Genomic DNA, 55844 nt, shown 5'->3' with positions numbered 1-55844 from the left:
CCGCCGCCGCCCCGCTCAATAGCTGCGGCGCGCCTTCCATAGCCCCTGCTCGATCAAGCCGCCGCCCTGCATGCAGGTGTACGAGCCCTGCATCGCGTCGCCGACAGGACGGCCGCTGTACATGCAATCCGAGCCGTCGGGCATCATCACGCGAATCGAGAGCATCTTCGCGTTCACGCTACCCCTGGCGATTTTTCCGGTTTCGTTCATGTTGAGGCAGTTCATGTTGCCGAAGGCGCACTTGTAGAACCCGCTGACCTCGGTGTCCTTCTGAAACAGGGTGAGCGTGATGGCGTTGACCGCACCGCATCGCGTCTCGTCCATCATCATGATCACGTTGCAGTTGGCCCACAGCTGCCCCTGCCAGACACCGGTCACGCCGGCGTCCTCTCTGGGTACGCCGGGGCTGGTCGCCTCGACCGGATGCAGGGCGCCGCCCTGGTCGCCGCCGGTCGCGGCGCTCTGCGGCACCGCCTGCCCGGTGGAAACCGGCGCGGATGACGGCGGTTCCTCTGCGTACTGCGGCGCGTTGGCGGCGCATCCCTGAAGCAATGCGACGCAGGCGGCCAGGGCAGTATACGCGGCTAAAGCGGCAATACGCGTCGGCAAAGTCCTCATCGGATGCTCGCCCTCGAAAAACGCTCGCCACCCTTCGCGTACAGGACTGAGTGACTGTGTTCCTTGTGCTGCCCAGCGTCAACAGCCGATAGCCGAGGTATCAGCGCCATCCCAGGCCGGCACGTCCTCGGCTCTGTCAACGCCCTTCGCGCGGACGCGGTTCCCGCGCCATCGCCGCCGAGCGGACCGGGCCGGAGCTAATCGATACGCAGGCGCTCGGCGAGGCGGCTGAAGCGGCGGCGCTCGTCCGCATTGCGCACCGCCTGCATCAGGGCGTTGCGCGTACCGACCAGTACGCAGACGCGCTCGGCGCGCGTGATCGCCGTGTACAGCAGGTTGCGCCGCAGCATCAGGTAGTGGCTCGGATGGAGCGGGATGACGACGGCGGGGTACTGGCTGCCCTGGCTCTTGTGCACCGAAATAGCATAGGCAAGGCCGAGTTCGTCGAGTTCGGCGAGGTTGTACTCGGCGCGGCTGTCCTCGAAGGCGACGCCGGCGCTGCCGCGCTCGGGATCGATCGACACGATGCGTCCGATCTCGCCGTTGAAGACGAGCTTGTCGTAGTCGTTGCGCAGCTGGATCACGCGGTCGCCGACGCGCAGCGCGCGCTCGCCTGCGCGCAGTTCGCGCCCTGCCGGGTTGAGCAGCGCCTGGAGTTCCAGGTTGAGCGCGTGGGCGCCGAGCGGCCCGCGATTCATCGGGGTCAGCACCTGGATTTCGCGCGGGTCGCGCAGCGCGAAGCGCTCGCCGAGCAGGCGATGCTGTACGAGCTGCTTGATCGTGGCGACGATATCCTCGGGCGCGCTGCGCTCGAAGAAGAAAAAATCGCCCGCCGCGTCGTTGGCGGTCTCGGGCATCTCGCCGCGGTTGAGGCGATGGGCATTGGCCACGATGAGGCTCTGACGCGCCTGACGGTAGATCTGGCGCAGCTCGACCACCGGCACGAGCCCCGAGGCGATTATGTCCTTGAGCACGCTGCCCGGGCCGACCGACGGCAACTGGTCGCGGTCGCCGACCAGCAGCAGCGAGCTTCCGGCGGGCAGCGCCGCGAGCAGGCTTGACGCGAGCTCGAGGTCCATCATCGAGGCCTCGTCGATCACCACGTAGCTGGTGCGCAGCGGAAAGGCTTCTCCGCGGATGAAGCCGCCGGTCTCGGGCGAATACTCGAGCAGGCGATGGATGGTCTTGGCTTCACGGCCGCAGGCCTCGGCCAAACGGCGCGCTGCGCGCCCGGTCGGCGCAGCCAGCGTGGGTTTGACCCCGGCGTGTGCCAGTGCCGCGAGCAGCGAGCGCAGAATGGTCGTCTTGCCGGTGCCCGGGCCGCCGGTTATCACCGTAACCTTGCTCATCAGTGCCGTGCGCAGCGCCGCGCGCTGCTCGGCCGAGAGCTCGATTCCGCCGCCGCGCACGCCGGCCTCCAGCGCGCGTTCGACCACCTGGCGGCCCATCGCGCGCCCCTGGGTCAGCCGGCGCAGCAGGCGTGCAACGTTGACCTCGGCGTCGTACAAACGGCGCAGGTAAACCGCGCGCTCGCCTTCGCCGCCTACTTCCTCGCAGGCGACTTCGCCATCGGAGACAAGGTCGGCAAGCGCGTCGGCGGCGAGCGCCGGGTCCATCTCGAGGCCGTCGCGGAACTGATGTTCGAGGTAGCCGAAGGGGGCAAAGACGTGCCCCTCGTCGGCCATCCGCTCGAGCAAAAAGACGATCGCCGCGCGCGCGCGTTGGATCGAATTCTTCGGGATGCCGAGCTTTTCGGCCACGGCGTCAGCGGTGCGAAAACCGATCCCGGCCACGGTGCGCGCCAGCACATAGGGGTCGCGCCGCACGATTTCAAGCGAGTCGCGGCCGTAGAGCTTGTGGATGCGGCGCGCGTGGGCGGCCGGGATGCCATTGCCGCGCAGGAAGACAACCAACTCGCGCAGCCCCGAGGAGTCGCGCCACGCCGCCGCAATTCGCTCCGCCACCACCGCGCCCAACCCGCGCACCTCGCGCAGGCGCTCGGGGGCGTCGTCGAGCACGGCCGGGAGCGTGTCGCCGAAGCGCTCGGCGATGCGGCGCGCGAGCGCGGGCCCGACGCCCTTTATCTCAGCGGCGAGGTAGCGCTCAAGCGCAGCGACCGAGGCCGGGCGAATCGTATCGTAGTCTTCGACCCGGAATTGCTCGCCATACTTCGGATGGCGTTCGAAGCGGCCGCGCAGGCGCAATCCGGTGCCCACGTCGAGCCCAGCCAGGTTGCCAACCACGTTGACGCGCCGGCGCAGCTCGTCGTCGCTGCGCTCGAGCACGGCCACCGCGTAGCCGCTCTGCTCGTTGACGAAGAGCACCTGCTCAAGGGTGCCCTCAATAAGCTCGTCTTGATGATCGCTTTCAGCCACCGGCCCGGATGCCGCTCCCGCCCTCGGCCCATACACACGCGTGTTGCCGCAGCGAACGCTGATGGGGTTCAAGAATTACTCGCACCGACCCACGCGTCCAGTCGGCTGACCGTCGCCGCATCGCCCTACGCGACGTGCGTGCGTCCGCGAAGCACGCCCTGCACCCGCCGATCGCGCGATTGAGACTATCATTCGCGGATTTCGGCGATTCGCGACTCATTCGCGTTTCGCAAAGAGCGCAAAGCCGCCCCAGGTTTCATGATGCTACGGGAACCCGAAGAAGGCTCTGCAATCCTTGGGTTTTCCGTCGACGGTAGTGACGCGGCGGCGATGGCACGGTCGATGCTCAAAGGATGGGCCGAACGTTAGCGTTTCACGCATCCATTTGTGGAGCGTTCTTAGTCCGATGTTGTTGCCATTCTTTTACCCGAAGCCCGCAGCCGATGAGCAGGAGACTTCGGAGCAGGGAGGATCAGGGGATGTTCGTTCCATCGTTGATGACCTTGGCGCTTGGTTTCGCAGTTACGGTCGCGCTGGCCGTAGTGGACTGGTACGTGTGGCGTACGGCGCCGGTGCTTCCCTACCCTAAGGCGCCCGGCGGCACGCGCTACGCCGACGAGGAAGAGGCGGCTTTCAGGAAGGTCGCGTAGCGAGCCGGTTCGGCCAAGGGGTCAGACAGCGCGAGAGAGGATGGTTGCCATGCTGACGCTGGGACTGACGGTAATCGGAGCGGCCGTCGCGATGCTTTCCTCGTTGGTCGCACCTGAGCATGTCGATCCGATGGGCATGTTCGGACTGCCGCCGGCGCATGCGTTCCGAAGCGACGCGGTGCGCACGGTGAGATGCCCCGTGGCGCGGCCAAGCGCGATTCCTTCGCGGTGCGATGCGGGCGTGCGGCACGAGCAACACACGACGACTCGCGAGGCGGCGTAGTCCGCCCCAAAAGACAGCGGCTTTTGTGCAGGGTTCAGGTGGCCCTGCGAGATGGGAGGAGAGAAGATGCTTACTTCAGTACCGATGCTGCTCCTTGGCTTGGCGGCGATAGCCTCTGTAGGCTCGCTGTTCGGTTACCTGCTCGAACCCGGGCGCGACGGGCGCCCGGCCACGCTGGGGCAATTGATGGCGGACTCGTGCCTCAAGCTCAGCGGCCATCGCTGCGACACGAACGAGGACAAGGACTGGCCGCGCTGGGCGGCATAGGCTCCTGCGCCTGGCGCACAGAGACCAGCACGGGAGAGCCTGCGAAAACGAAGTCTGCGGAGCCCTAAATTCGATCTCGATCGCTCCGGCCACACCGAGACAGTTTGCGACGGTGTGGCCGGCGCTGCTTTCACAGCATGGAATCGGCGACAAACTCTAGAAAGGCCGCTCTTCGTCGCCGAGTTCCTCCGGCGGCCGCACCTCGCGGAAAAACACATAGTAGAGCGCCGCGTTGAGCCCCTGGAGCAGCGCAGCCAGCACGAGCGGCAATTCGAGCGCCGCCTGTTCCATCAGGTAGCCCGCGACATACGGGCTTATCGACGCCCCTAGCTGAGCTGGAAAACTCGCCATTCCCGCGGCGCTCGAACGCTCTGCGGGCGGTATCACGCCCATCAGGAATGACTGGCGCACCGGGATCGACAGTGTGTTGAAGATCATGCGCGCCCCGTACAGCAGCCCCGCCAGCCAGAAGCTCGGCATCAGCACCAGCACGCCGAGCAGGAGCGACGCGATCCCCCGGCATACCACCACCGCCCTGACCGAGCCGAACAGCGCCGCCATCCGACCCGCGAGCAGGTAGGGCGCCGCCGCCAGCAGGTTGAGCATGAAGTACAGCTTGCCGATATCCGCAGCGTCCACTCCGTAGCGCCGGTGGAACCAATAGACCAGCAGCGGGCCGAGCATCCCCACCGCCAGCCCGTTGGTCGCCGCCGTCACCATGAAGCGCGCGACCAGCCGCCAGGAGCGTGGCGACAGTCCGAGGATCAGGCGCCCGCCATCCGCGCCGGCCACATCTTGGATGGTTCGCGCCTCACCGTTGGTGTGCGGACCCGGGTTACGCGCCCTTGCGGAAGCGCTTCGGCTAGCGCCGCGGATCCGCGCCGCGGCGGGGCGATGCGTCTCGCGCACGGGCATCACCACCGCCGCCATCGCCAGCCCGATAAGTCCGGTGAACACGAACAGTGCACGGTAGCCGTCGATCACGGGCAGGCCAAGGATGGTGTGCATCAGGCGCGGCGCCCATGCGATCAGCGAGCCCACCGCGCCGCCGAGCACAGCCAGGAACGACAACGCGCCGAAGACGGTGGTGCGCAGGTAGTCCTCAGCCTGCTCCGCGATAAGCGCCTGTTCGGCCGGATAATAGGGACCGAAGGCGCCGGCGCTGCCCGCGCCCCCGCCGCGGCCGATCGTGCCCGCCGCTGCCGCCGCCGTCAGGACGATGAAGTTGGCTGAGAGGGCGAAGATTACGCCACCCGCCGCGGTCATCAGCGAGAGCAGAATTACCAGCGTCTTGCGGCCGAAGCGGTCCGACAAGAACCCGGTCAGCGCGGAGAGCAGCGCGCTCGCGCCGCCAACGACGGCGAACATCGCGCCCAGGTGCTCCGCGTTGTAGCCCAACGCAGCCAGATAGAGCGGGACGATAATGACCAGGTAGGCTTGCGAGGCACTGCGCAACGCGCGCCCGGCGAACAGGCAGGCGAGGTTGCGATTAAGCCAGTGCGGGCGCAGACCCAACCCCCGACCCGCCGGAGGCCGATAGTCTTCGTCCACGGACAGTTCCCTTTCAGCCCTCGGTTGCAATCGCAGCCGCGCGGGCGGTTCCGACAACCCCCATCCGCAAGGGATGGCGAATCACTCCAGCTCGGAGGCTGCCTGCGTCTCGGCCAGGCCACTGCGCGGCAGCAGCAGCACCAGCGGCAGTGTGAGGAAGGCCAGCACGACGCTCAGATAGTTGGCGTCATTGTAGGCCATCATCGTGGCCTGCCGGTTGAGGATCCCGTTCATCATCGCCAGCGCGCGATGGTGCGCCGCCACTGAGTTGGCGCCGTGATTGAAGAGGAGCGTGACGAAGCCCGTGCCCGCCCTGTGATAGGCGCCGCTGAGCGCGCTCACGTTCTCGACCAGGCTGGCGCGATGGAACTGGGTGCGGCGATCGACGATTGTCGCCAGCACCGCGTAGGCGATGTTGCCGGTGACCCGCCGCGAGAGCGTGTACAGCCCCGAGGCGGCAGTCATGTTGGCGCGCGGCATCGCGGACAGCGTCACCGTGCTCAAATTGACCATCATGATGCCCAGCCCGGCGCCAAGGATGCACAGCGGGCCGGCGAAGCTCCAAAACCCGATTCCAAGTAAAAAGTGCGCGAGCTGCCACTGCGCCAGGATGAGCAGGCAGAGCCCCGCACCCACCAACACCCGCGGGCTCACGTAGTTATACAGCCGCCCCGCGATCGGCATCACCACCAGCATGATCAGCACGCGCGGCAGGAGCACCAGCCCGGCCTGGAACGCCGGATAGTCGAGCAGGTCCTGGGTGAGCTGCGGCAGCAGAAAGGTCGAACCGAACAGCACAAAGCTGACCAGCGCACCCAGCGTCGAACCGACCCTGAGCGCGCGGTTGCGGAACAGGCGCAAGTTGATAATCGGCTCGGCCGATCGCAGCTCCCAGATGACCAGCGTCACCAACGAAATTGCCGCAATCGCGCTGCCCACCACGATCCAGTCGGAGGCGAACCAATCCACCCGCTCGCCGCGCTCGAGCACAATCTGAAGCGCGGTGAGCCCGGCGGTCAGCAGGATGATGCCGAACCAGTCGATGCTCTCGAAGCCGCGCTTGAGATAGGGCGGGTCGTGGACGAAGGCGCTTACCATGATCACACCGGCGATGCAGAACGGAATGTTGATGTAGAAGACCCATTGCCAGCCGTAGTTGTCCACCAGCCATCCGCCGAGCACTGGCCCGATCGCCGGCGCCAGCGTCACCCCCATCGCGAAGATCGCCATCGCCATCCCCTGCTCGGCAGGCGGAAAGGTCTCGCGCGCGATCGCCTGCGAACAGGGAATCAGGCTGCCGCCGCCGATTCCCTGGAGTACGCGGTAGAACAGGATCTGCCCGAACGTGCGCGAGGTCCCGGCGAGCACGGAGCCCGTTGTGAACAGCATCATCGAGGCCAAAAACAGGCGCTTGCGGCCGAGCACGGTGGCCCACCAGGCGGACATCGTGACCATGATGATCTCGGCGATACTGTAGGCGGTGGAGACCCAGGTGATCGTGATGAGGTCCTCGCCGAAGCTGCCCATCATGTGCGGCATCGCGACGTTGACCACGCTCACGTCCATCACGGACAGGAACGTGCCGAGCATCACCGAGGAGACGACCAGCCACTTGCTCGCGCCGGGAGCGTAGAATTCCGGATGGGCCGGGGCGGACGGCGCGGCAATTCCGACGACGCCTTCAGCCACGCACGCCTCCCGGCGCCTGTCGGCGCGCGCGGCACGCCGGGTGCGCCGGTGCGCTGCGAGGCAAGTTGTGTGGCGGCGGGGTCATTGCGGGCGGGCGTGGCGGCTCACGGTGTCGACTAGGATGACATGGAACGTGGCGCGCCGACCAGCGCGCGCCGGAGCCGAGGTTCGAAATGGACAGGCGAGCCGCCAAACCGGGCCGCGGTTATCGGGCTGTCGTCCGACCGGTACGGGGTGCGCGCGAACGGTCCGGCGTGCGCGACCTGCGCGATGTCCGAGGCGCTACGCGCCGGGCGCGTGCAACCCCCTGATCCCATCCGACCTGCTTCATCAGCGTCTGCGCGTTGCTCAGCGCGTAGCCGCCGACGTCGTTGTTGAAGTAGGCGTACACGTCGCGCCCCTCCTCCAGGTACTTCCGCGCGATCGCGGCCCATCGGCGAAGCTCCGCGTCCGAGTACGACGACGCGAACAACTCGCGCGGGCCGTGAAAGCGGAAATAGACGAAGCGCGTGGTCGCGGCGGGCGCGGGCGAGGGGTAGCGGCTGGAGTGTGCGATCACGAGCGCGGCGTCGTGCTGGCGCAACAGCTCCAGCACCTCGTCCGCGAAGCACGAAGAGTGGCGGAATTCGACCGCGATCCGCGCCTGCCGCGTGCGCGCGGCCAGCTTTAGAAAGTGCGCGAGGCGATCGAGGCGCTCGGGAGTGGCGGCGTACGACGGCGGAAGCTGGAGCAGGAACGGCCCAAGCCGGTCATCCAACGCAAGCGCCGGCTCGACGAAGGCCCGCCAGCGCTCGTCGATGCCGTCGAGATGCGCCTGGCTGATTGCGCGCCATACCTTGACCGCCAGCTCGAAGCCGGGAGGCACCTGCTTGAGCCAGTTCTCGTACGTGGCGCGGCGCGGCAGACGATAGAATGAGTAGTTGAGCTCGACGCTGTTGAAACGGCGTGCGTAATAGCTCAGCCACTGGCGCGACGGGAGGTCCTCCGGGTAGAAGCTCCCGCGCCAGCCGTAGTAGTTCCATCCAGAGGTCCCGACGAACAGCCGCGCCATTACCGATAGCGTATCGCGCGCGACGGGCTCATGAGAACGGGAAGAAAACTCGCCTTTGACGGGCTCAGCGGCTTTTCAACCGGCGGCCGGCGGTCCTAGGATACGGATGCCGGGCGATGACGCGTCGGCGCACCCGGTCGATTGCAGGGAGGTAGTCGCATGGCTTGCGCAGCGCCGCATAATCCGCCGTTTCGTGCCGATCACGTGGGGAGCTTCCTGCGCCCCGCCGAGCTGCTCAACGCGCGCGCAGACCACGAGGCCGGCAAGATCACGGCCGCCCGACTGCGCGCGATCGAGGACGAGGCAATCGGCGCCGTCGTCAAGTTCCAGGAGAGCGTCGGCCTTCAGTCGATAACCGACGGCGAGTATCGCCGCGCGGTATTCTACACCGCCTTTTATAGCGCGCTGGGCGATCTTGCCGCCCGCTACGACACCTCGGGCCAGGAATGGTCGTTCGTCGATCGCGCGGGCAACCGGCTGCCGCTGATCATCCCGGAGGTCCGCTCGCGTCTGCGCTGGCGGGGGCCGATCCATGTCGGCGACTTCGACTACATCCGCTCGCTCACCACGCGCACGCCCAAAATCACGATCCCCTCGCCCACCATCCTTCACCTGCGCGCGGGCCGCGCGCACATCAGCCGCACCGCCTATCCCGACCTCGATCTGTTCTGGGAAGACATCGTCGACGCCTTCCACAAGGAGCTGCGCGCGCTGGCCGACGCCGGATGCCGTTACGTGCAGATCGACGAGACCACGCTCGCCTCGCTCAGCGACACCACGAGCTGGGAGTATCTCAGGGAGCGCGGCGAGGACGGGCGCAAGCTGCTGCTCGAAACCTACCCGGAAATCATGAACCGGGCCTTTGGCGGACGGCCGCCCGGGTTGCATCTCGCGATGCACATCTGCCGCGGCAACAACCAAAGTTACTGGAGCGCTTCGGGCGGCTATGACCTGGTCGCCGACGTACTGTTCAATCGAATCAACGTCGATTCCTATTTTCTGGAGTACGACACGCCGCGCGCGGGCACCTTCGAGCCATTGCGCTTCGTGCCTCGGCACAAGACCGTCGTGCTCGGGCTGGTTTCGACCAAGTTCGACGAGATGGAGACCAAAGACGGACTCAAGCGCCGGATCGACGAGGCCGCAAAGTACCTCGACCTCGACCAGCTCTCGTTGAGCCCGCAATGCGGCTTCGCGAGCACCGCACCCGGTAACAGGATCAGCCTGGCGACCCAGGAGGCGAAGCTGAGGCTGGTGGTCGAAGTCGCGCGCGAGGTCTGGGGCGACTGACCGCGAGTGCGGCGTGCGCCGCATTTTGCTAGATCACTGGCATCGAACGCGATTGCAACGATCCGCACGAGGTGTATGTCATGGAGTACAACGTCATCGATGCGGACGGCCACATTCTCGAGCCGCCCGATCTGTGGGAGAGGTACATCGACCCGCGCTTTCGCGAGAGCTGCCCCAAGCTGCTGATCGACGCCGAGGGCAACGAGTCCTTCCGCGTTGACGAGCATTTCACTTTCGGCCTGCGCTTCAGCAAGACGGGGCCGGCTACGCTCGGCGGGCTGGGCTCGATCGGCTCGCGCGACGGCAGCGTTTCCAAGCGCATCCCCTACCTCGAAGGGCGCAAGGGCGGCTTCGACCCTCATGCGCGCATCCCCGACATGGATCGCGAGGGTATCGACGCGGCCTTTCTCTACCCGAGCCTCGGGCTGTTTCTCGGCGGGATGCGCGACCCCGACCTCGCCGCGGCGTCGTGCCGGGCGTACAACCGATGGCTCGCCGACTACTGCAAGCCGTACCCCCAGCGGCTGTTCGGCGCGGCGATGCTGCCGATGCAGTCGTCGATCGAGCAGATCGTCGACGAGGTGCGCTTCGCGCGCAAGGAACTGGGTTTCCGCACGGGCTTCGTGCGTCCCAACCCCTACAACGGGCGCACGCTGCACGACCCGGCTTACTATCCGCTATGGGAGGAGGCGCAGGAGCTCGACTTTGCGATCGGCGTTCACGGCGGCTCCGAGAGCGCCCAGGAGACGCTGGCGATGGATCGCTTCAAGCGCGGCGGCGCGGTGCGCCACGTGGTGGCCCATACGTTCGAGATGATGGCGGCGTCGACCAGCTTCATCATGTGCGGCGTATGCGACAAATTTCCGCGCCTGCGAGTGGCCTTCCTCGAAGCGGGCGGCGGATGGATGGCGGGATGGCTGGACCGGATGGATCGCCATTTCGACGATCTCGGCATGAACGACACCGGGCTGACCATGCGGCCGAGCGAGATCTACCGCCGCCAGTGCTTCACCTCGTTCGAGCCGGTCGAGGGCAGCCTCAAGCTGCTCGCCGACTATCTCGGCGCGGATACCATCCTGTGGGCGACCGATTATCCCCATCTCGACGGCTTCTGGGGCGCGGCCAAGATGATCAAGAAGATGGGCCTGCCGCCGGATGCGCTGGCCGCGGTGCTCGCCGGCGGTGCCAAACGCTTCTACAACCTGCACTGAGCGGCGCCAGGCGAGGGAACGCCGGATGCTCTGACCGCTCTCCCCTCGTGCGGCTCAGATTATTTTCGACTCGCGCAAGCGGCGGCGCTCGGCTTCGTCGATCCCCAATTCGGCCAGAACTTCGTCGGTATGCGCGCCGAGCGCGGGAGCGGCAGCGCGGATCGCAAGCGGAGTACGCGAGAATTTGGCCGGAGGCGCGGTGAGCGGCACCGGCCGGCCGTTCTCCTGCGCGACTGGGCGCAGCATCTCGCGCGCGATCACGTGCGAGTCGCGCGCCGCCTCCCCGTAGGTGCGCACGGGTCCCGCTGGAATCCCCTCGCGCGCGCAGATTCCGACCGCCTCGGCCACGGTCCGCCCCGCCATCCACTCGGAAACCATCGCGTTGACCCGGCCGCGATGTCTGACCCGGTCGGCCTGCGTCGCATAGTCCGGATCAGCGGCCGCGTCTCCGCGGCCCATCACCCGCGCGAGCTTGCGCCAATGCGCGTCGAGCAGCACGGCGAAGAACACCGCGCCGTCGCGGCATCGGTACACCCCGACCGGCGCCGCGTAATGCGACTCGTTGCCCATCCGCGGCGGCTCCAGGCCCATCGCGCCCAGCGTCAGCATCCCGTTGGACTGGAACAGCAGCGTGTCCATCAGCGCGATATCCACGTGCTGTCCTTCGCCGGTCGCGTCGCGATGGCGCAGCGCGGCCAGCGCGGCGAGCGCGCCGTGCAGGCCGGCGACGTCGTCGCCGATGTAGGTCGCGCAGCGCATCGGCTCCCCGTCCGGTTCGCCGTTGCGCGCCATGAAACCGGATTCGGCCTCGACGATGGGATCGTAGCCCGGCCGGTCGTGCCCGGGGCCCCACTGGCCGAAGCCGCTTATCGAGACGTACACGATATCCGGCTTCACGCGGCGCACGTCGGCGTAGCCCACGCCCCAGCGCGCCAGCGTGCCCGGGCGGAAGTTTTCAACCACGGCGTCCGCGCGCGCGGCCAGCTTGAGGAAGATCTCGCGCCCTTCGGGACGGCGCAGGTCGAGCGTGAGGCTGCGCTTGTTGCGGTTGACGGTCGCGTGGAGATAGCTGATCCGGCCCGTGACGAACGGCGGCAGGCGGCGGGTGACCTCGCCCTTCGGCTCCTCGACCTTGATCACGTCGGCGCCGAGATCGGCGAGCAGGCAGGCGCACATCGGGCCGGCCCAACTGGTGGTCGCCTCCAGCACGCGCACCCCGGCAAGCGGTCCCGCCAGGTCGCGGCGCGCCTCGCGCCAGAACTCCGCCTTGTCCATGTCTCCTCCCTCGGCCGCCGATTCCGCCGTCGGGGAAAATCGTACTGCGCCCGATGCGGCGCTGACAAATCCACTGGCGCGCAGACAACGCCGCGGTTACTGTGAAGCGCAGCATCGAGGCAACCGCGGATGGCAGAGGCGCAGTTTTGGATCGGAGTTCACGCGGTGATCGCCGAGCACCGGCGAATCGTGGTCCTCAGGCGTGCGGCGCGGATGCCCTACCGGCCCGGCCACTGGGACCTTCCCGGAGGCCATCTCGCGCTGGGCGAGGAGTTCGAGCAATGCCTGATGCGCGAAGTCGCCGAGGAAACCGGGCTGGAGGTCGAGATCGAGCGGATGCTGGGGTTGCACAAGCTGCCGCCCGACCCCTACGTTCAGGCGCTTTATGCGTGCCGGCCGGCGGGCGAGCGGCGCGCGCTTAAATTGCGCCCGGACGAACACATCGAGGGGCGATGGGTGAGCCTCGCCGAGCTGGCCGCGATGCGCGACCTGATCCCGTACCTGGCGCGGATGCTCAAGCTCGGGATGCTGGACTACCTGAAGTAGCGCGCAGGCGCGCGAGGCGGCCCCACCAGTAACCGACGAAATTCGCGCATTCGAGCTGGTGGTAAATGACCCGTTCGCGGTCGCCGCGCGCCCCGGCCGCCGCCATCCGCCACGCGTTGCGCGCGAGCTTGTCGAGCCGGTTATGCGAGCGCCCGCGCGCAAGCGCGGTGCCGACGCCGAAGGCGAATGCCTTGCGCACCAGGTAGCGGCGGTTCATCCGCGCCGCCGGCACCAGGTGGAAAACGCGCGCGCCAGGCACGAAGCCCATCGCCCCGCCCCGCGCGATGATCCGCGCGAACAGCTCGGTGTCCTCGCCCGAGAGCGGATTGCCGCCGACCACGCCGAGATCCTCGCGGAAGCGGCCGAAACGCTCGAAGCACGAGCGGCGGAAGCCCGCATTGGCGCTGAAGTAATTGTGCAGCGCCTCGGCCGCGGCGGGCGGCGCAGACGCAAGCGCCCGCTCATCGTGCACGGCGAAGCGCACGTACAACGAGGGCCCCAACCAAGGCGGCGGCGCCACCTCCCATCGCGGCAGCACCATCCCACACGCCGCATCCAGTCCGCGCCGCTCCATCTCGGCCAGCATCTCGCGCGCCCAATCAGGCTCGGCCACGGCGTCGTCGTCAATGAACAGGATGAAGCCACCGCGCGCCTCGTCCAGCGCGCGGTTGCGGGCGAAGCTCGACCCGGTGCGCGGCTCAAACACGCGGCGCATCGCAAACGGCGCATGCGCCGCGCTTTCCTCGACCACCGCCGCTGTGTGATCGGTTGAATTGTTGTCCACCACCACGCACTCGGCCGTCACGCCCTCGGGCAGCCGCTGCGCGGCCAGGCTCCTTAACGTGTCGCCGAGGGTAGCGGCCCGATTGTGGGTCGGCACCGCGAGCGTGAGCCGGAGTGTCACTTGCCTCTGTGCCGCAAATTGCGCCTATTGCGCGCGCTCCGGTGCGGCGCGGACGCCGGAGGAGCCGATGGCGTCTGATGAGCGGTGGGCGACGCGGAGGGCGAACCCGGCGGCGACGCCGAGGCGCCGGGCGTCGGAGTGGGCAGCGCAAGCTTCGGCAGTGGCGCGCTCGACTGCGAAAAGACGATCGAGCCAACAACCAGGTTCGGTTCGGACTGCTGCTGAAGCGCGGGCGGCGCGGCCAGTTCGAAGCCGAAACTGCGCGTCTCGCCAGGCACCAGCGGCAGCACCGGCACGGAGTAGCCGGTGAACTCGATCGGCGTAACGACCACGTTATGGCTTTCCTGGAAAAGCGCCTTGCGCTGGCTATTGCGTCCGGCGTACCAGGTCACGGTCAGCCGCACGTCATCGATACCACGGTCGCCGGCGTTGGTTATTTTGCCAAAGATCGCGGGCACCCGCGCCTCCGATTCCTTGACCGCGACGTCGCTCAGCACGAGCTTGGGGATGTATGCGCGAGCGGCGGGGAGCTGCGCCTGGATGTTCCGGATCGCTTTCAGCTCGCGCCGAAAGAGGAACTCCATCCCACGGCTGCCGGTAAAAGGGTCCCCCGAAAGTTGCGCGAGGATTGCGTCCCAGGCGGCCTCGGCCTTCGCATAGTCGTGGCTGTGATAGATGCCAACCGCCTCGCGATGGCGGTCCATGATCTGGTCGCGGCGCGCGAAGTCGGCGAGCACGCGCCATCGATGCTGCTGCTTGACCATCACTACCGCGTCGGAGAACCGGAGCCTGGGGTAATCGCCGCTCTGGAGCGAGCGGTCGGCGGCCGCGTTGGCCGACTCGTCGGGCCCCACCGTCGCGTCGATCGTGCGCTCCCACAGCGCCAAGTCCGGCATCACGACCCTGACCGGCACCACCGCGCGCTCGCCGGTCACCTGCGCGTCGCCGACCTCGTAGCGCATGCTGAACAGGACGGCGCGAAACCATACCGGGTCAACGTTGGGCGCCATCGGAATCTCGGCGAGGAACTGCTTGAGCGTGCGCGCGCTGCGGTCCTCCGCCGTGAGCATCGCGTAGCAGGCCGGATAGTTGAATTGCTGGAGGTCGGCCAGATAGGTCGCGGCCAGATTTTTCGGCGACTGGCCGCATCCGACAAGCGCCAGCCCGGCCAGCAACACGATCGATGCAAGCGCCGCGCGCCCGCCTCCGCCCCGCCCCTGCCGATCACTCATCCGCTGGTCCGCTTCCGGGATCGTGCGCGGCGGCGGCTCAGCGCCGCGCACTCGCCCGCGGCATCTGCTTGAGTTCGACGACGTTGCCCTCGAAGTCACGCACGTAGATCGACAGCCCGAATCCGCGCGCACCATAGCGCGTCTGCGGCTCGTCCTGCATCACCTCGACGCCCTGCGCGCGCAAGTAGCGCGCGGTCTCGGCAAGGTCGTCGGTCTCGACGCCGAGACAGAAGTGATCGACGTTGCGGCCCTCCTCGTCACGGGCGGCGGCAGGCACGAGGTCGAGCATGCTTGTGCCGGCGCGCAACTGGATAAGGCCGATCTGCTCGAGGCGGCGCTCCTCGGCAAGCCCGAGGACGCGGGTGTAGAAGTCGAGCGCACGCGCCTGGTCGCGGCAGCGCAGCACGACGTGGTCGAGTTCGGCAACCTTGAATCGCGCCTCCATCGCAATGCCTCCCGGCGCCCGCGCCGTTCAGCGCTCGGCTGGCAGGTGCGCGTCGTCCCAGTCGAGCATCCCGCCCCTGAGATTGAAGACATGTTCGAAACCGAGGCCGGCCAGAATCGCCGCCGCCGTCGTGCTGCGCACGCCCGCGCGGCAGATCACCACGATGTCCCTATCCTTGAAATCCGCAAGCTCGGCCGGCGCACGCTCGGGCAACTCGCGCAACGGAATCAGGCGCGCCCCGGGGATATGGCCGAGCTCCCCGTGGAACTCCTCGGGCTCGCGCACGTCGAGCAGAAGCGGAGCGCCCGGAGCCGCGATCCGCGTGGCGACCTCGGCCGGCGTGAGCTGGCGCACCGAGTTGAGCTGGGCGAGGGTCGGAAAGCGCATTGCCGCGGCCTCGATCTCGCTCTGGTTCGGTTGCAGCGCTTCCTGGATCCCCTCGGGCAGGGGCAGACCGAGATTGTTCATCAGCTGTATATAAGCCTCGCGCGAGCGGCCGGCCACGCGCGGATTGCTCGCCTTCTCCTCGGCGATCGTGGAACGGGTGTGTCCGCGATAGTCGTGCGCCGGGCACACGATGGTCGAGTCGGGCAGCGCAAACAGCTTGCGCGTGATCGAATCGTACTCCTGGCCCGGGTCGCCGCCGGCGAAGTCGGCGCGCCCGGTGCCATGGATGAGCAGGCAATCGCCCGTGAATACGCGCTCGCCGTCGTAGATGCTGACCGAGTCGGGTGTATGCCCCGGCGTGTGGAGCACGCGGAGCTCGAAATCGCCGACGATCAGCCGCTGGCCGTCCTCAACGTGCATCCTGACGTGTGGCGCCGGGGCGCGCCGATGCATCGCGACTGGGGTGTCGGTGAGCTCGCCGAGTTCGTGCGCGCCGCTGCGATGGTCGGCATGGGTGTGAGTGTCGATTATCAGGTCGAGCTTGAGGCCGTGATAGGCGAGCACGCCGAGGTAGCGTTCGATACGGTCCTTGAGCGGGTCGATAATCACGGCGCGCGACGTGCTCTCCGAGGCGAGCAGATAGGTCTTGCACTTGAAGTTGTTCAGTTCGCGAAAAATCATGGCCGTCTTCTCCACGGCGGACTCGGCGCGCCCGGTACGTTGCTGCACGCTGAGAGACGTCGTGCCGCCCTCGGCGCCGCCGGTATCTCCCCCACAAAAGCGAGCCGCTCCCGACTATAGCGCCGCACGCGATGCTGTGTGAACGGCCCTGCGTCACGCCGCCCAACTCGGCGGCGCGCAAACGGCTGCGGCCGGACAAACGCGCGCGGCCGCTCGCTACGACGGCCTTGACCGGCGGACAGCCGCCCCCGATCATGCCCGCGGTGGAACTCAACGTCGCCCTCGCGCTAGCGATCTTCGCCTTCACCTACTTCGTCCTCGCGGTGGGCAACTTCCCGGGGCTTAAGCTCGACCGCACCGGGGCGGCGCTGGTGGGCGCGCTTGCGATGGTGCTGAGCGGCACGCTGGGCAAACGGGCGGCGTTCGACGCGATCGACTTTCCGACCCTCCTGCTGCTGTTCGGGATGATGATCGTCGTCGCCAATCTGCGCCTGTCGGGGGCGTTCGAACTGGCTGCGCGATGGCTTCTGGCACGCGCGCGTTCGGGCTTCGGCCTGCTCGCGATGACCGTGCTCATCTCCGGCCTGCTCGCCGCCTTCTTCATCAACGACGTCGTGTGCCTGGCGCTGGCGCCGCCGCTTATCGAACTGAGCCGCCTGCTCGAGATGGACGCCGCGCCGCTGCTGCTCGCGCTCGCCACCGCAAGCAACATCGGCAGCGTCGCCACGCTCACCGGCAATCCGCAAAACATGATCGTCGCCGGCTTCGCCCATCTCGGCTATGCGGCCTTCGCCGCGCGTCTGGCGCCGGTCGCGATCGTCGGGCTGATCGTCGACTACGCGGTCATCGCATGGCTCTACCGCTGCCCCCTGCGGCGCATCCGGCGTTCCGCCGCACTCACTCCGCCCCGCCCGGCGCAGACGCGGCACTGGGCGCTGATCAAATCGGCGCTCGTTGCCGTGGCCGTGCTCGCGGGTTTCGCGCTCGGCTATTCGACATGGCTGGTCGCGATGGCGGGCGGCGCGGCGCTCCTGTTCACGCGGCGCACGCCGCCCGAGTCGGTTTACGGGCTGGTGGACTGGACGTTGCTCGTGATGTTCGCCGGATTGTTCGTTGTGGTCGCCGGCGCCGAGACGACCGGCGTGCAGAACGACCTCCTGCGCATGGCCGGTCCGGGGCGGCTGCATCAGCCTGGTGCGCTCGCGGCGCTGGTCGCGATTCTCTCCAATCTGGTGAGCAACGTGCCGGCGGTAATGCTATTCCGCCCGATCTACGCGCAGCTCGATCACGGCGGCGCAGCCGGCCTGATACTCGCCAGCGCGAGCACGCTCGCGGGCAATCTCACGTTGCTCGGATCGATCGCCAACCTGATCGTGGTCGAGCAGGCGCGCCGCGAAGGAATCACGATAAGCTTCGTCGATTACCTGCGAGTCGGCCTGCCGGTGACGCTGGTGACGCTTGTCCTCGACGTGGTCTGGCTGCGTCTGCTCGGCTAGGCGACGGTCGCGGGCGGGAATTTGAATCGCACCACTTCGGCCGTGCGCGCCGCCTCGGCCACCATCGCCTCGACGTCGAACGCGCGCTCGGCGGCCGCCACCTGGTCCGGATTGGCATGCGTCTCGGGATGGGGTGGGACGAACAGCGAGCAGCAGTCCTGGTCGGGCTGGATCGAGGTTTCAAAGGTGCCGAGCCGGCGCGCCTGCTCGACGATCTCATTCTTGTCCATCCCGACCAGCGGGCGCAGTATCGGCATCGGCGCGGCCGCCTCGATCACGGCCATGTTTTCGAGCGTCTGCGAGGCGACCTGACCGAGGCTTTCGCCGGTCACCAGCACGGTTGCACCGACGCGGCGCGCAAGCGCGCCCGCGATCCGCACCATGAAGCGGCGATAGAGCACAACGCGCAGCGGACGCGGCGCGCGCGCGACGATTTCGCGCTGCACGTCGGCGAAGGCGACCAACATCAGCGCGCTATGCGCCTGGTAGTGGGTGAGATGCTCGGCCAACTCGGCGGCTTTTTCGCGGCTGGCGGCCGATACCAGGGGATGGCTGTGGAAGTGGACGAAGTCGAGTCTGAGCCCCCGGCGCATCATCCGATACGCGGCCACCGGCGAGTCGATTCCGCCCGAGAGCAATGCGACGCCGCGGCCAGTGACTCCCACCGGCAGGCCGCCCGCGCCCGCCAGCTTGCCCGCCGAGACGTAGGCCGCGTCAGGAAGAATCTCGATCGCGATGGTCAGCGCGGGATTCTCAAGGTTAACTTTAAGTCCGGTCGCACCCCCAACCGCGGCCCCGACTTCGCGGTCGATTTCCATCGAGTTGAACGCAAAGCGCTTGTCGGCGCGGGTCGCGCTGATGCGAAAGGAGACTGCGTCGGGATGGCGGCGCGCAATCTCGATCGCCTCGCGCTTGAGCGCCTCGAGCTCGCGTGGCAGCGCGCGGCAGATCGAAAAATTCTGCAGGCCGAAGACCAGCGCGGCGCGCGCGGCGGCAAGTCGCTCGTCAACGGCGTCGGGCAACTCGACGATAAGCCGCGGTCCCTCGCCGCGCATCGCGCCCAGCGGCAGGTCGGCAAAGGCGGCGCGCAGGTTCTGCTTGAGCTGATCGACGAAGCGCCACTGGTTTCGCCCCTTGAGCGCGATTTCATGATATCTTCCGATCAGGTAGCGCATCGTGACCGTTTCAATCGCGGACTTGCCCGCAGCCGTCTCCCAAGCCTACGCGCCATCGGCGACCCCGCGCCAGCGGGGACGCAGCGCGCCGGAGCGCACGCCGGCAAGAGTCAGGACTCCTACATGAGCGCAGGCAACGGAATCAATCATCACCGGCTCGAGCGGTTGCGCGCGGCGCTCGAGCCGGCCGACCGGATCGCCACTCATCGTGGCGGCAACCGCCGCGCGGCGGCGGTGCTGATGCCGCTCTTCGAACGGGCCGGCAATCTTCATCTGCTCTTCATCCGGCGCTCCGACCACGTTGAAAGCCATCGCGGACAGGTCGCCTTCCCCGGCGGCCGCGTCGATCCGGCCGACCCGAGCTTGCTCTATACGGCCCTGCGCGAAGCGCACGAGGAGGTCGGAATCGAGCCGGCGAGCGTGCAGGTCCTCGGCGGTTTTCAGGGCGCGGTCGCGCGCGTGAGCGAAATCCACGTGACCCCGTTCGTCGGCGTTATCCCGCACGCCGACAGCTTGCGCGCCAATCCCAAGGAGGTCGCCGCGGTCTTCGACGTGCCGATGAGCGCGCTGAGCGACCCGCGCTACCGCAAGACCTACCGTTTCGATCGCGGCGGCGGCGTTATCACCGAGCATCCGGCGATCTCATACGGCGGCCAGATCATCTGGGGGCTCACTCTGCGCTTCACCGAGGAGATGCTGCGCCGCATGCACGGCGCGGCCTCGGGGTAGCCGCGCACGCTCAATGCCGCGCCATTAGTTCGAAATAGGAAACGTCGATCAGCGCCCGCGCCCCGACGCCAAGCGCCCGCAACAGCTCGTCCACCTCGGCGCGCGCGGCTCCGGCGTCCGCGCGTTGGCCCAGCACGGCCTCGATCTCGCCGAAGGTGCCCAGGCCCTCGACGCGGTCGAGATGGAAGCGCACGTTGCGGCGCATAAGCAGCGTGCGATGCTTGCGGACTTCGGCGAGGATGCCGAGCGCGCGGGCGAGTATCTCGCGCGTGCGCGTGGCCTCTGCCACCGGAACCATCTCATAGCGGCTGAGCATCAACGCGCCGTCTCCGCCGCGCGCGTATTGAATGAGCCACGCATCGGGCGGCTGTTCGCGCAGCTTGAGCTTGCCCTGTGCGACGGGAAAGAACGTATCGCGCTGGGTCAAGCTCGCAACGGCGACGTAGCCGAGGGCGAGCGCGGCGGCGCGTGCGGCCTCGAGGTCGGCAAGTCTGAACTTGGCCTCCAGGTTGCGCATCGTAAGCGTACCGGCCGAGTTTAGCCCGCCCGTTCGGCGATTCGCCACGGCTTTGATCGCCGCCGCGGCGGCAGGTGGAATGTCTGCGCGCCATCGCGCGACTTGACAGTGCGCGAAGGCGCCGCATAGGCTCGCACGATCGCAAGCCGATCCGGATGGAACCTAAGGAAACAGAACGCGAGGACGCCAGGTTGCGCGAGCTCGGGTTCGACCCCGCGGCGGCGCCGGAGGAGGCGCTCGCGCGCCTGCGCGAGCTGCGCGGCAGGCCCGGCGTCAGCGACGGCGCGGTGGCCCGCGCGCTGGGCGGCATCGCGAGCGCGGAAGCGGCGGCAATGCTCGCCGCGATGGAGCGCGGGGCCACCGGCGTGCTGCGCCGCGAGGTCCGCCGCGCCCTGTTTCGTCTGCGCCAGCGCGGCGTCGCAGCGGCGGCCGAGCCGGCGTCAGCTCCCACCGCTCGGTCAGCGATGGCCGCGGCGGGCGAGCCGGGGCTCAGCGCGCTGTTCTCGCCGATCGATGCCGACGGCGCCCGCGTCGTCTGGCTGCTCAAGAACCGGCGCGGCGAAATCGCATGCCTGTGGGGCCTGGTCTCCGAAACCGAAGGGCTTATCAACGTCCGGCTTAGCCAACGAGGGCGGCGTGAGCTGCGCGACGAACGCGCCGAGTTCGAACGGCGCACCGGAGTGCGAATGGTGGAGGGCGACGGGCGGCTCGGCGACTTCGTTCTGTGCGAAGCCTATCGCCGGACGCCCGAGGACAAGCGCAAGCAGGTCGGAAGCTTTCTTGCCCTGCGCGCCGAGCTGGTCGCCGCGCCGCCGCCGGCTGAAATCGACCATCCAATATACGCCGAGATGGCCTCGGCGCTGACGCGCGAGCCGTCACCGGAGCTGCTTAAGGAGCCCGAACTCGCCGGCTGGAAATTCGCGGCCGACGAGATCAAATCTTACATCGACGAGATCAGGTCGATCCGCGAAAGCGTCCTGGTACTCAACCGCGTGCAGCAGGAAGAGCGAATCAATACGGTCATCGAGCGCGCGGTCGACGAGCTGCTCACAGGCGAACGCGCCTATCGCGTGCGGCGTCACCTCGAAGATACCGCCTACTACCTCGCGCGCAGCGGACGCCCCGAGGCCGCGGGATGGGCCGCGGCGGCGGCCGCACGGCTGCGCGACGGGGCCGACCTGCGGCGTGTCGCGTTCTTTCAGGCCCTCGTGCGCGCGCAACTCGGAGCGGCATTTGCCGAGGAGCGCGAGAAGGAACGCGAAGAGCCGCGGCTGATCATGACGCCGGCCGAGGCAATGCGCGCGCAGATGCAGGCGGCGCGCGGCCGCCGGCGCTAGCATGAGGTCTGAAGTAACACTTGATATCTGAAACCCGCCCGAAGCGCCGCCCATGATCGATGAGAAACCGCTCGCCGGCGTGCGCGTGCTCGATTTGAGCCGCGTGCTTGCCGGACCGTTCTGCGGCATGAACCTCGCCGACCTCGGCGCCGAGGTGATCAAGATTGAATTGCCCGGGCGTGGGGACGACTCGCGCGGCTACGCGCCGCGCATCCCCAACTCCGAGGACTCCGGCTACTTCTACAGCGTCAACCGCGGCAAGCTCAGCGTTACGATCGATCTGCGCGAACCCGACGGCGCGGCGGTCGCGCTTGACCTCGTGCGCCATGCCGACGTGGTACTGGAGAATTTCGCGCCGGGCACGATGGAGCGTTTCGGGCTCAGCTACGCGCGGCTGGCCGAGTCTAACCCGCGGATCATCCTGTGCTCCATCTCGGGCTTCGGACAGAGTGGGCCGATGGCGTCGGCGCCGGCGTACGACATCGTGGCCCAGGCGCTGGGCGGCACGATGAGCATCACGGGACCGGCGGGCGGCGACCCGACGCGCTGCGGGGTGTCGATCGGCGACCTCGCGGCGGCGCTCTACGGCGTGATCGCGATCCTCGCCGCGCTGCGGCTGCGCGAGCGAACCGGCGTGGGGCGCCATCTGGACGTCGCGATGCTCGACTGCCAGGTCGCGCTGCTCGAAGACGCGCTCGCGCGCTACTCGGCGACCGGCGAGGTGCCCGGGCCGCTGGGCTCGCGCCATCCGTCGATCACGCCGTTCCAGCAGTTCCGCGCCGCCGACGGCTACTTCGTCGCCGGGGCCGGAAACGAATCGTTATGGCAGCGCTTCTGCGAGGCGATCGGGATGCCGGAGCTGAAGAGCGACCCGCGTTTCAAACTCAACGCCGATCGCACGGCGAACCACGCACGGCTCGAACCGATTCTCCAGCGCCATTTCGCCTCGCAGCCGCGCGATCATTGGCTGGGCCGGCTCAACGAGGCGGGCGTGCCGTGCGCGCCGATCGCCAACGTTGCCGAGGTCGCGCGCAATCCGCATCTCGAAGCACGCCGGATGATCCTGCGTGCCGATCATCCCGCGTTCGACGGTTTGATTGTGCCGGGCTCACCGCTCAGGAACGCGGGCTCCAATGCCGAGCCCGACACGCGCTCGCCTGCGCTGGGCGAGCACACCGAACGCGTCCTGCGCGAGGTCGCCGGCTACGACCTCGCACACATCGCCGACCTCCGCCGCCGCGGTATCATCTAAAGAAAGGACGCTTTTCGCCTTCCTTTCAGGGAAGCGGGCGGGCATCAGGTGGCACCTTTATCAGCTTGATGGACCGAAGCCCGCGCCGCTCGGAGAGAGCGGACCGCTACAAGCCCAGTTCGGCGCGGGGGCGGGTCAGCGTATCGATCACCGCGTACATGATCGCGCGCGCGGTGCGGACCAGATCGGGCACCGCGACGACGCCCATCCCGCCCAGCCCCTGGCGGAACTCCGGCGGGCAATCGCGCGGCGGGGCTGGAAATCCGATCCGTGCACACGGAATCCCCATCCGGCGAATCAACGCGCCATCGGTCTGACCGCCAAGCGGCGGCGGGTCGCCGTGCGGACGCCCGGCGACGCGCTCCCATCCGCGCCGGCACGACTGGATGATCCAGTTCTCCGGATCGGTTGCGCCGCCGGCGACCGCGCCTATCATCTCCCATTCCACCGCGACCTCCGGATGGTGCGCCGCGATCTCGGTCATCGCCTCGGCAAACTGCGCGCGCACCGCGGCCGGCGTCGTGTGCGGATTGCATCTGAGGTCGAGATAGATTTCCGTCGTGGCCGAGGGAAACGCCGGCCGCTCGGGCCAGCCCGCGCGCACCGCCGCGATCTGGCCTTCGGCCTTGATCGCGGCCGAACTGTTGCGCGCGGTGTATTGCGCAATCCACGCCTCGAGCTCCTCGATCACGCGCGCCGCGGGCACGATTGAACCCTGGAACCCGGGCGCGCCGCGGGGCGTCCCCGCGTAGCCGAGCGTGCCGCGCACGCTCACCTTGAACCAGCACATCCCGGGCTCCTCGGCGAACACGCGCCACACCGGCTTCATAATGATCGCAAAGTCGGGCGCGACACCGCGCGAGAGCAGATGATAGAGCCCGCTGCTCATCCCCCAATGGCGCCGCGCGGCGACGTCGACCGGCATCCCGCCGCCGGCAAACGCCACAATCAGGTCGCCGCGGATCGGAATCATGGCATCGGAAAGCGCCGCCGCAATCTCGGCCAGCGTGGCGACCATCGACTTCGGATTCGCCGCGCCGAGCCCATAGACGAAATCTCCCTCGGCCGCCGCCCTGGAGATCATGTCGCGGCGCAGCACGGGGCCGGCCCACGGAACATCCTTGTCGGGATCGCCTTCGAGATTGGTATCGACCGGCGCGTAGAGCATCAACGTGGCGCCACCGCCGCTGCCGCGCAGCTCGGCCACCGCGTTGCCGGTTGCCTCGTCGATCGGCTGGTAGAAGGCGCGCGCGCCGCCGACATGCTCGCGCATCCACGCCGCGACGAACTCGCTCGCCGCGCGTTCGGCGCCGGTGGGACTTGGAATATCGACAAGCGCGAGGAGCAGGTGTTTGAGCCGCTCGGCGTCAATTCGCGCGGATGCCTCGGCGTACCATCGCTCCTGCTCGGCCGTCAGCGCCAGTTGCCGCGTCTCAGATCCCATCGCGCCCCCTGCCCTGCCTGCTCATCGCGCGAGCGCCGGCCGGCCGCGTAGCGGCTCCCCTTCGTCCGGCGGCGGCATCGGCGGGATCGAGGCCGGCGCACGATCCGCTGCGCCGTTGAAAAGCGCGCGTGCCGCCCTGGCCGCAAAGGCCAGCCCGACGCGTGCGAGAACCAGGGGCTGGTAAAGGTCAGACAGCGGGCGGGTCAGTTGCGCAACTTCAACCAGGACCCGGCGCACCGCAGGATCTTTCGCCGCTATCCCTAAGCCGTCGAGATAGCGGTTGAACAGCTTCATCGACAGCGGCCGCTCGCCAAGAGTGAACGGGAAGCGCAGGTCGACGCCGGCCGAGAGCAGCCAGGGATCGTGCTGGATCCGAGCCTGCGCGGCAAAGAACTCGCGCGCAAACTGGGGCGCGTCGGGCGGGTATTTCTCAAGGCATACGCGCAGCATCGTGGCCGACAGCGCCAGCGCCGTCATCCCTTGCGCATAGACCGGGTTGTAATGGCAGAATGCGTCGCCGATCGCGACGAAACCGTCCAGCCGCTCGTTCCATCGCTCGTAGTGCCGCCAGCGGTTGCGAATCGCGCGGTTGGCGTATACCGGCGAGATTGGCTCCATCAGGCGCGCCATCTCGGCGACGATCGGCGAGCGCAGCCGCCGGAGCAGCGCCATGAATTCATCCGCGTGGGTCGGCGGGTAACGGCGGTTGAAGCCGGAGAGCGTCAGATGCCAGCGGCCGTGCTCCTTGAGCTGGAAATTGGCTTCAGTCAGATCGTCGGGGCGACGGCGGATATAGGCGCCGGCCGCCCACCACCAGTCGCTCGGCCACTTGACCGGCGGCGGCCCCTGGAACCAACGCGACGAATAGCCGGCAAGCGGATCAACCACGCTCTCGCGCGGCGCAGTCACTCCCGCCGCTTCGAGCCACATCGGCGCGCGCGACACCGCGCCGCTCGCATCGACGACCAGATCCGCCTCGAGTATTCGCTCGGGCCCGCCGGCGTGCGCGGGCAAACGCACACCCACGCATCGCGCACGTCCGCCGTCGCGCACCACCTTGAGTCCGGTCACCGGGGCGCGCTCGCGCAGCTCGACCTTTGGCAGTTGGCGGAACAGCTCGCGCACGCACGACTCGATGAGCTCGCGGCTCGCGCTCAGGAACTTGAGCCCGCTGCGGTAGCGCGGTTGCCATCCCTCAGCCCGTAGCACTGCGAAGTCCCAGGTATGGTCATGAAACGTCGCGCCCTTGTCGACCACCATCCGCTCGAAGCCCGGGAAGGCGCGCTCGTATTCGTTGAGCCCGCGCACCAGCAATCCGTGAACGTGGCGGGCCTGCGGGACGCCGGCGCGGTCCTCGGCACCGGCGGGAAAGCTGTCGCGGTCGAGCACGCTGACGTGATCGAAGAAGTCGGCGAGCATGCGCCCGGCAAACAGTCCCGAGAAGCTGCCGCCGATTACGACTGCATGCGTCGTGGCCATCTGCAACGCCTTGGGCGCGACGACCGCGGCGCGCGATGCGCGCCGCTTGCGTCACCGCCCCTGCGCGATTGTAGTCCTCCGCCGGCTGAAGCGTAACCGCCCGGCGCTCCCGCTCGACCGATTACGTTCACCTCCGCACCGCCCTACCGTGCGCCGGCATTCTGCGCCGCCGGCGGCGCATTCGTTGCGCTGGCGACGAAGCGCTCGGCGAAGATCCGCTCCGGAGGCACGCCCAGCTCGGTTAGCCGCCGGCGCGCCGCCTCGATCATCGGCGGCGGCCCACACACGTACGCCGACGCCTCCGGGTCGCCGAGCGGCTGGTGGCCGAGCGCGTCCACCGCCGTCCCCTGGATAAGCCCGCTTGCCGGATCATCGACGCGGTCGGCGCTCAGACGCACGCTGAGCTCCGGCATCCACCACTGCCGCAATTCAATCTCGTCGCGATAGAAGAACGTCTTGTCGCTGGCGCAGCCGAAGCTCAGAATCATCTTCGGCCGCGGGCCGCCGCCGCGCCGGATCGCGTCGAGCATCGCCAGGATCGGCGCAAGCCCGGTGCCGCCGGCCACGAAGACGCGCGTCCCTTTGCCCGGATGCAGGATGAAGGCGCCGAGGGGACCTTCGATCTCCAGTCTGTCGCCCGCTCGCGCGCACCCACGCAGATATTCCGACATCACGCCGCCCGGCAAAATCCGCACCAGGAATGCCGCAACGGGCAACTCGCGCGGCGTCGTGCACATCGAGTACGAGCGCCACTCCTCGCTGCCCGGCACCTTTATCCTCACGTACTGGCCGGCGCGAAACGCAAAGCTCGAGCGCGGCGGCAGTGTGACCGTCAGCCGCGCAACCGAGTCCGCCGGCCACTCGACCGACTTGACGCGCGCCTCGAAGCTCCGCCGCTCGCCCTGGTAGATGAGCGTGCTCGGATAGTGCAGGCCGACGACGCTATCGGCGAGCGCGTGCGCGCTGCATAGCAGGCGTTTGCCCTCGGCGACCTCGGCGGCAATTAGCGCGAGCGCCCGGTCGCGCACCATCTCGACGGCGCCGCTTTCGAGCCGCGCCACGCAGGTCGAACAACTACCCGAGCGACACTGGTGGACCAGCGGGACCCCCTGGCGCAGCGCGGCGTCAAGCACGAACTCCCGCGCGCCCACGTCGATTGCTTTTTCGAGGCCGTCCTCAAAGCGCAGGATTACGCGATGCGCATGCGCCGCGGATGGATCGTGGCTGGTCATCGCGCGTTCGAGGCTCGGCGCGCCGCCTCAGTGGCCGTCGGCGGTCGCGGGCGGTTCCTGGATGCCGCGGTTGAAGCGCGCGGCGACTTTGCGCCAGGTGATAACCGCGGCGTCGAAGGCGCATAGCGTCTCGCGGTTCCAGCCGTCGCCGCGCTCGTAGAACTCCTGCATCGCCTCGCGTGCGAAGAGGTCGTTGTCGTTGAAGTCGCGCAGCGCGAGCGGCTCGAAGAAATTGTCGTAGAGGTAGTCGGCCTCGCGCCGCTCGTCTTCGTTGCGGCAGCGGCCAACCAGCACCTCCCAGTACTCGTGGCGCTTGTCGTCGATCGGCACGTACCACTCATACTGCGCCCATCCCGGAGCCGGCCAGTGCTCGACCAGCAGGATGCCCGGCAGGTAGGTCGAGGTGCGCGCGTAGTACGACTTTTTGCCGCGCGCGCGCAGCTTGACCGCCGGGTTCTCCATGATGAACTTGTACGAGCGCGTGTTGTACATGTTCATGATGCCCTTGGGGCCGTCGGGGACGTCGATGATCCTGATTGCGTCCTCGCCGATCGGCTCGACGCCTAATCCGAGCTTGCGGTCGGTGGCGGCCACGATCTGATTGTCCCAATGGATGAGCAGATGGCCGGGGTCGAAGCCATTCTCGGTCGCCAGACGCCAGTTGGAGTTGCCGGTGCGATGGATCCCGCGGACGTAGGCGTGATCGTCGAGGATGTGCGCGACCGGGTTCGTATCGTCGGTGATCCGGATCGGCAGGTCGCACTCCAGCGCGGGCAGCGGAGCAAAATCCTCGTCGCCGACGAAAACGAAAATGATCCCGGCGCGCTCGGCAACCGCGTAGGTGCGGATGCGGACCTTGCCGATCAGCGGATCGTCAGGCGAGGCGACGATCGTCTTAAGCACGCCATCGGCAAGCCGGTAGGTGAAGCCGTGGTACCAACAGCTCAGCGTGTCGGCGGTCAGGCACATCGGGCGCAGCGAGAGCCGCACGCCGCGATGGGCGCAACGGTCCTGGAGCGCGTACACGCGCCCCCCCGAACGGCGCAGCACAATCGGATGGCCCGCGATGGTGACGCCCTTGAGGCCGTTCTCGGCCAGCTCGTGGCTGAAGAGCGCGGGGTACCAGGCGTTCTTGAAGCCCCAGTCCGCCTCGATGTAGGGCGCATACTGGCGGCTGGCGGAGATTGCCGAGAGCCTGTCGCCGGCGGCCATAGTTTACCCTCCATGCGCGCCTGCGCGACGCGCATGATAGAGTGATGGACCGGCCGCAAGCCCGCTGTCAACTACGGAGGCGCCCGCGATGCGCGAAGTTGTGATCGTCGATGCCGTCAGAACCCCGATCGGGCGCGCCGGCAAGGAGGCCTACTACCGCGACATCCGCGCCGACGACCTCGGCGTCGCCTGCGTGCGTCGGCTCCTGGAGCGCAACTCCGGGCTCGACCCCACCGAAATCGAGGACGTGGTCTGGGGCTGCGCCAACCAGTCGGGCGAACAGGGACTCAACCTGGGGCGCATGATCGCGCTGCTCGCCAGGCTGCCGGTCGAGGTCGCGGGCACGACTGTAGATCGCCAGTGCGGCTCGAGCCTCCAGGCGGTCAATTTCGCGGCCTACGAGATTATCGCCAAGACCGCCGAGGTCGTGATCGCCGGGGGCGTCGAGCACATGAGCCACGTCCCGATGGGCTCGGGGCTCCTGCCCAACATGAAGCTGCTCGACCTGTTTCCGCAAGACATGTTCGTGATGGGTCTGACCGCGGAGCGGTTGGCCGCAATGTACGGGATCACGCGCGAGCAGGCCGACGCCTACTCCCTGCGCTCTCATCAGCGCGCCCTCGCCGCGCGCGAGCGCTTCAAAGAAGAGATCGTGCCGATGCGGCTTGACGCCGAACGCGTCGTCGACGCCGACCAGGGGCCGCGCTCCGACACCAGTCTCGAGAAGCTCGCCGCGCTTAAGCCCTCGTTCAAGGCCGATGGCCAGGTGACCGCTGGCAACTCGTCGCAGGTGAGCGACGGCGCCGCCGCCGTGCTGCTGATGAGCGCCGAGCGAGCGCGCGCGCTGAGGGTGCGGCCAATGGCGAAAATCCGCGCGACAGCAGTCGCCGGCGTGCGGCCCGAGATCATGGGATGGGGTCCCGTGCCGGCAACCCATAAGGCGCTTGGGCGGGCCGCGCTCCAGCCCGCTGACATCGACCTTGTCGAGATCAACGAAGCCTTCGCGGCGCAGGTGCTCGCCTGCAACAGCGAACTTAAATTCGACGAGGAGCGGCTCAACGTCAACGGCGGCGCGGTCGCCCTGGGCCATCCGCTGGGATGTTCGGGGGCGCGGCTGATAACGACGCTGACCCACGAAATGCGCCGGCGCGGCGCGCGGCTCGGGCTGGCCACGATGTGCATCGGGATCGGTCAGGGCATCGCAACCGTGATTGAACAGGTGTAATCCGTAGCCGAAAGGTCCAATCGTCGCGGGACGAACCCATGGCCAAGCGGCTCCGATACGGCACGCTCTATGATCGGCACGGCGCGCGAGTGTCGGGCACGCCGGTTGGCAGTTCGTCAGCGCTCCTCGGCGATCTCTACCATCGCCTGCTCACCTGCTCGTGGCCGGCGCTCCTGTTGCTGATCGTCGCGCTCTTCGCCCTAACCAACGGCGCCTTCGCGCTTGGCTACCTGCTCGACGGCGGGGTCGCGCACATGCGTCCGGGCTCGTTCGCCGACGCCTTCTTCTTCAGCGTGCAGACGATGGCGACGATTGGGTACGGCACGATGGCGCCGGTTTCGACCTTCGCCAACGCGGTTGTCTGTCTGGAGGCGCTGGGCGGGCTGCTGGGCCTGGCGATTGTCACCGGATTGGTGTTCGCACGTTTTTCGCGGCCGACGGCCCGCGTGCGCTTCAGCCGCAATCTGGTCGTCTCGCGCAGCGACGGAACACCGTCGCTGATGTTCCGGATGGCCAACGAGCGCGCCAACCGGATCGTCGAGGCGCAGGTGCACGTGGTACTCGCGCGCCAGGAGATGACCGCCGAGGGCGGGAGCATGCGCCGCTTTCACGACCTTGCGCTCGCGCGCGGCCGCAACGCGCTCTTCTCGCTGAGCTGGACGGTAATCCATCCGATCACGGAGCAAAGCCCGCTCTTCGGCGAGACCGTGGAATCGCTCGCCGCGGCACGTGCGCAAATCGTCGCCTCGCTGACGGGGCTCGACGAATCCTTTCTGCAGACCGTTCATGCGCGCTACATCTGGGATGCCGAGGAGATTGTCTGGAACGCGCGCTTCGTTGACATCCTCAACCAAACCTCCGAAGGCGTGACGATCGATTACTCGCGCTTCGACGACGTGGTCCCGGCCGGCGACGCGAGCGCCGCGGTGGCGCAATCGGCTGACGGCGCGGCGGCGGCAGCGACCGCGCGACCCGGCAAAAAAGCGGAGCCAACGCATGAAGGTGTATGAAATCGAGCGCCCGGGAAGTATCGACGCGCTCCGGCCGGCTGAGCGCCCGCGCCCGGCGCCAGGCCATGGGCAAGTGCTGGTGCGCGTACGCGCCTGCTCGCTCAACTATCGCGATCTCGCCGTGGTACGCGGCACTTACGCGCGCGGGCTCAAGCTGCCGCTGATTCCGCTCTCCGACGGCGCCGGCGAGGTGGTCGAAGTCGGCCCCGGCGTCACCCGCTTCGCCGTCGGCGACCGGGTGGCCGCGATCTTCATGCAGAGCTGGATCGCCGGCGGACCGCGCGAAGAATATGCGCGCTCGGCGCTGGGCGGCGCGCTCGACGGAATGCTCGCCGAATACGTCGCGCTCGACCAGGCGGGACTGGTCGCAATCCCGGCCCATCTCACGTACGAGGATGCAGCCACCCTGCCCTGCGCGGCGGTCACGGCGTGGAACGCGCTGGTCAGCGAGGGCAGGCTCAAGTCCGGCGACACCGTGCTGGTGCTGGGCAGCGGTGGGGTGTCGGTCTTTGCACTCCAGTTCGCGCGGATGGCCGGCGCGCGCGTCATCGCAACCTCCAGCAGCGAGGACAAGCTTGCGCGCCTGCTCGAACTGGGCGCTTCCGACGGCGTCAACTACCGTACGACTCCCGAATGGGACAAACGGGTGCGCGAGCTCACGGCCGGACGGGGCGTCGATCACGTGGTCGAGGTCGGCGGCGCAGGCACGCTTGCGCGCTCGCTGGGCGCGGTGCGCCAGGGCGGGCGCGTCAGCCTTATCGGGGTGTTGACCGGCGCAGGCCAGGTCGATCCGACGCCGGTGCTGCGCAAGGCCGTAACGCTGCAGGGGATCTTCGTGGGCTCGCGCGAGATGTTTGACGAGATGAACCGCGCGATAGAGACCGCCGCGATGCGCCCGGTAGTCGATCGGGCTTTCCCCTTCGCCCAGGCGCGCGAGGCCTATCGCTATCTCGAGAGCGCCGCCCATTTCGGCAAGATCGTGATCACGTTTTAGGTGGCAGAGCGGGCCGAGCGGTGGAATTTGCCGGGCTTGAGGGGCTAGGATTGGGGGTTGATGGAAGCCGGGGAAATCAAGGAGATGATCGAACGCGGGCTGCCGGGCGCGCACGTCGAGGTGCGCGACTTCACCGGTAGCGGCGATCATTTCGAAGCGTTAGTGGTTAGCGAGAGTTTCGAAGGCAAGGGGCTGGTCGAGCGCCATCAGGCGATCTATGCCGCGCTGGGCGACGCGATGCGCGCGCGCATCCACGCGCTCACCCTCAAGGCGCTGACCCCTGCCCAATACGAGAATCGGAGGTGAACATGGCGGACGCAATCGAGCGGATCCGTGCGGCGGTCGCAAGCGACAAGATCGTCATTTTCATGAAGGGCAACCGCAACTTTCCGCAGTGCGGCTTCTCGGCCGCGACGGTCGAGGTCTTCGAGGAGTTGGGCGTGCCTTACACTACGGTCGACGTGCTCGCCGACCAGGAGGTGCGCGAGGCGGTCAAAACCTACAGCAACTGGCCAACGATTCCACAGGTCTATATCAACGGCAAATTCATCGGCGGCTGTGACATCGTGCGCGAGCTCTACCAGAGCGGCGAGCTGCAGACGATGGTGAAGCAGGCGCTGGGCGAAGCGGCGCGCCAGTAGCTGTCTCCAATCAGCGTTTGAAACCCAGCGTGGGCGGGCGCAGCGTCAGGCTGCGCCCGCCCGTGCATTGATCGCTCACCTGCAATCGGCACCCGCCGGCCATGCCGGGCGAGTACTGCCATACTTGCCGGCGAAGCTGAATCAGCTCGTGGACCGTCCCACAGCCCCTTGCGCCGAAGTTGATTACTTCGGGTTTCGCGCCGATGACGCTTCGGCGGCCCGGGACTAAGCCGCGGCGCGCGGAGCGACGGCGCCGGCGGCCTTGCGCCCGCCGTCGATGCTGATCTCGCCGCCGCCGTAAACCGCGACCATCAGCAACCCACCCATGAAGGCCAGATTCTTGTGCCACTGCAGCGTCTGGCCGGGGATGACGTGGAAGATGATCGTCACCGGGATGCAGAACAGGAAAATGATGAACGCGGCGAGCTCGGTCTTCCAACCGACCGCCACCATCAGGCCCCCGATTAGCTCGATGATCACGGCGATCACAAACAGCAGCGGGACCGCGTGATGCAACCCGCCGGCCTCCATGTACTTCATCGTGCCCCCGGGATTCATCAACTTGCCGATACCCGAGTCGACGAAGATGTAGGCCAACAGCAGCCGTCCGATCAGCGCTCCCACGTTGCGCATCGAATCCATCGCTGCTCACCTCCGCGTTTTCGTGTCGCCCGCAGACGTCGCGTTCCCGCCGAATGCAGCCTACGCGCCAAAATCCACGTTGTAAAACCGCGCCGGATTGCTGTGCAACAGACGATCGCCGACCTCGGAGGGCAGCCCTTCGAGCTTCTCGTGCAACTCCCTGAGCGCGCCGGGGAACAGGCAATCGAAGTGTGGATAGTCGGCGCCCCACAGGATGTTGTCGCCGAGCCCGGCCGCGACCACGTACTCCAGCGTCGTCTCGTCAGGATCGTAGGCAACGAAACAGTTGCGCCGGAACAGCTCGCTGGGCTTGTGCTTGAGCCACGGCACCAGGCGGCCAAGCTTCTCGTAATGACCGTCGAGGCGGTCCAGCCAGTAGAGCATCCAGCCCGCGCCTGCTTCGAGAAACGACACCTTGAGTCGCGGGAAGCGCTCGAGCACGCCGCCGGCGAGGATGTCCATCGAGGCCATCTCCTGCTCCAGCGGATGGCAGATCATGTGGCTGAAGAAGAGGTCCTTGTTCGGATAGCGGTCGGAGCAGACCGACTCGACCGTGTCGATCGCGAAGCTGCCGTGCACCGAAATCGGCATCCCGAGGTCCTGCGCCGCCGCCCAGAACTTGTCGTAGGCGGGGTCGCAGAGCCGGCGGTGATTGTACGGGGTCGGGCGGATCGTCGCCGCGCACAGGCCGAGCTTCGCCGCGCGTCCGAGCTCGCTCACCGCCGCGTCAACATCCTGGAGCGGGACTGTCGCAACCCCGAACAGCCGTCTGGGCGCCGTGCGGCAAAAGTCGGCAACCCATCGATTATAGGCATCGCAGGTGACGGCCGCGACCTCGGGGCGGCGAATCCCGGCGTACAGCAGCCCGATCGTCGGATAGAGCACCGACGCGTCGAGCCCCTCCTCGTCGAGCACGCTGATTCGCGCCTGCGGTTCCATCGCGCCGCGCGGGATCTCACTCCACTTCGTATGTACGGTCTTTTCGAGATCGCTCAGGCCGTTGGGCACGCCCGCGGCCGCGATCGGCAGCTCGTCGAAGACCCGCCCTTCGACCATCATGTAGGCGATGCCGTCGCGCTCGACGACCTGCGGCACCAGTTCACGGTACTTGGCCGGCGTGTATTCGCGCCAGACAACCTCGGGCTCCATCAGATGCGAGTCGGAGTCGACATAGACAGCCATGACGTGATCCTCCGCCGCGCTCGCGGCCGCCGGTTCCAGCTGATGCCCGTAGTCAAACTCTGATGGGCGTGGAATTGCAAGGAATTGCCGCTGGCCACGCCGGCCGCGGTTCGATAGCAGGATAGGTTGGCGCGAAAGCCGCAGCCGCGATTCGCCCCTGACCCAGCTCCGTCCGCTCGGCACTGGCAAGGCTCTCGGCATGAGCGCCGCCATCTTGAAGCAGACGCGATTGCCACTTGCCACGCTTAGCGCTTGGCCCGACTGTTTGAAACAAGTCGAACCGCCGTCTAAGTTCTAGCTTCCAATCCGCCGCAAGCGAGACATAGACCATGCTGTGGAAACCCGACCAGACCTTTTATCCGTCGCCGCGGTTGGCGATGCAGGGTCCGCGCGAGCGCCTGGGCTACGTCGGGGTGTTTAACCTTAACCCCGGAGCCGGCAAGCACGACGCGATCTGCGTGCTCGACCTGGATCCCGGCTCGCCCACCTTTGCCAAGGTAGTTGGGCGCGTCGAGCTACCCGGCGTCGGCGACGAAGTCCATCATTTCGGATGGAACGCATGCAGCGCCGCGCTCTGCCCCTACGCGGCCCATCCCCACGTCGAGCGCCGCTACCTGCTGGTCCCCGGCCTGCGCTCCTCGCGCATCCATGTGATCGACACCAAGCCCGACCCGCGCGCGCCCAAGGTGGTCAAGGTCATCGAGGCCGAGGAGCTCGCGACGCGCGCCAACTACAGCCGCCCACACACCTTCCATTGCGGCCCCGACGCCATCTACGTCAGCGCGATGGGCACCGGGCACGGCGACGGCGGCCCGGGCGGAATCTTCCTGCTCGATCACGAGAGCTTCGACGTGCTCGGTCAATGGGAGGTCGATCGCGGCCCACAGTACCTCGGCTACGACTTCTGGTGGCACCTCGGCTACGACGTCGCGATCACCTCCGAGTGGGGCACGCCTGAGATGTTCGAGAACGGGCTCAGCCTCGAGCGCATCGTCAAGGGCGACTATGGGCATCGCCTGCACATGTGGGACCTGCGCAAGCGGCGCCACGTCCAGGAGATCGACCTCGGCGCCGAGCATCAAATGGCGCTCGAACTGCGTCCGGCACACGACCCGACCAAGGCCTACGGCTTCGTCTGCACGGTCATCTCGACCAAGGACCTCTCCTCGGCGATCTGGCTGTGGCAGCGCAGCCGCGGCAACGGCACGTGGGAGGCGCGCAAGGTAATCGAAATCCCCGCCGAGCCGGCCGAGCCCGGCCTCTTGCCGCCGCCGCTCAAGCAGTTCAAGGCGGTGCCGCCGCTGGTGCCCGAGATCGCGCTCAGCCTCGATGACAAGTTCCTTTACGCCTCGTGCTGGGGAACCGGCGAACTGCGCCAGTACAACGTGAGCGATCCGCTGAAGCCGCGGCTGACCGGCTCGGTGCGCCTGGGCGGCATCGCCGCCCGTGCGCCGCATCCTAAGGGCGGTCAGATCAACGGCGGCCCCCAGATGCTCGAGATCAGCCGCGACGGCCGGCGCGTTTACGTCACCAACTCGCTGTACTCGGCGCTCGACGAGCAGTTCTACCCCGAGGGAATCCGCGGGTGGGTGGCCAAGGTGGACGTCAATCCGGCCGGCGGGATAGCGGTTGATCCCAACTTCTTCATCCCCTTCGAGGGTGAACGGCCGCATCAGATCCGCCTGGAGGGCGGCGATTCCTCCTCTGACTCGTTCTGCTACCCGTGAGCGCAGCGTGGCCGTGGCTTGCGGTCGCCGCGCTCGGCGCCTACCACGGCATCGACCCCTCGATGGGGTGGCTGTTCGCGGTCGCGCTCGGGATGCAGGAGCGCAGCCGCGCCAAGGTCGTCGCCGCGCTGGGGCCGATCGCGCTCGGCCATCTGATCTCGATCGCGGTTGTGGTCGCTGCGGTCGAATGGATACGCTCGGCGGGAGTTTCCGGCGCGCTGCGCATCACCGGCGCGGCGATTCTTGTCCTGTTCGGGATCTTCCGCTACCTGCGCCCGCGCGCGCATCCGCGATGGGTCGCGATGCGGGTCAATTGGCGCGAGCTGACGCTGTGGTCGTTCCTGATGGCCTCCGCTCACGGCGCGGGGCTGATGCTGTTTCCGATCCTGATGGGGATGCCGGAGGCCGCAGGCGCGCTCGCCGGTACGCGTTGCGCCATGCATGGCCGGCTGATGCATTCGCCACTGGGCATCCAAGCGCTGTCCGTTACGCAGGGCGCCGCAGTGGTGCTTGTGCATACGGGCGCGATGCTCGCGGTGATGGGCGCGATCGCGATCGTGGTTTACGACCGCCTCGGACTGGCCTTTCTGCGCAGCGCCTGGATTAACCTCGACACCGTCTGGGCCGGAGCGCTCGTCGCCGCGGGCCTGCTTTCACTGGCGATCTGACGCACGCCGCGCCCAAGCGCACCCGCGGTCGACCGCGCGCACCCACGGCTATAAACTCGTCAGGGGACTTGCAACCCGCAGGGGCCAGCGATGTCAGCCGCTTCCCGTCTCCTCGTCGTCGAGGACGAAACTAAGCTTGCGGCCAATCTCAAGCGCGGGCTTGGCGAGGCCGGCTTTGTGGTCGATCATGCGCCGAGCGCGGAGGCCGCGCGCGCCGCGCTCGCGCAGGGAGCCTACGATGCGATGGTGCTCGACCTGCGGCTGCCCGGCCAGGACGGCCTCGACTTCCTGCGCGAGCTGCGCGCCGCCGGCGCCGCGCTCCCGGTGCTGATCCTCACCGCCCGCGACGCCACCGGCGACCTAGTGGCCGGGCTCGACGGCGGCGGCGACGATTATCTCACCAAGCCGTTCGCCTTCAGCGAGCTCACGGCGCGTCTGCGCGCGCTGCTGCGCCGGCGCCTGATCGCAAGCCAGCCGGTGCTCGCCGCCGGGGGAGTAACGATCGACACGGTGCGCCGCCAGGCGATGCGCAACGGGCGCGCGCTCGAGCTCTCGCCGAAAGAGCTGATGGTGCTGGAGTGCCTCGTGCGCCATGGCGGAGTGCCCGTCACGCGCGACATGATCGGCGAAATGGTGTGGGGCGCCGACTACAATGCGCTCTCCAACATCGTCGAGGTATTCATCAACCGCCTGCGCCAGAAGATCGATTTCGCCGGCGAGCCGTCGCTGATCGTAACCGTCCGCGGCGTCGGCTATCTGTTGCGGACCGAGCCGCCGCCATCGGCATCGAAGCGAGGCGCACGTTGAGCATTCGCCTGCGCCTGACGATCTACTGGACGGCGATTGCCGCGGCGATCCTGGTCGCGGCGGGCGCCTTGGTCATATTCCTGTTCTCGCGCGAGATGTGGGGGGCGCTCGACGCCGCGCTGCTCGAGGAAGCGGACACCAGCGCTGCGACTCTGAGGCGTGCGCCGGCTGCCGGTGAGGCCGCGGCAATCCTCGACCGCCTCAGCCAGGAGAAGGATATCGGACCGCGGCGCCGCGTGCGGCTCATCGTTGGCGATCGCGTGGCGATCGACTACGGCGCGCCAAACGCCGATCTTCCCGCAGCGTTTTCCGATACGGCCAGCGGCGAGCGCGTCATCGACGGCATCCGCCACCGCTATCGATACGCGATCGTCGCCTTTCGCGTCGGCGGCCAGTCCGCGCGGCTGGAAGACGGCGTGGACGCCGCGCCCGTGCGCCGCGCTATCGCACATCTGCGCCGCGTCTCGCTTCTGCTCATCCCCCTCATCCTCGCGTTGAGCGCGCTGGGAGGCTACTGGATGTCGGCGCGGGCGCTGGCGCCGCTGAACCGGATCGCGGCCGCCTTGGGGCAAATCGGCCCGCGCGACCTGGCCCGGCGGCTTTCGTACGGACCTGTACGCGACGAAGCCGCGCGTCTTGGCGAAGAGATCAACCAGTTGCTCGAACGGCTCGAGCGCGCCTCCGCCGCCCAGGCCCGCTTCGTCTCCGAGGCCGCCCACGAACTGCGCACGCCGCTTACGGTGCTGCGCAGCGGGCTGGAAGTCGCGCTGCAGAAGCCGCGCAGCGCCGCGGAAAGCCGCGCCGCGCTGGAGCAGGCGCTCGGTGAAACCGAGCGCCTGTGCTCGATCGCGCAGGACCTGCTCGCGCTGGCGCGCCTCGAAGCCGAGCCGGGCGCGACGCGCACAGCGGTTGACCTGCGGGAGGTCGCGACCGAAGCCGCAACGATGGCGCAGACTCTGGCGCAGGCCAGGCATCAGAGGCTCGCGCTCGACGCCCCTGAGCGGGCCGTCGTGCACGGCAGCGCCGACGATCTGCGCCGGGTCGTGCTCAACCTGCTCGACAACGCCATCAAGTTCACGCCCGAGCGCGGCTCGATCGAGGTCAGCGTCTTTTGCGACGGCGGTATGGCGCTGCTTGCGGTGCGCGACAGCGGACCCGGAATCGACGCGCTCGATCTGCCCCACGTTTTTGAGCCTTTTTATCGCAGCCGTGGCGCCAACGGCACAGGCAGCGGCCTCGGACTGGCGCTGAGCCGTGAAATCGTGCGCATCCATGGGGGCGCAATCCGCGCCCTCAATCGCAGCGGCGGCGGATGCGAGGTTGAAGTCCGCCTTCCGCTCGCCGACGCATAGCGGGCAAGGCTCCTGACGCCGGCGCGAGCTTCCGAGCCGGCAGTGGGGGTCGCGTGCGCTCTGAGATTAACGTTTGTTAATTAGGTCGGGCCTTCGCCGCCTGTTAGATCTGGCCGCGTAGCCATCGGAATTCGTATGCGCGAGCCTCGCGCCGTCTTCGCGGTATTCGTTCATCTCAACCTCGACGGCGCCGCAGCGGTTCGCCGTCCGGAGGGAGCCGTGAGCAGGTTTTGCAATATGATCAGGATGCTGGCGCTGGCCACCTGCGCGCTGGTTACGGGCGCACTGAGCCCGGCGGCGGCTGCTTCCGGTGGCTCGCCGCTTACGCTGAAGGAAGCGGTGCAGCGGGCGCTTGCCTTCGCGCCAACGGTGGCGGCCGCCACCGCGCAGAGCGATTTCAGCGCCGCGATGGTGGGCGAAGCGCGCGCGCCGCTTTATCCCTCGCTCGCCGCTGAGTCCGAGTACTTCCAGGCGCCCGGCTACAGCTCAACCATCACCAACAGCGGGCTTGCGGACGCGATGCTGGTGTTGAACTACACGGCGTATGACTTTGGCCGCAGGCTCGCCGCCACCCGCGCCGCGCTCTACCAGAGCGAGGCCGACCAATACGGCGTCGGCGCGGCGCGCGCACAGATCGTGTTCGACACGACGGTAGCGTATTACGGGCTGCTGCGCGCGCAGGAGGCCCAGCGCGAGCTGGCCTCCAACGCCGCGCGGCTTGAGCGCTACGTAAAGGTCATCGAGGCGCTCCGGCAAAGCGGGCGCGCGATCCCCAACGACGTGCTGAAGATTCGCACCGCGAGTAATGCCGCCACGCTCGACCTTTCCAACGCATGGCAGGCTACGACGCGCGCCGCGGCCGCACTCGGCGCATTGGTGGGCGAACTCGGGGCCGCCGATATCAGCGTCACGCAAGTCAGCGGCGTTCCGCCCTGGCCGAACGACGATCTTTCGCGCAACCCACTCCTCGAAGCGGCGCAGCGAAAAGTTGCCTCGGCGAAGGCGGCAGCGCAGGCCGCGATGCGCGAGCGTTACCCGACGCTCAAGCTCGCCCTGACCGCCGGATGGGAAGGGATCAATCCGCCGCACACCTTCGCCCGCAACGGCGGCGCCTCGTACGACGGGCTGGTCTCGATGCCGATCTTCGACGGCGGCCTCATCGCGGCGCACATCGACGAGGCCCGCGCGCGCGTGGCCGCCGCCCAGGCACAGGTCCGCCAGGTCGAGTTCGACCTGCGCCGGCGGCTCGCCGACGCGCGTCCGCGCTACGAGGCGGCACGCGACCAGCTCGCACTGCTGGCGCGCGCGCAGCCGCTCGCCGACGACAACTTCGCGCTGACCTGGGCGCGCTTTCTGGGCGGCGGCGAGGTCACATTGCTCGAAGTGCTCGACGCCTACGAGCGCGCCGAGCAGTTGCGCCTGGCGCGCTTCGACCAGGAGTTTGCCGCGCGCCAGGCCGCGGCTGAAGCGGCGTTGCTGATCGGCGCCGAGCAGCCGTGATAGCGCCGACGCCAAAACCGCGAGTCGTGGCGGCACGCGTGTTATCCGGCGCACTCGCGACGTCCGCGCTCGTGGTTACGCTTGCGGCCACCGGATGCCGCGGGCGCGCCGTCCCGAACGACGAGGCGGAGCTTCAGACCGCTCCCAGTCCAGTGCTCGCGGTGAGCGCGGCGCGCGCCGCGATTATGCCGCTGCACGAGGAAGTGACGCTGCTCGGCACCACTGCGGCGCTGCGCCATCTGACGCTGCGCGCGCCGGCGGCCGGGCGCGTACTCGGACTCGAATTGCAAAGCGGCGATCGGGTGCGCCGCGGCGAGGTCGTCGCGCACATCATCAGCCGCGAGGAAGAAGCCGCGCAGGCGGGCGTGGACGTCGCGCGGCGAATCGATCCCAGGGAGGCCGCCGCGCTGGCGAGTTCGGTCAAACGCTACGCCGCCGGCGCCGGTATCGCCGTCCGCGTTCCGGAGAACGCCGTGGTCGCCCAGCGTCTGGTCAGCCCCGGCCAACTGGTCAACAACCTCGATCCGCTGGTTGACCTCGTCGATCCCGCCAGCATCTACGTTGAGGCGCAGGTCCCGATCAACAAGCTTGGGGCGATCAAGCCCGGGATGGAGGCCACGGTTAGCTCCCCGCTCAGCCCGGGCAAGCGCTACCCGGCGCGGATCATCGCCCTCTCGCCGAGCTTTGCAACCGGCGGAACGATCGCGCCCGCGCGCGTCGCCTTCACGGGCGACAGCCGGATCGCCGAGGCCGGAGCGGCGGTCGAAGTACACGTGACGACCGCGTACGCCCCCGCCGCCCTCGCCATCCCGACCGCTGCGCTGTTCCAGGACGCCGCGCGCGGCGGCTACTACGTCTTCGCCGTCGGCCCCGATGGCCGCGCCCATCGCACGGCGGTCGCGGTCGGCATCCACACCCGGGACAGCGTGCAGATCACGCGCGGGCTCAAGCCGGGTGAGCTTGTAATTACCTCAGGCGGTTATGCGCTCTCCGACGGACTGCGCGTCAGCGCGACGGTCGCTCCACCTTTGGCAGCGGCCGGGCGGCAGGCTTCGCCCGACAGTCAGCCCGCGGGGCGGTCCGAATAGGCGGGGTTCGATGAGCCGTCGCAGCATGATCGTCGCGCTGTTCGCGGTGCTCGCGCTGAGCGCGCTCGGCGTGCTCGTTGCCCGTTCGATTCCCAACGCGGTCTTCCCCGAGTTCGTCTTTCATCGCGCGATCATCCTCGCCGACAGCGCCGAGCTGCCGCCGCAGCAGATGCTGGTTGCGGTGACACGCCCGCTGGAAGAAGCGGCCTACAACGTCGCCGGTACCACGCTGGTGCGCTCGACCACCACGCGCGGCAGCGCCGAAATCGACGTAACCTTCGCCGAGAATACCGATCCGGTGGCGACCTATGGCCTGCTCGGCGCGGCGCTCGCCGAAGCCCGCACTCGCCTGCCGCCGGAGACTACCGTGCATACGCGCCTGCTCACCACCGGCACCTTCCCGATCCTCGACCTCAGCCTCAGCTCGCACGTGCGCAACCTGGCCGAGCTGACTGACGTGGCCTTTTATGATCTGGTGCCGAGCCTGCGCCGCATCGCGGGCGTCTTTCGGGTCGAGATGGTGGGTGCGAAGTACCGTGAGTACGTGGTGCGGCTCGACCCGGCGCGGATGCTGGCGCAGGGGCTGACGCCCGAGCAGGTGGTCGCGGGGCTGAAGGCGGCCAACGTGATCGCCTCCGCCGGCCGCATCCTCGACGAGCATCGGATGCTGCTCACGGTCGTTAGCGGCGACCTCCATCGCCGCGAGCAGTTGCTCGCCGTACCGCTCGCGACCGTCAACGGCCATCCGGTTTATGTGCGCGACATCGCCTCCGTGAATCTCGGGCTCACCGAGGACTACATCCGGACCTCGAGCGAGCACGGCCCCGCGGTGCTGGTCGGAGTTTCGCGCACGCCCGACGGCGACACCGAGCTTATCGCCGCGCGCGCCCGCGCGCTCCTCGCCGAATTTCGCCGCCGCTATCCCGACGTGACGTTCTCGGTTTCCTACGACCAGGCCGCGCTGGTCGCCGAGTCGGTGCGCAGCGTGCGCGACGCGGTCGTGCTCGGACTGATCCTGTCGGTGGCGGTGGTCTTCGCTTTCACGATGAGTCTGCTCAGCGCCGTGGTCGCGGCGATCGTGGTGCCATGCACGATCGCGATCACGCTGGTGGTGATGGCGCTCGGAGGACTGACCTTCAACATGATGACGCTGGGCGGGATCGCGGCCGGCGTCGGACTGTTCATCGACGACGCGATTGTGATGATCGAGGCGGTCCATCGCGCCCACTCCTCGGGCGTACCTGTCGAGGCCGCGATCAAGAGCGCGCTTGCCGAGCTCAGCCGCCCGCTGGTCGCCTCAACGCTGACCGTGATCGCGGTCTTCGTGCCGCTGGTCTTCGTCTCCGGCATCACCGGGCTGTTCTTTCGCGCACTGGCGATCACGCTCGGCGGCGGCCTGGCGATTTCGCTGATGCTGGCGCTGTTCTTCACGCCCGCGCTGGAACAGATCGTCGGCCGCTGGCGGCGCCCGGGCCGCGCGCCGGGAGGCACGTTCGACGCGCTGCGCGCCGCCTTCCTCGCCGGGATGCGGCCCGTCATGCGCTTTCCGGCGCTCGCGCCGGCCCTCGCCGCCGGCTGCTTCGCCGCCGCCTTCGGCCTCTACCGCGCGGCGGGCACCGACTATCTGCCCGCGCTCGACGAGGGCGGCTTCATCCTCGACTACATCACGCCGCCGCCGAGCACACTCGCCGATACCGGGGCGCTGCTCGAAAGGATCGAGCGGATTCTCAACACGACGCCCGAGGTGGCGGCCTTTTCGCGGCGCACCGGCACGCAACTGGGATTCTTCCTGACCGAATCGAACCGCGGCGATTTTTCCGTGCGGCTGAGGCCGCGTCGCTCGCGTTCGATCAACCAGGTGATCGCCTCGGTGCGCGAGCGCATCCTCGCCGCCGTACCCGGCCTGCACATCGAATTCTCGCAGGTGCTCCAGGATCTGATCGGCGACCTTTCGGGCGTGCCGGAGCCGATCGAGGTCAAGGTTTTCGGAGCCGATCAGGAAGCGATCGAGGCGACTGCGCGCCGCGTCGCCGCGCAGCTGCGCACGATCCCCGGCGTGGTGGACGTTTTTGACGGAATCGTACTGAGCAGCCCAGAGGAATTGATCACGGTTAACCAGGCCGCGGCGGCGCGCTACGGGCTGAGCGCCGACGACCTCCGCGCCACGCTCCGCACCGTGGTCGAAGGCACGGTCGCGACCCGGCTAAGCGTGGGCGACCGGCTCGTCGACGTGCGCGTGCGCTACCCCCCGGATTTCCATCGCGACCTCTCCGCGCTCTCCGAGGTTCTCCTGCGCACGCCCGTGGGAGCGACCGTGCCGCTGCCGGCGGTGGTGGACATGCGATGGGGCGGCGAGGCGGTCGAACTCGACCGCGAGCGCCTGCGCCCGGTCGTGCACGTCACCGCGCGGCTGGAGGGGATCGACCTCGGCACCGCGCTCGACGCGGTCAAGGCACGGATGGCGCGGATGGTGCTCCCGGCGGGGGTGTCGCTGGAGCTGGGCGGGCTATACGCGCAGCAGCAGCAGGCCTTTCGCCAGCTCGCGCTGGTGATGGCGGGCGGCATGGTCCTGGTGCTGCTCACCGTGTTATGGGAGTTCGGCCGGATCGCGCCGGCGCTGGCCACGCTGATTGCCGCCCTGGCATGTCTGGTCGGCAGCTTCGGCGCGCTTGCGCTTTGCGGAATCACCCTCAATATCTCGTCGTTCATGGGCGTGATCATGGTCGCCGGCATCGCCGCCAAAAACGGTATTCTCCTGCTCGACCGCGCCGAGCGCGGCGTCGCCGCCGGCTTCGCGCCTGCGAGCGCGCTCACCGACGCCGCGGTGATCCGGCTGCGCCCGATCATGATGACGACGCTGGCGACGGCAGCGGGATTGCTTCCGCTGGCGCTGGGCTACGGCGCCGGCGCGAAGGTGCAGCAACCGCTGGCGGTCGCGGTGATCGGCGGGCTGGTCGCGGCGATGCTGCTTTCCTCAGCGATCGCGGGCGGAATCTATCTGATGGGCACGCGCACGCACGCTCGCAGCGAGGCATCCGAGGAAGCGTTGTAAGCCGCGGCGGTGCGCGGCTCGCGCACCTCTCGCATGGCCTGCGGATCGGCGCTATTCAATAGCGCTGACCGCGACACGCGCGCCGGCGGCGCGCCCGCGTCAGGTTACCAGAGAGGAACAACGGCGATGCAGCAGGGAAAGCAACGGCTCAAGGGCAAGGTCGCGATCGTAACCGGTGCCGGACGCGGAATCGGCCGCGCCGAGGCGATGCTGCTCGCGGCCGAGGGCGCCAAGGTTGTCATCAACGACCTCGGCACCGACATGCTCGGCAAGGGCGCCGACCAGGGAATCGCGGGCCAGGTGGCGGCGGAGATCCGGGCGGCGGGCGGCGAAGCGGTCGCCAATACCGACAGCGTCACCACGATGGCGGGCGGGGAGCGCATCATCAAGACCGCGCTCGACGCCTTCGGCCGGCTCGACATCCTGATCAACAATGCCGGCGCGGTGCGCCCGAAGATCATCTTCCACATGACCGAGGACGACTGGGACTCGATGATGGCGGTCCATCTGAAGGGCCATTTCACCACCATCCGCTTCGCCAGCCCGATCTTCCGCGAACAGAAGAGCGGCGTGATCATCAACACCGCCTCCGAGTCGGGGCTCGGCCATTTCGGGCAGGCGAGCTACTCGGCGGCCAAGGAGGGCATCGTCGGGCTGACGCGCACGGTGGCGCGCGACCTTGGGCGCTACGGCGTGCGATGCAACGCGATCCGGCCGCGCGCGGCGACCCGGCTGTTTGACGAAACCGCGGCCGAGGCGATCGAGCGGATGCGCGCGACGGTCGGGCCCACCGCGGCGCCGGCGATCGATCGCAGTGGGCTGCAGAACAAGCCCGAGCAGGTCGCGGCGCTGGTGGTATGGCTGTGCACGGACGCGGCCAGCGGCGTCAACGGGCGAACCTTCGTGGTCGGCGGCGACCTGGTCGGACTCTATCCGGAGCCCGAACCGATGCGCGCGCTCTATCGCGAGGGCGGATGGGACCTCGACACGCTCGACCGCATCGGGTCGAAAGACTTGATTGGCGGGCTGGTCAACGAGTTCCTGCCGCGCTGAACGCTGAGCGTTGCGACGCCGCTGTTGCGCCGGCTCGCGGCTGACCGGTGCCTGAGGGAGGTCGCTCCATTTTGCAAAATTAAGCATTTGACTCCCTAATTGCGCCAGAACACACTTTTGACATCTTCACGGAACGGAGGGCCGCATCCGAACTCGTGGTGTCGGCGCGCAACGTAGGTCTGACCGAGCAGCCGGGATTTTTTGCTTCGGGCGCGCATCAGCTCTATCGCGTCTTCCATCCCGCGGCGCGTCGCGCATCCGCCTCCTCGGTCGTTATCTTCTGCTCCAGCTTCGGACCCGACCATGTGGTCGCATGGCGAATGGAGGTTTTGACAGCACGGATGGCGGCGGCGCACGGCCATGACGCAGTGCTGTTCCATCCGCGCAGCCACGGTGATTCGACCGGCAACTTTGCGGAGGTGACGTTCGACGATCTCGTCGAGGACGCAGGCGCCGCCGCCCGCCATGCACGCGAGGCCTCCGGCGCGGCACAGCTCGTATGGGTCGGAGTCGGCTTTGGCGCGCTGGTAGCCGCGGCCGCGCTGCGCCGCGACCAGGGCACGCGAGGGCTCGCGCTCTGGGAGCCGGTGCATCGCGGCATCGATTACTTCCACGCGCAGTTGCGGCGCGCGCTGTTTCGCGAGGTTTCTTGCGGACGGCGCCCGGCCGCCACCGTCGACCAGATGCTGGCGCAGCTCGAAGGCGACGGCCCGCTTTACCTTTACGGCGAGCGCGTCCATCCGGTCCTGTTCCCAACCTTCTATCGCAGCGCGCGCGCGCTCGAACTCGCAGCGATGCTCGAAGGATGGCGCCGCCCCGCTCTGCTCGCCCAGGTCCAGCGCCGCTCGCATCTTTCGCCCGACAACGCGGCGCTTGCCACGGCACTGGCCGAGCGCGGAGCCAAGGTCACTGTGGCGACTGTCGCCGACGAGCCCGCCTGGAACGGGATGGACCCGCCGTGGGTTTCCGACGCGCTGTCGGAGCGGACCGTGGAGTGGCTAGATGGACTGGACTGAGACGCCGGCAGAGCTCGCGCGCGCCCGCGCCGAACAGCCGATGCTCGTCCCCGCGGCAGACGGCCTGTTGCGCGCGATCTTTACGCCACCGGCGCCGGAGGCGCCGCTGGCCGGGATGTGCGTCGTGATGCCGGGGCGGATGCGGTGGATGCCCGTGCGCGGACAAGTCCGAGCCGCACGGACCCTCGCCGCCCGCGGCTTCGCCTGCCTGCGTTTCGACTACCACGGTTACGGCGAAAGCGAGGGCGCGCCCGTCCGAACCGACCGCGACTCGCCGTGCGGCGGGGACATAGTCGGCGCGATTCGCTATTTGCGGCACACGCGCGGCCAGCACACCTTCGTGCTGTGGGGGCGATGCTTCGATTCGCTCAGCGCGCTGGCCGCCTTCGCCGACGAAGCCGACGCGATCGCCGGCCTGCTCTACATCGCCGCCCCGATCCTGGAGACGCACGTCGAGGACTGGCGGGCCAGAAACGCGCCGGCCTCCGCAAATGGCCTGATACGGCGCGGCTGGACCGCGCTGCGCGGCCTGCGCGCGAGCGCCGGCGAGGCACGCCGTGCGACACCCGCGGTCGCGCCCGACTTTGCCCGCTACTTTGCGGCGCTGGTGCGCTCGCGCGCGCGGGCGCTGTTCATCTACGGCGAGCAGGATCCGCTCTACGAGGAGTTCCGCGCCGCCGAGCGGCTGCTTTTCGCCAACCTCGGCGAGGAGGCGCGCGGCCGAATCGAAGTCGAGATCTGGCCCGGCTGCATCCATCACCCCGAAACGGTAGCGCGCGAATGCGAACTTCTCGACCGCATGCAGTCCTGGGTCGAGACGCTCCATCCGCACTCCGCGCGCCGTCGCGACAGCGAGAGCTGCGCCGAGCGGCAATCCGCGCTGGCCGGCGCGCGCGCAACGCACCGTGCCCGCGCCTGATGGCATCGATGAGCATCCCGAACGTTGTTCCCGACCTCCTGAGCGAAACCGCCGAGCGCCATGGCGCGCGCCTCGCGCTGGCGAGCGACGACGAGCTGATGACCTTCGCCGAGCTCGAGCTCCGCGCCAATCGCTTCGCGCGTTCGCTGATGCGCCACGGGATCGGGCGTGGCGAGCGCGTCGCGCTGTGGCTGCCGCGCTCGGCCGAGGCGGTGGTCGCGCTGTGGGGCGCGATGAAGGCGGGCGCCGCGTACGTTCCGATCGATCCCGCGGCACCACCCGCGCGCGCGGCGGCGGTCGCGCGCGACTGCGAGGTCGCCGCAGTGGTCACCCTGGCGGCGCGCGCGGAAGAGCTGGAAGCGGCTTTTGGCGATAATGCGCCGATTCGTGCCGCGTGGTTCGCGGAGAGCGACGGCGGCGGGCGCCAGCGCTTCGCCGGGCGTCCCGCGATCGCGTGGCGCGAGCTCGACGCCGAGCCCGCCGCGCGCCCCGCCCAGGCCGTGGATCCCGAAGACCTCGCGCAGATCCTGTACACGTCGGGCTCGACCGGCGCGCCCAAGGGCGTGATGGTCCCGCATCGCAGCCTGCTCGCCTACGTGCGATGGATCAGCGACACCTTCGCCCTCTCGCTCGAAGACCGGGTGCCCGGATGCAGTCCGCTGCACTTCGGCATCTCGAGCTTCGAGCAGTTCTCGACCGTCCATGCGGGCGCGACGGTCTATCCGGTCGCGCCGCGTACCGCGGCCTTTCCAGCGGCGATCGCGCGGACCTGGAGCGCGCAGCGCCTGACCGTGTGGTACGCGGTGCCGAGCCTGCTCACGATGCTGGTCACGCGGGGCGAGCTTGCCGGATGCGACCTTTCGCCGTTGCGCCTGGTGATCTTCACCGGCGAGGTCTTCGCGGCCAAGCATCTGCGCGAGCTGATGCGCCGCGCGCCGCATGCGCGCTTCGTCTCGCTCTACGGGCGGACCGAAACCAAGATCTGCGCGTGGCATGAGTTCGGCAAGCCGCCCGCGGACGACGAACGCCCGCCGCTCGGCCGGCCCTGCGCGGAATCAATTGCGCTGGTGCTCGACGAGAGAGGCCGGCCGGTCGGCGACGGTCAGACCGGCGAGCTGTGGCTGGGCGGCCCGTCGCTGATGCGCGGGTACTGGAAGCTGCCCGCGCAGACCGCCGAATCAATGCGCACCATCGAAGTCGCGCCGGGCCGGCGGACGCTGATTTGCCGCACCGGCGACCTTGTGCGATGGGGCCCCGACGGTGTGCTCGAGTTTGTCGGCCGCCGAGACCACCAGATCAAGCTGCGCGGCTACCGCGTCGAGCTGGGCGAGGTCGAGTCCGCGCTCGGCCGCCACGATGCCGTCGAGCAGGCCGTCGCGCTCGTGGTTGCGGGCGGCGACGGCAGGCAACGGCTCGCGGCGGCGGTCGCGTTGCGCTCGGGCGCGGCGGCCGACGAGGCGGCGCTCAAGCGGCACTGCGCGGCGCTCCTGCCCTCGTACATGATCCCGGAGGTGATTGAATTCCACTCCCGCCTACCGCTCAACAGCAACGGCAAGATCGATCGGAGTGCGCTGATGGAGTCGGCGGCGACGCGAATGAAGGCAACCCGATGAAGCGCGGCCCGCTGGAAAGCGCGATTCGCAGCTTCCTCGTTGGGCAGATCTTCAACGGGTCGGACGTAGCCGAGCTCGGCGCCGACGATTTGCTGCTCGGGCGCAAAGCGTACGACTCGATCGCGATCGCGCGCACAGTGGCCTTCTGTGAGGCCACTTTCGACGTCGCGATTCCAGACGACCAGGTGCTGCCCGAGCATTTCGAGAGCGTGCGCGCGATCGCGCGTCTGGTCGAGCGTCTGCGCCGCCGCTGACCTCCCTCGTAGGGCCGTTCGCCGTCGTCGCAACGCCTGTATCATCGCTTGAGAGCGCGCGCCCGGCTCTGGCAAGATCGGCCCTGCCGCTCGCAGCGCGCCGGGCTGCGGCGCGCGCGGTGCCGAGGTGGCGAAACGGCAGACGCAGAGGACTCAAAATCCTCCGTGGGCAACCACATGCGGGTTCAAGTCCCGCCCTCGGCACCAAGAATTCCTGACTGGAATGAAGGTCTTGGGGCTTGTTGCGGGGATGCGCGAAGGAGTTGCCCGTCACCGGCCGCGATGCCGCGATAAACCCTCGATCAGCCTGAATAACCGGGGCTAGTCGGGGCGACGATGCATTGCGGAGCGCGGGGTGGTGCGCATGGGCTCTCGACGCCGGCGGCCGCACCGGTTGTCCACTCACCAGACCAGCGGGATCAGCCGGTAGCGGACGCGTTCGGCGTAGGCGGCGTAGCCTTGCAGCTCGCGCCGCAGCAGGCGCTCCTCGATCAGCGTCCGCACCACCAGCACGGCGCTCGGCACCGCGGCGAGGACTACGCCCGCGTACGACTCCAGCCACAGCGCCATCCCCACGAACAGCGGAATCGCGCCCGCGTACATCGGATGCCGCACCACGCCATAGATGCCGCTGTCGATCACCGTCTGATGCCGTTCGGGCTGATGGCGCACGACCGCGATCGCGAACGGATTCTCCCGCATCGCGAGCGCCTCGAGCCACCATCCGACGAACACCAGCACCAGCCCCAGCGATGAGACGAGCGGGCCCGGCCGGCCGAGTAACCGAAAGCGAAAGACATCGAGCGGGATGAAGACGAGCCATCCGACGAACGCCACAAGCAGAATCGGCATCAGGATTTTGTCCGCCCGCGGTTGCCCCGCTTGGAATGGCAGCCTCAGCCGCTCGTTGAGCAGGTCCGTTCTGTCGCGCAGAACCCAGCCGAGCGTCGCCGCGGCGCATCCGAAGAACACGCCCAGCAGCAGCCACGCGCGCCACCATCGAAGCGTGCCCGCGGGACCGAACAGCAGGCCGGCGAAGACGGCGAACTCGATGATTACGGCGAGGGCGAGCTTAAGGCCGAGCATCGGTTTCCCCCTCGCGGCGGACGCTGCCGCACGCGCCTGACGGGCCGCCCGCCGCGCTGGAAAGAGGGGCGGGGCTGGGCTAAAAGAGAATCGACGCCGCGGCCCGAGATGGCACGACCGGCCATACCCGGCGCGCGACGGCCGCAAATCTCATACAACGGCGTCATCGCGCAGGAGGATGTCATGCATATAGGCTACGGAGTCGCCTTCCAAAATCCCAACAACGCCCGCTCCGACGCCGAGGTTTACCATTACGAGGTGCGGATGGCCGAGATGGCCGAGCCGCTCGGCTTCGACTCGGTGTGGTCGGTCGAGCATCACTTCGACGACTACACGATGTGTCCGGACGTGCTGCAGTTTCTGACCTACATGGCCGGGCGCACCAAAACCGCCAAGCTCGGCTCGATGGTCGTGGTCCTGCCGTGGCACGATCCGATCCGGGTCGCCGAACAGATCTCGGTGCTCGACCATCTCTCCAACGGCCGCTTCATCCTCGGCCTCGGCCGCGGCCTGGCGCGGATCGAGTACGAGGGCTTCCGCCTCGACCAGAACGAGGGGCGCGCGCTGTTCGTCGAGTACGCCGAGCTGATCCTCAACGCGCTCGAGAAAGGCTACATGGAGGGCGGGCGCCACACCAATCAGCCGCGGCGCGAAATCCGCCCCTTGCCCGCGCGCTCGTTCCGCGGCCGCACCTACGCGGCGGCGGTGTCGCCGGAGTCGATGCCGATCATGGCGCGTCTGGGCGCCGGGATCCTGATCATCCCGCAGAAGCCGTGGGACGCGGTGAAAAAGGACTTCGAGGTTTACCACAACGTCTGGCGCGAGGTTAACGGCGGCACCGAACCGCCGCGTCCGCTGTGCGGCGGCTTCTTCTTCGTGGACAAGGATCGCCGGCGCGCCGAGGAGCTCGGGATGAAGTACATCACCGACTACTACTACACGGCGATGAAGCATTACGAGATGACCTCGGAGCGGTTCGGCCAGCACAAGAGTTACGAGTTCTACAGCGGCATCGGCAAGTACATCGCGCGCCACGGGATGGAGGGCGCGGCCAAGAGCTTCGCCAGCCTGATGCCGTTCGGCACGCCCGAGCAGGTGCTCGAGAAGCTCGCCTACATGCGCGAGGTGGTGGACATGAACGGCATCATGGCCAACCTCAGCTACGCCGGGATGCCGTTCGACGAGGCCGAACGCAACATGAAGTGCTTCGCCGAGTACGTGATGCCCGAGCTCAAGAAATGGAAGACCGCGCCGCTGCCGGAGCCCGCGCCGCTGGCCCTCGCCAGCTCGAGCGCCCAAGCGGCCTGAGCGCGCGGCGCAAACGTCCTGACTTCGAAGGGGGCGGCCCGCCAGGGTCCCGCCCCCTTCGATTTTTCCGCGGCGGCTTTTGTCACTGCCGCGCGTCGCTGCTGCGCAAGGATGCGCGATTCGCTCAATAAGCAGACGTCCTGGAAAGACGGCGCGCGGCTTTTCTCGCAAGCCGATCCCGCATCGCCTATAGTGACGCCGCATGTCTGATCAGCTCGACTCGCCGCGCGCATGGGTAACGGTCGCCGCCGGCTTCCTGTCGTGCTTCACGCTGTTCGGCGTCGCCTACAGCTTCGGCGCGTTCTTCAAACCGATGGCGGCGGAGTTCGGCGCCACGCGCGAGGCAACCTCGGCGATCTTCGCGATCACTTCCTGCCTGTACTTTTTGCTGGGGCCGCTGACCGGCTACCTGACCGACCGCTTCGGCCCGCGTCCGGTGGTCGCCACCGGCGCGATCGTGATGGGCACCGGGTTGTTCCTGACCTCGCGAATCCCTGCGCTGTGGTACGCCTATGTCAGCTACGGGCTCGGCGTCGGTATCGGCGTGTCATGCTGCTACGTGCCGCTGCTCGCGGTGGTCGCCGGCTGGTTCTACCGGCGCCGCAACACCGCGCTCGGCGTGGCGGTGTCGGGCATCGGCGCCGGCACGCTTGCGATTCCGCCGGTGTCGGGCGAGCTCATCGAGCATATCGGATGGCGCAACTCGTACGCGGTGCTGGGCGCCGCGACGACCGTGCTGCTGATGGTGTGCGCGGCGCTGTCGAAACGGCCGCCCGCCGGCCCGCAGCACATCGCGCGCCCGCAAATCAGGCGCTTCATCCGCGAGCCGAACTTCATCGTGCTCTATATCGGTTCGGCGCTGACCAACGTCGCAACGGCGATTCCATTCGTTTTTCTGCCGGTGTACGCGCGCGACCAGGGGCTGAGCGAAGTGGTTGCCGCCTCGCTCATCAGCTTCATCGGGCTGACCAGCATGATCGGGCGCGTCGGATTGGGCACGCTCGCCGATCGGGTCGGACTTATCCGCTTGTACCAGGCGATGGTGCTCGCGCTGGGAATGTCGTACTTGATCTGGCTTGGCGCCGGGCGCACCTACTCGATGATGGTGCTGTTCGCGCTCGCGGTGGGCGGGACCTACGGCGGGTACGTCGCGCTGACGCCGGCGGTGGTCGCTGAGCTATTCGGGATCGGCGGGATGGGAACCGTGCTGGGAACGCTGTACACCAGCAGTGCGCTCACCCAGCTCACCGGGCCGCCGATCGTCGGCGCGATTATCGACTACACTTCGAGCTACCGGCTGGGAATCCTGTTCACGATCGGAACGACGCTCATCGGCCTGCTGATATTACTGGCGCTCAGGCCTCGGGGAGCAGCGACCCGAGCGGAGACCGCAAAGCAGGCGCTGGCCGAGGCCGACTGAGCGCGGCGCAGCGCCTCGCTGCACGCGCGGCGCCGGCGCGCTATGAATCACGGCGATGGTGATAATCCTCACCGGAGTTGCGGGCGCCGGTAAAACGACGGTCGGACGCATCCTGGCCGCGCGGCTCGGATGGGAGTTTCATGACGCCGACGACCTCCACCCCGCGTGCAACAAGGAAAAAATGCGCGCCGGCGTCGCGTTGACCGACGAGGATCGCCGCCCGTGGCTGCGCGCCGTGCATTCGCTGGTCAAGCGATGTCTTGCCGAAGGGCGCAACGCGATCGTCGCGTGCTCGGCGCTCAAACGGGCTTATCGCAATGAGATCGTCGCCGATCCGAGGCGGGTCAGGCTGGTCTTTCTCAAAGTGTCACGCGAACAGCTTGCCGAGCGCCTTGCGCGTCGCACGGGCCACTTCTTTGACCCGCATCTGCTCGCCAGCCAGTTCACCATCCTGGAGGAGCCGGCCGACGCGCTGACGGTGGACGCGACGGCGGCGCCCGAGCGGGTGGCTGATGCGATCCGAACCGGCTTCGGCCTCTAAGCCCGGGGCTTCCGCTTAGCGGCGGGTGAGCTTGTCCACTTCGGCAAGCTCCTCGGCGCTCAGTCTCCACTGCACCGCTCTGACGTTCTCGCTGAGCTGCTCGGGGCTGGTGGCGCCGGCGATCACGCTGGAGACCTGCGGCTGCATCGCCAGCCACGACATCGCGAGCTCGACCAGGGTATGGCCGCACCGGCGCACGAACTCCTCCAGCCGGGCGAGGATAGCGAAATTTCCCTCGGTCAGCGTGCGCGTCGCGATCGCCTGCATCGAGGCCATCCGCGTGCCCTTGGGCGGCTCGGCGCCCTGGCGGTACTTGCCAGTCAGGAAGCCGCTCGCCAGGGGAAAGAACGGCAGGATGCCCACGTTGAAGTGACGGCAGGCCGGGATTAGCTCGCTCTCGATACGGCGCTCGAGCAGGCTGTACTCGTTCTGCGCCGAGATGTAGGCGGGCAGTCCGCGTTCGCGCGAGATCCCGAGCGCCTCGGCGAGCTGCCAGGCGGCGAAGTTGCTGCACCCGATGTAGCGCACCTTGCCCGCATGGACGAGGTCGGCGAGCGCTTCGAGCGTCTCCTCCTGGGGCGTCTCGGAGTCGAACTTGTGGAGCTGGTAGAGGTCGATATAGTCGGTGCCGAGCCGGCGCAGGCTCGCCTCGCACGCCCGCATCACATAGCGGCGGGAGGCGCCGCGCAGGTACGGTCCGTCGCCCATCTCCCAGCCGAACTTGCTCGCGACGACGACCTCGGAGCGCCGGCTGCCCAGCGATCTTCCGAGCAGCTCCTCGGAGCCGCCGCGGTTGCCGTACATGTCGGCGGTGTCGAAAAACGTGACGCCTTCGTCGAGCGCGCGATGGACGATGGCGCGGGTGCGCTCGGCGTCGCAGCGCGCGCCGAAGTTGTTGCATCCCAAACCGACGACCGAAACTTTGAGCCCGGAGTTTCCCAGCGAACGATATTCCACGATGCGGCCCTCTTTCGCGCGGCCGGCGGCGAGTTTTCAACCATGGCCGGCGGCCTGTTCATTGTGCATCGGCATCACCGCGTCCGCCAACGGCTGCGGCGATCGCCGACAACTTCCGTGTGCGTAAGCAACGCCAACCGCAGGTGGAGTTGCGCTTCGCCAAAGCGCAGGCGCGGCGGCGATCGAGACCGCGTTCGTCGCTTGGCAATGCATGCCGTCGCGCATGTATCATGGCAGCCGCGATGAAACCTGTGGACGGCCTGTCGGTAGAGGCAAGCGGCGACACGCGCCCGCAAGCGGGGTTGATCGCACCGGGGCCCGCGCTTGCCGGCGCGCTGCGCGAGCAGATCCGTCGAGCCTACTCGCAGGGATATGTCGAAGGCCACGATGGCCGATGCTATGAAATTTTCCCCGACAGCGTGACTCCCGAACGCGCGGCCTTTCTTGAAGCCGCGGGCGCGGCGGCCGCGCCCGCAGCAACGCTGGAAATCGGGATGGCGTGGGGAATGTCAACGCTGGCGATCCTGAGCGTGCTGGCCGAGGGAAAACGCCACTTCCGGCCCCACGTCGTCATCGATCCCCTTCAGGGCGCCCGCTACCGCAACGCGGCGCTGCTGGCGATCCGGCGCGCGGGAGCGGAACCCGCAATCGAGTTCCGCGCGCAGACCTCGATCGCCGCGCTGTCGGAACTGGTTGGGAGAACCTTCGATTTCGCCTTCGTCGACGGCGGCCATCACTACTCAAATGTCTTCTGCGATCTGTGGCTGCTCCATCCGCTGTTGAAGCCAGGCGCAATCGTCGTGCTTGACGACGTATGGTTCGACGACATCAAGCGCGTATGCGCATTTGCCGAACGACATCTGGGCTACCGGTTTCACAGCGAATACCCCGCGGGCACAGGCGAGCAGCCGTTGCTCCGGGCATACGTGGTCGAGCCGGTGGCGCGCGACCAACAGCGATTTGGCGAGAAGTTCCTCAGGGCGCGCTCGCGCGTGCTGGCGCGGCATCGGCGCTGGCGCTATCGCTACCTTCTGCGGCGGCTGGGACTGATTCGCAAGCCCGAGATGAATCTCAAAGTGGTACCGTGTTCAGACGCCCGCCGAGCTGCGAGCCGCTGAAGCGCGGGCCGCGCTATTCCTCGAAAATGTCCAGCGGCAGGAGCGCCGACACCACGAAGTTCGGCACGTCAACGACCTCGCTCAGGCGCAGGTCGGCCGCCACGCTGCAAATCGCATAGGCCTGTTGCCGCGTCCATCCGCGTTCCATCAGCAGCCCGACCATGTTCATCAGCGCGGCGTGCGCGGCAAGCGTCGCGTTCTCCGACTCGTTGACGCCGTCGCGCACGCACATTCCGGTGGTGGCAACGAAGCGTCGCGGCGCCGCCAGCTCGGGCGGCCCGAAGTAGCTGTCGCGCTCGAAGCGCGGAAAGCGGATTCCGCGGCGCGCGGCCTCGCCCCGGCG

At 68.1% G+C, this 55844-nt stretch carries 53 protein-coding genes and 1 tRNA gene (2 of these 54 running past the window's edge); 33 read left to right on the top strand and 21 right to left on the bottom strand.

Translation table 11 applies throughout. The features are described from left to right. On the top strand, nt 1-22 hold the end of the coding sequence (locus tag VFB33_12070) for a hypothetical protein (protein ID HZO82420.1). It extends 428 nt beyond the left edge of the window; the window shows 22 of its 450 coding nt (coding positions 429-450); its start codon lies beyond the left edge, outside the window; the stop codon is at nt 20-22. Here the strand turns inward: VFB33_12070 and VFB33_12065 are convergent. Both VFB33_12065 and VFB33_12060 read right to left on the bottom strand, forming a co-directional pair. Then, nucleotides 16-618 (bottom strand): hypothetical protein, encoded by a 603-nt coding sequence (locus VFB33_12065; GenBank protein HZO82419.1) that lies wholly within the window; start codon nt 616-618, stop codon nt 16-18. The two genes, VFB33_12070 and VFB33_12065, sit on opposite strands and share 7 nt — an antisense overlap. 197 nt (nt 619-815) lie before the next feature. Continuing rightward, nucleotides 816-2993 carry an ATP-dependent RecD-like DNA helicase gene (locus VFB33_12060; protein HZO82418.1) on the bottom strand — a complete coding sequence of 726 codons (2178 nt, stop codon included), beginning with the start codon at nt 2991-2993 and terminating at the stop codon, nt 816-818. A 479-nt stretch (nt 2994-3472) separates the two neighbouring features. Between VFB33_12060 and VFB33_12055 the strand changes: the two genes are divergently transcribed. From VFB33_12055 to VFB33_12045, 3 genes are all read left to right on the top strand, one after another. Beyond that, nucleotides 3473-3643: a hypothetical protein gene (locus VFB33_12055; GenBank protein ID HZO82417.1), complete on the top strand. Its 171-nt coding sequence runs from the start codon at nt 3473-3475 to the stop codon at nt 3641-3643. Nucleotides 3644-3692: 49 nt separating this feature from the next. Continuing rightward, the gene (locus VFB33_12050) at nt 3693-3926 is read left to right on the top strand and encodes a hypothetical protein (GenBank protein ID HZO82416.1); all 234 of its coding nucleotides are present in this window, start codon (nt 3693-3695) and stop codon (nt 3924-3926) included. 66 nt (nt 3927-3992) lie between these two features. After that, nucleotides 3993-4193, top strand: a complete 201-nt coding sequence (locus VFB33_12045) for a hypothetical protein (GenBank protein ID HZO82415.1) — start codon at nt 3993-3995, stop codon at nt 4191-4193. Nucleotides 4194-4349: 156 nt separating this feature from the next. Here the strand turns inward: VFB33_12045 and VFB33_12040 are convergent, their stop codons facing one another. The 3 genes from VFB33_12040 to VFB33_12030 form a co-directional block, all read right to left on the bottom strand. Further along, nucleotides 4350-5744: an MFS transporter gene (locus VFB33_12040; GenBank protein HZO82414.1), complete on the bottom strand. Its 1395-nt coding sequence runs from the start codon at nt 5742-5744 to the stop codon at nt 4350-4352. An 81-nt stretch (nt 5745-5825) separates the two neighbouring features. Then, entirely contained in the window at nt 5826-7433 is a 1608-nt protein-coding gene (locus VFB33_12035) for a DHA2 family efflux MFS transporter permease subunit (protein ID HZO82413.1), read from the bottom strand. A 205-nt stretch (nt 7434-7638) separates the two neighbouring features. Beyond that, a complete protein-coding gene (locus tag VFB33_12030; GenBank protein ID HZO82412.1) occupies nt 7639-8484 on the bottom strand; it encodes a DUF72 domain-containing protein in 846 nt (281 codons plus the stop codon). 159 nt (nt 8485-8643) lie between these two features. On the opposite strand from VFB33_12030, the gene VFB33_12025 reads away from it, so the two are divergent. Together VFB33_12025 and VFB33_12020 are read left to right on the top strand one after the other, a co-directional pair. Next, complete coding sequence (locus VFB33_12025) at nt 8644-9774, top strand: 5-methyltetrahydropteroyltriglutamate--homocysteine S-methyltransferase (GenBank protein ID HZO82411.1); 1131 nt, start codon at nt 8644-8646, stop codon at nt 9772-9774. 80 nt (nt 9775-9854) lie between these two features. Then, nucleotides 9855-10985 (top strand): amidohydrolase family protein, encoded by a 1131-nt coding sequence (locus VFB33_12020; protein HZO82410.1) that lies wholly within the window; start codon nt 9855-9857, stop codon nt 10983-10985. 54 nt (nt 10986-11039) lie between these two features. Here the strand turns inward: VFB33_12020 and VFB33_12015 are convergent, their stop codons facing one another. Next, nucleotides 11040-12260 carry a CoA transferase gene (locus VFB33_12015; protein ID HZO82409.1) on the bottom strand — a complete coding sequence of 407 codons (1221 nt, stop codon included), beginning with the start codon at nt 12258-12260 and terminating at the stop codon, nt 11040-11042. Nucleotides 12261-12389: 129 nt separating this feature from the next. Between VFB33_12015 and VFB33_12010 the strand changes: the two genes are divergently transcribed. Continuing rightward, a complete protein-coding gene (locus VFB33_12010; protein HZO82408.1) occupies nt 12390-12806 on the top strand; it encodes an NUDIX hydrolase in 417 nt (138 codons plus the stop codon). Here VFB33_12010 and VFB33_12005 read toward each other — a convergent pair. The 4 genes from VFB33_12005 to VFB33_11990 are packed head-to-tail and all read right to left on the bottom strand — an operon-like array spanning nt 12775 to nt 16455. Beyond that, nucleotides 12775-13710, bottom strand: coding sequence for a glycosyltransferase (locus VFB33_12005; protein HZO82407.1), 936 nt, complete (start codon nt 13708-13710; stop codon nt 12775-12777). The two genes, VFB33_12010 and VFB33_12005, sit on opposite strands and share 32 nt — an antisense overlap. Continuing rightward, complete coding sequence (locus tag VFB33_12000; protein HZO82406.1) at nt 13707-14942, bottom strand: hypothetical protein; 1236 nt, start codon at nt 14940-14942, stop codon at nt 13707-13709. The genes VFB33_12005 and VFB33_12000 overlap by 4 nt, the downstream gene beginning before the upstream one ends. Before the next feature lie 37 nt (nt 14943-14979). Further along, nucleotides 14980-15387, bottom strand: a complete 408-nt coding sequence (locus VFB33_11995; protein ID HZO82405.1) for a VOC family protein — start codon at nt 15385-15387, stop codon at nt 14980-14982. Nucleotides 15388-15414: 27 nt separating this feature from the next. Continuing rightward, nucleotides 15415-16455 carry an MBL fold metallo-hydrolase gene (locus VFB33_11990; protein HZO82404.1) on the bottom strand — a complete coding sequence of 347 codons (1041 nt, stop codon included), beginning with the start codon at nt 16453-16455 and terminating at the stop codon, nt 15415-15417. A gap of 254 nt (nt 16456-16709) precedes the next feature. On the opposite strand from VFB33_11990, the gene VFB33_11985 reads away from it, so the two are divergent. Beyond that, on the top strand, nt 16710-17951 hold the full coding sequence (locus tag VFB33_11985) for an anion transporter (GenBank protein ID HZO82403.1): 1242 nt from the start codon (nt 16710-16712) through the stop codon (nt 17949-17951). On the opposite strand, the gene thiI is transcribed toward VFB33_11985, so the two are convergent. Further along, nucleotides 17948-19126 (bottom strand): tRNA uracil 4-sulfurtransferase ThiI, encoded by a 1179-nt coding sequence (thiI, locus tag VFB33_11980; GenBank protein ID HZO82402.1) that lies wholly within the window; start codon nt 19124-19126, stop codon nt 17948-17950. The genes VFB33_11985 and thiI overlap by 4 nt on opposite strands. 123 nt (nt 19127-19249) lie before the next feature. Here thiI and VFB33_11975 point away from each other — a divergent pair, with 123 nt between their 5' ends. Continuing rightward, nucleotides 19250-19855, top strand: coding sequence for a CoA pyrophosphatase (locus tag VFB33_11975; protein HZO82401.1), 606 nt, complete (start codon nt 19250-19252; stop codon nt 19853-19855). A gap of 10 nt (nt 19856-19865) precedes the next feature. Here the strand turns inward: VFB33_11975 and VFB33_11970 are convergent, their stop codons facing one another. Further along, nucleotides 19866-20420 carry a class IV adenylate cyclase gene (locus tag VFB33_11970; protein ID HZO82400.1) on the bottom strand — a complete coding sequence of 185 codons (555 nt, stop codon included), beginning with the start codon at nt 20418-20420 and terminating at the stop codon, nt 19866-19868. A gap of 107 nt (nt 20421-20527) precedes the next feature. Between VFB33_11970 and VFB33_11965 the strand changes: the two genes are divergently transcribed. Together VFB33_11965 and VFB33_11960 are read left to right on the top strand one after the other, a co-directional pair. After that, nucleotides 20528-21709: a hypothetical protein gene (locus VFB33_11965; GenBank protein HZO82399.1), complete on the top strand. Its 1182-nt coding sequence runs from the start codon at nt 20528-20530 to the stop codon at nt 21707-21709. A gap of 52 nt (nt 21710-21761) precedes the next feature. Beyond that, nucleotides 21762-22961 carry a CaiB/BaiF CoA-transferase family protein gene (locus VFB33_11960; GenBank protein HZO82398.1) on the top strand — a complete coding sequence of 400 codons (1200 nt, stop codon included), beginning with the start codon at nt 21762-21764 and terminating at the stop codon, nt 22959-22961. Between the two features lie 106 nt (nt 22962-23067). Here VFB33_11960 and VFB33_11955 read toward each other — a convergent pair whose 3' ends face one another. From VFB33_11955 to VFB33_11940, 4 genes are all read right to left on the bottom strand, one after another. Beyond that, nucleotides 23068-24405 carry a hypothetical protein gene (locus tag VFB33_11955; GenBank protein HZO82397.1) on the bottom strand — a complete coding sequence of 446 codons (1338 nt, stop codon included), beginning with the start codon at nt 24403-24405 and terminating at the stop codon, nt 23068-23070. A 21-nt stretch (nt 24406-24426) separates the two neighbouring features. Beyond that, nucleotides 24427-25884 (bottom strand): hypothetical protein, encoded by a 1458-nt coding sequence (locus VFB33_11950; GenBank protein ID HZO82396.1) that lies wholly within the window; start codon nt 25882-25884, stop codon nt 24427-24429. Between the two features lie 143 nt (nt 25885-26027). After that, nucleotides 26028-27116, bottom strand: a complete 1089-nt coding sequence (locus tag VFB33_11945) for an FAD-binding oxidoreductase (protein HZO82395.1) — start codon at nt 27114-27116, stop codon at nt 26028-26030. A 27-nt stretch (nt 27117-27143) separates the two neighbouring features. Continuing rightward, complete coding sequence (locus VFB33_11940; GenBank protein HZO82394.1) at nt 27144-28328, bottom strand: Rieske 2Fe-2S domain-containing protein; 1185 nt, start codon at nt 28326-28328, stop codon at nt 27144-27146. 88 nt (nt 28329-28416) lie between these two features. Between VFB33_11940 and VFB33_11935 the strand changes: the two genes are divergently transcribed. Genes VFB33_11935 through grxD form a run of 5 tightly spaced genes read left to right on the top strand, consistent with a single transcriptional unit; the run spans nt 28417 to nt 32198 of the window. Then, on the top strand, nt 28417-29553 hold the full coding sequence (locus tag VFB33_11935; protein ID HZO82393.1) for a thiolase family protein: 1137 nt from the start codon (nt 28417-28419) through the stop codon (nt 29551-29553). A 38-nt stretch (nt 29554-29591) separates the two neighbouring features. Next, nucleotides 29592-30563 carry an ion channel gene (locus VFB33_11930; GenBank protein ID HZO82392.1) on the top strand — a complete coding sequence of 324 codons (972 nt, stop codon included), beginning with the start codon at nt 29592-29594 and terminating at the stop codon, nt 30561-30563. After that, nucleotides 30550-31557 (top strand): NAD(P)-dependent alcohol dehydrogenase, encoded by a 1008-nt coding sequence (locus tag VFB33_11925; GenBank protein HZO82391.1) that lies wholly within the window; start codon nt 30550-30552, stop codon nt 31555-31557. Before VFB33_11930 ends, VFB33_11925 begins: the two co-directional genes overlap by 14 nt. 60 nt (nt 31558-31617) lie before the next feature. Then, nucleotides 31618-31863: a BolA/IbaG family iron-sulfur metabolism protein gene (locus tag VFB33_11920; protein ID HZO82390.1), complete on the top strand. Its 246-nt coding sequence runs from the start codon at nt 31618-31620 to the stop codon at nt 31861-31863. Nucleotides 31864-31865: 2 nt separating this feature from the next. Then, entirely contained in the window at nt 31866-32198 is a 333-nt protein-coding gene (grxD, locus tag VFB33_11915; GenBank protein ID HZO82389.1) for a Grx4 family monothiol glutaredoxin, read from the top strand. A gap of 225 nt (nt 32199-32423) precedes the next feature. Here grxD and VFB33_11910 read toward each other — a convergent pair whose 3' ends face one another. Together VFB33_11910 and VFB33_11905 are read right to left on the bottom strand one after the other, a co-directional pair. Continuing rightward, the gene (locus VFB33_11910; protein ID HZO82388.1) at nt 32424-32840 is read right to left on the bottom strand and encodes a DoxX family protein; all 417 of its coding nucleotides are present in this window, start codon (nt 32838-32840) and stop codon (nt 32424-32426) included. A 60-nt stretch (nt 32841-32900) separates the two neighbouring features. Next, complete coding sequence (locus tag VFB33_11905) at nt 32901-34022, bottom strand: amidohydrolase family protein (GenBank protein ID HZO82387.1); 1122 nt, start codon at nt 34020-34022, stop codon at nt 32901-32903. A 329-nt stretch (nt 34023-34351) separates the two neighbouring features. Between VFB33_11905 and VFB33_11900 the strand changes: the two genes are divergently transcribed. The 13 genes from VFB33_11900 (at nt 34352) to VFB33_11840 (ending at nt 49278) form a co-directional block, all read left to right on the top strand. After that, the gene (locus VFB33_11900) at nt 34352-35749 is read left to right on the top strand and encodes a selenium-binding protein SBP56-related protein (GenBank protein HZO82386.1); all 1398 of its coding nucleotides are present in this window, start codon (nt 34352-34354) and stop codon (nt 35747-35749) included. After that, nucleotides 35746-36417 carry a hypothetical protein gene (locus tag VFB33_11895; protein ID HZO82385.1) on the top strand — a complete coding sequence of 224 codons (672 nt, stop codon included), beginning with the start codon at nt 35746-35748 and terminating at the stop codon, nt 36415-36417. The genes VFB33_11900 and VFB33_11895 overlap by 4 nt, the downstream gene beginning before the upstream one ends. A 90-nt stretch (nt 36418-36507) precedes the next feature. Beyond that, nucleotides 36508-37224 carry a response regulator transcription factor gene (locus VFB33_11890; protein ID HZO82384.1) on the top strand — a complete coding sequence of 239 codons (717 nt, stop codon included), beginning with the start codon at nt 36508-36510 and terminating at the stop codon, nt 37222-37224. Beyond that, nucleotides 37221-38576 carry a HAMP domain-containing sensor histidine kinase gene (locus VFB33_11885; protein ID HZO82383.1) on the top strand — a complete coding sequence of 452 codons (1356 nt, stop codon included), beginning with the start codon at nt 37221-37223 and terminating at the stop codon, nt 38574-38576. Before VFB33_11890 ends, VFB33_11885 begins: the two co-directional genes overlap by 4 nt. A gap of 237 nt (nt 38577-38813) precedes the next feature. Then, entirely contained in the window at nt 38814-40076 is a 1263-nt protein-coding gene (locus tag VFB33_11880; protein HZO82382.1) for a TolC family protein, read from the top strand. 38 nt (nt 40077-40114) lie between these two features. Next, nucleotides 40115-41164, top strand: a complete 1050-nt coding sequence (locus VFB33_11875) for an efflux RND transporter periplasmic adaptor subunit (protein HZO82381.1) — start codon at nt 40115-40117, stop codon at nt 41162-41164. A 10-nt stretch (nt 41165-41174) separates the two neighbouring features. Further along, complete coding sequence (locus VFB33_11870) at nt 41175-44216, top strand: efflux RND transporter permease subunit (GenBank protein ID HZO82380.1); 3042 nt, start codon at nt 41175-41177, stop codon at nt 44214-44216. A gap of 126 nt (nt 44217-44342) precedes the next feature. After that, complete coding sequence (locus VFB33_11865; protein HZO82379.1) at nt 44343-45269, top strand: SDR family NAD(P)-dependent oxidoreductase; 927 nt, start codon at nt 44343-44345, stop codon at nt 45267-45269. A gap of 158 nt (nt 45270-45427) precedes the next feature. Continuing rightward, nucleotides 45428-46285, top strand: a complete 858-nt coding sequence (locus tag VFB33_11860; protein ID HZO82378.1) for an alpha/beta hydrolase — start codon at nt 45428-45430, stop codon at nt 46283-46285. Beyond that, nucleotides 46272-47204, top strand: coding sequence for an alpha/beta hydrolase (locus tag VFB33_11855; GenBank protein HZO82377.1), 933 nt, complete (start codon nt 46272-46274; stop codon nt 47202-47204). The genes VFB33_11860 and VFB33_11855 overlap by 14 nt, the downstream gene beginning before the upstream one ends. Before the next feature lie 8 nt (nt 47205-47212). Beyond that, on the top strand, nt 47213-48817 hold the full coding sequence (locus tag VFB33_11850) for an amino acid adenylation domain-containing protein (GenBank protein HZO82376.1): 1605 nt from the start codon (nt 47213-47215) through the stop codon (nt 48815-48817). After that, nucleotides 48814-49071 carry an acyl carrier protein gene (locus VFB33_11845; protein ID HZO82375.1) on the top strand — a complete coding sequence of 86 codons (258 nt, stop codon included), beginning with the start codon at nt 48814-48816 and terminating at the stop codon, nt 49069-49071. The genes VFB33_11850 and VFB33_11845 overlap by 4 nt, the downstream gene beginning before the upstream one ends. Nucleotides 49072-49192: 121 nt before the next feature. After that, nucleotides 49193-49278 (top strand) — tRNA-Leu (locus VFB33_11840). Between the two features lie 195 nt (nt 49279-49473). Here VFB33_11840 and VFB33_11835 read toward each other — a convergent pair. Continuing rightward, nucleotides 49474-50157, bottom strand: coding sequence for an isoprenylcysteine carboxylmethyltransferase family protein (locus VFB33_11835; protein HZO82374.1), 684 nt, complete (start codon nt 50155-50157; stop codon nt 49474-49476). A gap of 183 nt (nt 50158-50340) precedes the next feature. Between VFB33_11835 and VFB33_11830 the strand changes: the two genes are divergently transcribed. From VFB33_11830 to VFB33_11820, 3 genes are all read left to right on the top strand, one after another. Further along, nucleotides 50341-51465 carry an LLM class flavin-dependent oxidoreductase gene (locus tag VFB33_11830; protein ID HZO82373.1) on the top strand — a complete coding sequence of 375 codons (1125 nt, stop codon included), beginning with the start codon at nt 50341-50343 and terminating at the stop codon, nt 51463-51465. A gap of 202 nt (nt 51466-51667) precedes the next feature. After that, entirely contained in the window at nt 51668-52885 is a 1218-nt protein-coding gene (locus VFB33_11825; GenBank protein HZO82372.1) for an MCT family MFS transporter, read from the top strand. Between the two features lie 55 nt (nt 52886-52940). Further along, nucleotides 52941-53426 (top strand): gluconokinase, GntK/IdnK-type, encoded by a 486-nt coding sequence (locus VFB33_11820; protein HZO82371.1) that lies wholly within the window; start codon nt 52941-52943, stop codon nt 53424-53426. Between the two features lie 15 nt (nt 53427-53441). Here VFB33_11820 and VFB33_11815 read toward each other — a convergent pair whose 3' ends face one another. Further along, the gene (locus VFB33_11815) at nt 53442-54383 is read right to left on the bottom strand and encodes an aldo/keto reductase (GenBank protein ID HZO82370.1); all 942 of its coding nucleotides are present in this window, start codon (nt 54381-54383) and stop codon (nt 53442-53444) included. A 242-nt stretch (nt 54384-54625) separates the two neighbouring features. Between VFB33_11815 and VFB33_11810 the strand changes: the two genes are divergently transcribed. Then, entirely contained in the window at nt 54626-55501 is an 876-nt protein-coding gene (locus VFB33_11810) for a class I SAM-dependent methyltransferase (protein HZO82369.1), read from the top strand. A 13-nt stretch (nt 55502-55514) separates the two neighbouring features. Here the strand turns inward: VFB33_11810 and VFB33_11805 are convergent, their stop codons facing one another. Then, nucleotides 55515-55844 carry the 3' end of an acetamidase/formamidase family protein gene (locus tag VFB33_11805; protein ID HZO82368.1) on the bottom strand. It continues 777 nt past the right edge of the window, so only the last 330 of its 1107 coding nucleotides appear in the window; its start codon lies beyond the right edge, outside the window; the stop codon is at nt 55515-55517.

This window comes from Candidatus Binataceae bacterium (assembly GCA_035650475.1).
Lineage (GTDB): Bacteria > Desulfobacterota > Binatia > Binatales > Binataceae > JAKAVN01.
This window is presented reverse-complemented; position numbering and strand designations above follow the sequence as displayed.

Excerpts from the sequence above, each read along its gene's own strand:
- VFB33_12065 (HZO82419.1), bottom strand. The coding sequence starts at position 618 with ATGAGGACTTTGCCGACGCGTATTGCCGCTTTAGCCGCGTATACTGCC.
- VFB33_12055 (HZO82417.1), top strand. The coding sequence starts at position 3,473 with ATGTTCGTTCCATCGTTGATGACCTTGGCGCTTGGTTTCGCAGTTACG.
- VFB33_12050 (HZO82416.1), top strand. The coding sequence starts at position 3,693 with ATGCTGACGCTGGGACTGACGGTAATCGGAGCGGCCGTCGCGATGCTT.
- VFB33_12045 (HZO82415.1), top strand. The coding sequence starts at position 3,993 with ATGCTTACTTCAGTACCGATGCTGCTCCTTGGCTTGGCGGCGATAGCC.
- VFB33_12030 (HZO82412.1), bottom strand. The coding sequence starts at position 8,484 with ATGGCGCGGCTGTTCGTCGGGACCTCTGGATGGAACTACTACGGCTGG.
- VFB33_12025 (HZO82411.1), top strand. The coding sequence starts at position 8,644 with ATGGCTTGCGCAGCGCCGCATAATCCGCCGTTTCGTGCCGATCACGTG.
- VFB33_12020 (HZO82410.1), top strand. The coding sequence starts at position 9,855 with ATGGAGTACAACGTCATCGATGCGGACGGCCACATTCTCGAGCCGCCC.
- VFB33_12015 (HZO82409.1), bottom strand. The coding sequence starts at position 12,260 with ATGGACAAGGCGGAGTTCTGGCGCGAGGCGCGCCGCGACCTGGCGGGA.
- VFB33_12010 (HZO82408.1), top strand. The coding sequence starts at position 12,390 with ATGGCAGAGGCGCAGTTTTGGATCGGAGTTCACGCGGTGATCGCCGAG.
- VFB33_12000 (HZO82406.1), bottom strand. The coding sequence starts at position 14,942 with ATGAGTGATCGGCAGGGGCGGGGCGGAGGCGGGCGCGCGGCGCTTGCA.
- VFB33_11995 (HZO82405.1), bottom strand. The coding sequence starts at position 15,387 with ATGGAGGCGCGATTCAAGGTTGCCGAACTCGACCACGTCGTGCTGCGC.
- VFB33_11990 (HZO82404.1), bottom strand. The coding sequence starts at position 16,455 with ATGATTTTTCGCGAACTGAACAACTTCAAGTGCAAGACCTATCTGCTC.
- VFB33_11985 (HZO82403.1), top strand. The coding sequence starts at position 16,710 with ATGCCCGCGGTGGAACTCAACGTCGCCCTCGCGCTAGCGATCTTCGCC.
- thiI (HZO82402.1), bottom strand. The coding sequence starts at position 19,126 with ATGCGCTACCTGATCGGAAGATATCATGAAATCGCGCTCAAGGGGCGA.
- VFB33_11975 (HZO82401.1), top strand. The coding sequence starts at position 19,250 with ATGAGCGCAGGCAACGGAATCAATCATCACCGGCTCGAGCGGTTGCGC.
- VFB33_11965 (HZO82399.1), top strand. The coding sequence starts at position 20,528 with ATGGAACCTAAGGAAACAGAACGCGAGGACGCCAGGTTGCGCGAGCTC.
- VFB33_11960 (HZO82398.1), top strand. The coding sequence starts at position 21,762 with ATGATCGATGAGAAACCGCTCGCCGGCGTGCGCGTGCTCGATTTGAGC.
- VFB33_11955 (HZO82397.1), bottom strand. The coding sequence starts at position 24,405 with ATGGGATCTGAGACGCGGCAACTGGCGCTGACGGCCGAGCAGGAGCGA.
- VFB33_11950 (HZO82396.1), bottom strand. The coding sequence starts at position 25,884 with ATGGCCACGACGCATGCAGTCGTAATCGGCGGCAGCTTCTCGGGACTG.
- VFB33_11945 (HZO82395.1), bottom strand. The coding sequence starts at position 27,116 with ATGACCAGCCACGATCCATCCGCGGCGCATGCGCATCGCGTAATCCTG.
- VFB33_11940 (HZO82394.1), bottom strand. The coding sequence starts at position 28,328 with ATGGCCGCCGGCGACAGGCTCTCGGCAATCTCCGCCAGCCGCCAGTAT.
- VFB33_11935 (HZO82393.1), top strand. The coding sequence starts at position 28,417 with ATGCGCGAAGTTGTGATCGTCGATGCCGTCAGAACCCCGATCGGGCGC.
- VFB33_11930 (HZO82392.1), top strand. The coding sequence starts at position 29,592 with ATGGCCAAGCGGCTCCGATACGGCACGCTCTATGATCGGCACGGCGCG.
- VFB33_11925 (HZO82391.1), top strand. The coding sequence starts at position 30,550 with ATGAAGGTGTATGAAATCGAGCGCCCGGGAAGTATCGACGCGCTCCGG.
- VFB33_11920 (HZO82390.1), top strand. The coding sequence starts at position 31,618 with ATGGAAGCCGGGGAAATCAAGGAGATGATCGAACGCGGGCTGCCGGGC.
- grxD (HZO82389.1), top strand. The coding sequence starts at position 31,866 with ATGGCGGACGCAATCGAGCGGATCCGTGCGGCGGTCGCAAGCGACAAG.
- VFB33_11910 (HZO82388.1), bottom strand. The coding sequence starts at position 32,840 with ATGGATTCGATGCGCAACGTGGGAGCGCTGATCGGACGGCTGCTGTTG.
- VFB33_11905 (HZO82387.1), bottom strand. The coding sequence starts at position 34,022 with ATGGCTGTCTATGTCGACTCCGACTCGCATCTGATGGAGCCCGAGGTT.
- VFB33_11900 (HZO82386.1), top strand. The coding sequence starts at position 34,352 with ATGCTGTGGAAACCCGACCAGACCTTTTATCCGTCGCCGCGGTTGGCG.
- VFB33_11890 (HZO82384.1), top strand. The coding sequence starts at position 36,508 with ATGTCAGCCGCTTCCCGTCTCCTCGTCGTCGAGGACGAAACTAAGCTT.
- VFB33_11880 (HZO82382.1), top strand. The coding sequence starts at position 38,814 with ATGATCAGGATGCTGGCGCTGGCCACCTGCGCGCTGGTTACGGGCGCA.
- VFB33_11870 (HZO82380.1), top strand. The coding sequence starts at position 41,175 with ATGAGCCGTCGCAGCATGATCGTCGCGCTGTTCGCGGTGCTCGCGCTG.
- VFB33_11865 (HZO82379.1), top strand. The coding sequence starts at position 44,343 with ATGCAGCAGGGAAAGCAACGGCTCAAGGGCAAGGTCGCGATCGTAACC.
- VFB33_11855 (HZO82377.1), top strand. The coding sequence starts at position 46,272 with ATGGACTGGACTGAGACGCCGGCAGAGCTCGCGCGCGCCCGCGCCGAA.
- VFB33_11850 (HZO82376.1), top strand. The coding sequence starts at position 47,213 with ATGAGCATCCCGAACGTTGTTCCCGACCTCCTGAGCGAAACCGCCGAG.
- VFB33_11845 (HZO82375.1), top strand. The coding sequence starts at position 48,814 with ATGAAGCGCGGCCCGCTGGAAAGCGCGATTCGCAGCTTCCTCGTTGGG.
- VFB33_11835 (HZO82374.1), bottom strand. The coding sequence starts at position 50,157 with ATGCTCGGCCTTAAGCTCGCCCTCGCCGTAATCATCGAGTTCGCCGTC.
- VFB33_11830 (HZO82373.1), top strand. The coding sequence starts at position 50,341 with ATGCATATAGGCTACGGAGTCGCCTTCCAAAATCCCAACAACGCCCGC.
- VFB33_11825 (HZO82372.1), top strand. The coding sequence starts at position 51,668 with ATGTCTGATCAGCTCGACTCGCCGCGCGCATGGGTAACGGTCGCCGCC.
- VFB33_11820 (HZO82371.1), top strand. The coding sequence starts at position 52,941 with ATGGTGATAATCCTCACCGGAGTTGCGGGCGCCGGTAAAACGACGGTC.
- VFB33_11810 (HZO82369.1), top strand. The coding sequence starts at position 54,626 with ATGAAACCTGTGGACGGCCTGTCGGTAGAGGCAAGCGGCGACACGCGC.